Origin of the sequence: Microbacterium yannicii PS01 (genome assembly GCF_000304335.1) — a bacterium.
GTDB lineage: Bacteria > Actinomycetota > Actinomycetes > Actinomycetales > Microbacteriaceae > Microbacterium > Microbacterium yannicii_A.
Map to the genome: position 1 here is coordinate 57,672 of NZ_CAJF01000005.1, position 57,671 is coordinate 115,342.

48 protein-coding genes and 3 tRNA genes (2 of these 51 cut by a window edge) are annotated in these 57,671 nt (G+C 66.5%); 14 read left to right on the forward strand and 37 right to left on the reverse strand.

Annotated elements, in window-relative coordinates; all coding sequences use genetic code 11:
- Both WYM_RS04125 and WYM_RS04130 read left to right on the forward strand, forming a co-directional pair.
- A protein-coding gene (locus WYM_RS04125; RefSeq protein WP_019179569.1) for an NAD(P)/FAD-dependent oxidoreductase crosses the window boundary here: on the forward strand, window positions 1-753 show its 3' portion. Its footprint begins 621 nt before the window's first position; only the last 753 of its 1,374 coding nucleotides appear in the window; the start codon falls outside the window, past its left edge; the stop codon is at window positions 751-753.
- A gap of 133 nt (window positions 754-886) precedes the next feature.
- Entirely contained in the window at window positions 887-2,371 is a 1,485-nt protein-coding gene (locus WYM_RS04130) for a cytochrome b (protein ID WP_237739303.1), read from the forward strand.
- 148 nt (window positions 2,372-2,519) lie between these two features.
- Here the strand turns inward: WYM_RS04130 and WYM_RS19180 are convergent, their stop codons facing one another.
- The 6 genes from WYM_RS19180 to WYM_RS04160 all read right to left on the reverse strand — a co-directional run bounded on the left by WYM_RS19180 (window position 2,520) and on the right by WYM_RS04160 (window position 7,196).
- Complete coding sequence (locus WYM_RS19180) at window positions 2,520-3,344, reverse strand: NAD-dependent epimerase/dehydratase family protein (RefSeq protein WP_019179571.1); 825 nt, start codon at window positions 3,342-3,344, stop codon at window positions 2,520-2,522.
- Window positions 3,344-4,102 (reverse strand): SDR family oxidoreductase, encoded by a 759-nt coding sequence (locus tag WYM_RS04140; RefSeq protein WP_026059534.1) that lies wholly within the window; start codon window positions 4,100-4,102, stop codon window positions 3,344-3,346. The genes WYM_RS19180 and WYM_RS04140 overlap by 1 nt, the downstream gene beginning before the upstream one ends.
- Complete coding sequence (locus WYM_RS04145; RefSeq protein WP_019179573.1) at window positions 4,099-4,515, reverse strand: hypothetical protein; 417 nt, start codon at window positions 4,513-4,515, stop codon at window positions 4,099-4,101. Before WYM_RS04145 ends, WYM_RS04140 begins: the two co-directional genes overlap by 4 nt.
- A 129-nt stretch (window positions 4,516-4,644) precedes the next feature.
- A complete protein-coding gene (locus WYM_RS04150; protein WP_019179574.1) occupies window positions 4,645-5,769 on the reverse strand; it encodes a lipocalin-like domain-containing protein in 1,125 nt (374 codons plus the stop codon).
- Window positions 5,770-5,807: 38 nt separating this feature from the next.
- Window positions 5,808-6,740 carry a sigma factor gene (locus WYM_RS04155; RefSeq protein WP_019179575.1) on the reverse strand — a complete coding sequence of 311 codons (933 nt, stop codon included), beginning with the start codon at window positions 6,738-6,740 and terminating at the stop codon, window positions 5,808-5,810.
- A 60-nt stretch (window positions 6,741-6,800) separates the two neighbouring features.
- A complete protein-coding gene (locus WYM_RS04160) occupies window positions 6,801-7,196 on the reverse strand; it encodes a cupin domain-containing protein (RefSeq protein WP_019179576.1) in 396 nt (131 codons plus the stop codon).
- Window positions 7,197-7,779: 583 nt separating this feature from the next.
- On the opposite strand from WYM_RS04160, the gene WYM_RS04170 reads away from it, so the two are divergent.
- A complete protein-coding gene (locus WYM_RS04170) occupies window positions 7,780-8,352 on the forward strand; it encodes an NADPH-dependent F420 reductase (protein WP_019179577.1) in 573 nt (190 codons plus the stop codon).
- 506 nt (window positions 8,353-8,858) lie between these two features.
- Here WYM_RS04170 and WYM_RS04175 read toward each other — a convergent pair.
- From WYM_RS04175 to WYM_RS04190, 4 genes are all read right to left on the reverse strand, one after another.
- Entirely contained in the window at window positions 8,859-9,383 is a 525-nt protein-coding gene (locus WYM_RS04175) for a hemerythrin domain-containing protein (protein ID WP_083866137.1), read from the reverse strand.
- Window positions 9,384-9,524: 141 nt separating this feature from the next.
- Entirely contained in the window at window positions 9,525-9,905 is a 381-nt protein-coding gene (locus WYM_RS04180; protein WP_040569051.1) for a DUF5655 domain-containing protein, read from the reverse strand.
- Between the two features lie 108 nt (window positions 9,906-10,013).
- Window positions 10,014-10,259, reverse strand: a complete 246-nt coding sequence (locus WYM_RS04185; protein ID WP_157524861.1) for a hypothetical protein — start codon at window positions 10,257-10,259, stop codon at window positions 10,014-10,016.
- A 152-nt stretch (window positions 10,260-10,411) separates the two neighbouring features.
- Window positions 10,412-10,795 carry a hypothetical protein gene (locus tag WYM_RS04190; RefSeq protein WP_019179581.1) on the reverse strand — a complete coding sequence of 128 codons (384 nt, stop codon included), beginning with the start codon at window positions 10,793-10,795 and terminating at the stop codon, window positions 10,412-10,414.
- Window positions 10,796-11,523: 728 nt separating this feature from the next.
- On the opposite strand from WYM_RS04190, the gene WYM_RS04200 reads away from it, so the two are divergent.
- Entirely contained in the window at window positions 11,524-12,108 is a 585-nt protein-coding gene (locus WYM_RS04200) for a hypothetical protein (protein WP_019179583.1), read from the forward strand.
- A gap of 46 nt (window positions 12,109-12,154) precedes the next feature.
- Complete coding sequence (locus WYM_RS04205; protein ID WP_019179584.1) at window positions 12,155-13,285, forward strand: site-specific integrase; 1,131 nt, start codon at window positions 12,155-12,157, stop codon at window positions 13,283-13,285.
- A gap of 125 nt (window positions 13,286-13,410) precedes the next feature.
- On the opposite strand, the gene WYM_RS04210 is transcribed toward WYM_RS04205, so the two are convergent.
- From WYM_RS04210 to WYM_RS04225, 4 genes are all read right to left on the reverse strand, one after another.
- Window positions 13,411-13,484, reverse strand: a tRNA-Met gene (locus tag WYM_RS04210).
- Between the two features lie 32 nt (window positions 13,485-13,516).
- Window positions 13,517-13,588 (reverse strand) — tRNA-Thr (locus WYM_RS04215).
- A gap of 70 nt (window positions 13,589-13,658) precedes the next feature.
- Entirely contained in the window at window positions 13,659-15,071 is a 1,413-nt protein-coding gene (locus WYM_RS04220; protein WP_019179585.1) for a M23 family metallopeptidase, read from the reverse strand.
- A gap of 312 nt (window positions 15,072-15,383) precedes the next feature.
- Complete coding sequence (locus WYM_RS04225) at window positions 15,384-16,184, reverse strand: inositol monophosphatase family protein (protein WP_019179586.1); 801 nt, start codon at window positions 16,182-16,184, stop codon at window positions 15,384-15,386.
- Between the two features lie 62 nt (window positions 16,185-16,246).
- Between WYM_RS04225 and WYM_RS04230 the strand changes: the two genes are divergently transcribed.
- Window positions 16,247-17,848 (forward strand): phytoene desaturase family protein, encoded by a 1,602-nt coding sequence (locus WYM_RS04230; protein ID WP_019179587.1) that lies wholly within the window; start codon window positions 16,247-16,249, stop codon window positions 17,846-17,848.
- Between the two features lie 7 nt (window positions 17,849-17,855).
- Here the strand turns inward: WYM_RS04230 and WYM_RS04235 are convergent, their stop codons facing one another.
- The 5 genes from WYM_RS04235 to WYM_RS04255 all read right to left on the reverse strand — a co-directional run bounded on the left by WYM_RS04235 (window position 17,856) and on the right by WYM_RS04255 (window position 21,615).
- The gene (locus WYM_RS04235; RefSeq protein WP_026059539.1) at window positions 17,856-18,908 is read right to left on the reverse strand and encodes a hypothetical protein; all 1,053 of its coding nucleotides are present in this window, start codon (window positions 18,906-18,908) and stop codon (window positions 17,856-17,858) included.
- 185 nt (window positions 18,909-19,093) lie between these two features.
- Window positions 19,094-19,178: transfer RNA gene (locus WYM_RS04240), tRNA-Tyr, on the reverse strand.
- Between the two features lie 100 nt (window positions 19,179-19,278).
- Window positions 19,279-20,190, reverse strand: coding sequence for a PfkB family carbohydrate kinase (locus WYM_RS04245; RefSeq protein ID WP_019179588.1), 912 nt, complete (start codon window positions 20,188-20,190; stop codon window positions 19,279-19,281).
- Window positions 20,187-20,687, reverse strand: coding sequence for an FBP domain-containing protein (locus tag WYM_RS04250; protein WP_019179589.1), 501 nt, complete (start codon window positions 20,685-20,687; stop codon window positions 20,187-20,189). Before WYM_RS04250 ends, WYM_RS04245 begins: the two co-directional genes overlap by 4 nt.
- A 22-nt stretch (window positions 20,688-20,709) precedes the next feature.
- Complete coding sequence (locus tag WYM_RS04255) at window positions 20,710-21,615, reverse strand: bile acid:sodium symporter family protein (protein ID WP_019179590.1); 906 nt, start codon at window positions 21,613-21,615, stop codon at window positions 20,710-20,712.
- Window positions 21,616-21,690: 75 nt separating this feature from the next.
- Between WYM_RS04255 and WYM_RS04260 the strand changes: the two genes are divergently transcribed.
- Window positions 21,691-22,437: a class I SAM-dependent methyltransferase gene (locus WYM_RS04260; RefSeq protein ID WP_019179591.1), complete on the forward strand. Its 747-nt coding sequence runs from the start codon at window positions 21,691-21,693 to the stop codon at window positions 22,435-22,437.
- 29 nt (window positions 22,438-22,466) lie between these two features.
- Here the strand turns inward: WYM_RS04260 and WYM_RS04265 are convergent, their stop codons facing one another.
- From WYM_RS04265 to WYM_RS04275, 3 genes are all read right to left on the reverse strand, one after another.
- Entirely contained in the window at window positions 22,467-23,420 is a 954-nt protein-coding gene (locus tag WYM_RS04265) for a sugar ABC transporter permease (RefSeq protein WP_019179592.1), read from the reverse strand.
- Between the two features lies 1 nt (window position 23,421).
- The gene (locus tag WYM_RS04270) at window positions 23,422-25,044 is read right to left on the reverse strand and encodes an ABC transporter permease subunit (RefSeq protein ID WP_019179593.1); all 1,623 of its coding nucleotides are present in this window, start codon (window positions 25,042-25,044) and stop codon (window positions 23,422-23,424) included.
- A 78-nt stretch (window positions 25,045-25,122) separates the two neighbouring features.
- Entirely contained in the window at window positions 25,123-26,367 is a 1,245-nt protein-coding gene (locus WYM_RS04275; protein WP_019179594.1) for a sugar ABC transporter substrate-binding protein, read from the reverse strand.
- A gap of 273 nt (window positions 26,368-26,640) precedes the next feature.
- Between WYM_RS04275 and WYM_RS04280 the strand changes: the two genes are divergently transcribed.
- Window positions 26,641-27,129 (forward strand): YajQ family cyclic di-GMP-binding protein, encoded by a 489-nt coding sequence (locus WYM_RS04280; RefSeq protein WP_019179595.1) that lies wholly within the window; start codon window positions 26,641-26,643, stop codon window positions 27,127-27,129.
- Window positions 27,130-27,194: 65 nt separating this feature from the next.
- On the opposite strand, the gene WYM_RS21655 is transcribed toward WYM_RS04280, so the two are convergent.
- From WYM_RS21655 to WYM_RS22150, 4 genes are read right to left on the reverse strand one after another with little or no spacing between them, the layout of a single operon-like run.
- Complete coding sequence (locus WYM_RS21655) at window positions 27,195-27,530, reverse strand: ArsR family transcriptional regulator (protein WP_157524863.1); 336 nt, start codon at window positions 27,528-27,530, stop codon at window positions 27,195-27,197.
- Complete coding sequence (locus tag WYM_RS04290) at window positions 27,527-28,267, reverse strand: SDR family NAD(P)-dependent oxidoreductase (protein ID WP_019179597.1); 741 nt, start codon at window positions 28,265-28,267, stop codon at window positions 27,527-27,529. Before WYM_RS04290 ends, WYM_RS21655 begins: the two co-directional genes overlap by 4 nt.
- Window positions 28,264-31,101 carry an FAD-binding and (Fe-S)-binding domain-containing protein gene (locus WYM_RS04295; RefSeq protein WP_019179598.1) on the reverse strand — a complete coding sequence of 946 codons (2,838 nt, stop codon included), beginning with the start codon at window positions 31,099-31,101 and terminating at the stop codon, window positions 28,264-28,266. The genes WYM_RS04290 and WYM_RS04295 overlap by 4 nt, the downstream gene beginning before the upstream one ends.
- Window positions 31,088-32,806 (reverse strand): IlvD/Edd family dehydratase, encoded by a 1,719-nt coding sequence (locus tag WYM_RS22150; protein WP_019179599.1) that lies wholly within the window; start codon window positions 32,804-32,806, stop codon window positions 31,088-31,090. The genes WYM_RS04295 and WYM_RS22150 overlap by 14 nt, the downstream gene beginning before the upstream one ends.
- An 88-nt stretch (window positions 32,807-32,894) precedes the next feature.
- Between WYM_RS22150 and WYM_RS04305 the strand changes: the two genes are divergently transcribed.
- The 4 genes from WYM_RS04305 to WYM_RS04320 are packed head-to-tail and all read left to right on the forward strand — an operon-like array spanning window position 32,895 to window position 36,371.
- On the forward strand, window positions 32,895-33,806 hold the full coding sequence (locus WYM_RS04305; RefSeq protein ID WP_040569052.1) for an SMP-30/gluconolactonase/LRE family protein: 912 nt from the start codon (window positions 32,895-32,897) through the stop codon (window positions 33,804-33,806).
- Entirely contained in the window at window positions 33,803-34,663 is an 861-nt protein-coding gene (locus tag WYM_RS04310; RefSeq protein ID WP_019179601.1) for a fumarylacetoacetate hydrolase family protein, read from the forward strand. Before WYM_RS04305 ends, WYM_RS04310 begins: the two co-directional genes overlap by 4 nt.
- Window positions 34,660-35,700, forward strand: a complete 1,041-nt coding sequence (locus tag WYM_RS04315; protein ID WP_019179602.1) for a zinc-dependent alcohol dehydrogenase — start codon at window positions 34,660-34,662, stop codon at window positions 35,698-35,700. The genes WYM_RS04310 and WYM_RS04315 overlap by 4 nt, the downstream gene beginning before the upstream one ends.
- Window positions 35,697-36,371, forward strand: a complete 675-nt coding sequence (locus WYM_RS04320) for an SDR family NAD(P)-dependent oxidoreductase (RefSeq protein ID WP_019179603.1) — start codon at window positions 35,697-35,699, stop codon at window positions 36,369-36,371. Before WYM_RS04315 ends, WYM_RS04320 begins: the two co-directional genes overlap by 4 nt.
- Here WYM_RS04320 and WYM_RS04325 read toward each other — a convergent pair.
- The 4 genes from WYM_RS04325 to WYM_RS19190 all read right to left on the reverse strand — a co-directional run bounded on the left by WYM_RS04325 (window position 36,365) and on the right by WYM_RS19190 (window position 42,533).
- Complete coding sequence (locus WYM_RS04325) at window positions 36,365-37,153, reverse strand: IclR family transcriptional regulator (RefSeq protein WP_019179604.1); 789 nt, start codon at window positions 37,151-37,153, stop codon at window positions 36,365-36,367. The genes WYM_RS04320 and WYM_RS04325 overlap by 7 nt on opposite strands.
- Before the next feature lie 118 nt (window positions 37,154-37,271).
- Window positions 37,272-38,804, reverse strand: coding sequence for a DUF5597 domain-containing protein (locus tag WYM_RS19185; RefSeq protein ID WP_019179605.1), 1,533 nt, complete (start codon window positions 38,802-38,804; stop codon window positions 37,272-37,274).
- Window positions 38,801-41,215, reverse strand: a complete 2,415-nt coding sequence (locus WYM_RS04340) for a glycoside hydrolase family 3 N-terminal domain-containing protein (RefSeq protein ID WP_019179606.1) — start codon at window positions 41,213-41,215, stop codon at window positions 38,801-38,803. The genes WYM_RS19185 and WYM_RS04340 overlap by 4 nt, the downstream gene beginning before the upstream one ends.
- Window positions 41,205-42,533 (reverse strand): MFS transporter, encoded by a 1,329-nt coding sequence (locus WYM_RS19190; RefSeq protein ID WP_083866139.1) that lies wholly within the window; start codon window positions 42,531-42,533, stop codon window positions 41,205-41,207. The genes WYM_RS04340 and WYM_RS19190 overlap by 11 nt, the downstream gene beginning before the upstream one ends.
- A 277-nt stretch (window positions 42,534-42,810) precedes the next feature.
- On the opposite strand from WYM_RS19190, the gene WYM_RS04350 reads away from it, so the two are divergent.
- Window positions 42,811-45,249: a glycoside hydrolase family 2 TIM barrel-domain containing protein gene (locus tag WYM_RS04350; protein WP_051008064.1), complete on the forward strand. Its 2,439-nt coding sequence runs from the start codon at window positions 42,811-42,813 to the stop codon at window positions 45,247-45,249.
- A gap of 32 nt (window positions 45,250-45,281) precedes the next feature.
- Here WYM_RS04350 and WYM_RS04355 read toward each other — a convergent pair whose 3' ends face one another.
- From WYM_RS04355 to WYM_RS04385, 7 genes are read right to left on the reverse strand one after another with little or no spacing between them, the layout of a single operon-like run.
- Complete coding sequence (locus WYM_RS04355) at window positions 45,282-47,015, reverse strand: DUF5605 domain-containing protein (protein ID WP_019179609.1); 1,734 nt, start codon at window positions 47,013-47,015, stop codon at window positions 45,282-45,284.
- A 15-nt stretch (window positions 47,016-47,030) separates the two neighbouring features.
- A complete protein-coding gene (locus WYM_RS04360; protein WP_157524865.1) occupies window positions 47,031-48,542 on the reverse strand; it encodes a glycoside hydrolase family 43 protein in 1,512 nt (503 codons plus the stop codon).
- Entirely contained in the window at window positions 48,535-51,387 is a 2,853-nt protein-coding gene (locus WYM_RS04365; protein ID WP_019179611.1) for an alpha-L-rhamnosidase, read from the reverse strand. Before WYM_RS04365 ends, WYM_RS04360 begins: the two co-directional genes overlap by 8 nt.
- A gap of 36 nt (window positions 51,388-51,423) precedes the next feature.
- Window positions 51,424-52,278 (reverse strand): ABC transporter ATP-binding protein, encoded by an 855-nt coding sequence (locus WYM_RS04370; RefSeq protein ID WP_019179612.1) that lies wholly within the window; start codon window positions 52,276-52,278, stop codon window positions 51,424-51,426.
- Entirely contained in the window at window positions 52,271-54,067 is a 1,797-nt protein-coding gene (locus WYM_RS04375) for a dipeptide/oligopeptide/nickel ABC transporter permease/ATP-binding protein (protein ID WP_019179613.1), read from the reverse strand. The genes WYM_RS04370 and WYM_RS04375 overlap by 8 nt, the downstream gene beginning before the upstream one ends.
- Entirely contained in the window at window positions 54,064-55,005 is a 942-nt protein-coding gene (locus tag WYM_RS04380; RefSeq protein ID WP_019179614.1) for an ABC transporter permease, read from the reverse strand. The genes WYM_RS04375 and WYM_RS04380 overlap by 4 nt, the downstream gene beginning before the upstream one ends.
- 19 nt (window positions 55,006-55,024) lie before the next feature.
- A complete protein-coding gene (locus WYM_RS04385) occupies window positions 55,025-56,557 on the reverse strand; it encodes an ABC transporter substrate-binding protein (protein ID WP_019179615.1) in 1,533 nt (510 codons plus the stop codon).
- A 307-nt stretch (window positions 56,558-56,864) separates the two neighbouring features.
- Here WYM_RS04385 and WYM_RS19195 point away from each other — a divergent pair, with 307 nt between their 5' ends.
- On the forward strand, window positions 56,865-57,671 hold the 5' portion of the coding sequence (locus WYM_RS19195) for a LacI family DNA-binding transcriptional regulator (protein WP_019179616.1). The gene runs 234 nt beyond the window's last position; 807 of the gene's 1,041 nt are visible here — the first part of the coding sequence; the start codon lies at window positions 56,865-56,867; the stop codon falls past the right edge of the window.

Genomic DNA, 57,671 nt, shown 5'->3' on the forward strand with positions numbered 1-57,671 from the left:
GCGAACGGAAGGATCCTTCCCGAGGTCACTGATAAGCCTGGGCAGTGGGTGGTCGAACACTTGACGCAACGGGGCGGCATCGTGCATCTCAACTCCCGCATCACGTCTGCGGCGGGCAACGAAGTGCAACTCTCCACCGGTGAGCGGTACGCGTCGAACATCTTGGTTTGGGCCGCAGGCAACGCGACCAATCCGGTCGTCGCCTCGCATACCGATCTGCCCGTGGATGCGCGAGGGCTGCTGATCACCCGGCCAGATCTCCGAGTAGGGACCGATGATGAGATCGTCGAAGATGCGTGGGCCGCGGGAGACGACGCGGCGGTCCCTGACCTCGCATCGCCGGTCCCCGAATCGCGCACTGTGCCGAACGCGCAGCATGCTGTTCGGCAGGGGCGTCTGCTTGCGAAGAACATCACAGCGGTCGTCCGGGGTGAACTTCCGCGCGACTACCTGCATCACAGCCTCGGCACCGTCGCGACTCTCGGACTCGGACACGGGATCTTCCAATACAAGAGCCTTGTCATTAAGGGGCTGCTCGCCTGGCTGATGCATCGCGGATACCACGTCCTCGCGGTGCCGACCTGGGAGCGTAAGTTCCGAGTACTGCTGATGTGGATCGCCTCCTTCCTCTTCGGTCGTGACATCGTCTCTCTCGAGTCGGTGCAGCACCCGCGAGCGGCATTCCTTGAGGCAATTCCACCGCTCGCGACCCTGCCGGTACGCATGCCGGTGGAGGTGCCGCGTGCCGGTTGACCGCCGCCGGGTATCACTCACCGTGGCTGCATCGAACCGCATACGCGGAACGCGGTTCGGTGTCGCGACCGCTGCCATTCGCGCAGAGCTTCGTGGACGCGCGGTCCCGCTGCACTGGACCAACCTTTTCGGCGTGATCACAATCGCCTGCATCATGGTGCTCTTCCTGACCGGTGTCATTCTCATGTTGGTCTACGCGCCGGCGACTGAGGCGACCGTTTATCACGGCCCCTACGAGCCGCTTGTCGGAACGGAGGTCTCGCGAGCGTTCGCGTCCGTCATGCGACTATCGTTCGAGGTGCCGGGCGGACTCCTCATCCGGCAGATCCATCACTGGGCGGCGCTGCTGATCCCGGCATCGATCATGCTGCAACTCCTCGTGGCGTTCTTCACCGGGGCTTTCCGCCGGCCGCGGCGCGGTAGCTGGACGATGCTTTTCCTTCTACTCATCGTCGCGCTCGCCGGCGGATGGAGCGGATATGCGCTCCCCGACGACATGCTCTCAGGATCCGGACTTCGCATCGTCCACGGGATCACGCTGGGCGTTCCCGTAATCGGGAGCTGGCTATCGACAGTGATATTCGGCGGGGAATTCCCCGGCCGCATCATCGAGAACCTCAACCTGATTCATGTCATCGTCGTGCCGGTCGGACTCGTCATGCTGGTGGCAGGGCGCGCCCGAACGGCATACAAGAACAAGCCGCCGCAATTCGCTGCATGGGGACGCGGAGAGCACAACGTCGTCGGTGTTCCGTTCCTCCCGAATGCTGCCGTCCGAGCCGGTGGACTTTTCGCTATCGTCGTCGGCCTCCTCATTCTCATGGCGACACTGGTCACGATCAACCCCATCTGGAGCTACGGGCCGTCCGATCCCGGCAGCGCCTCAGCGGGAAGTCAGCCGGACTGGTACACCGGATTCCTCGATGGCGCTTTGCGTCTGGTTCCTCCCGGGTGGGAGTTCGAGTTTCTCGACCGCACCTGGACGCTCGCGATCTTGGCCCCGCTATCGGTCGTCGGCCTCTTCCTCATCATCGTCGCGGTCTACCCGTTCCTCGAGGGTTGGGTCACGCGGGACACCGTCGACCACCACGTCCTCGACCGCCCTCGCAACACCGCCACCCGCACGGCCATCGGCGTTGCGGGGATGACGTTCTACGGCGTCCTCTGGGGGGCCGCCAGCGCCGACATCATCGCGTTAGTGTTCCATGTTTCGTTTGAAGGCGTCATCGCCACCCTGCAGGTGACGCTGTTCGCAGGCCCGCTGGCCGCGTTCTTCATCGCGCAGCGCGTCTGCCTCGCCCTGCAGAAGAAAGACCGGGAGCTGCTGCTTCATGGATACGAGACCGGAAAGATTGTGAGAATGCCGGGCGGAGAGTACGTCGAGGTACGTCAGCCCCTCGATGAGTTCGAACGCTGGCGGCTCGCCGCGCACACGCACGTGCGAGAGGTGGAGGCTCGGCCGAACGAGAACGGGCGGCTGAGTCGGATCGAGCGGGGGCGGGGATGGTTGGCGGCGCGCCTCCTCGCTGATCGCATCGAGCTGCCACCAGCGCCACGGCACGAAAAGGTGGGGTCCGCTCGCACAGAGACCGCCACCATCGATACTCAGGGGCGCTGAATTCTGGGTCCACCGAGAATCTCAACTCGAGCTTGAGGTTGCCGCGAAGTCACCTGCACCGGAAAGCCTGTGATGGCTCGCCGGTGCAGGCGCCGTTCCCAGCAGTTCCCGGCCTCCAGTACCAGGGAATGGGGCGCTCCCGGTCAGGTCACAACTGCGTGAAACCCTCGCGCCATGTAGCATGGCGGGGCGTCCACCCAGCGGCTCGAGCCTTCGCATTGGAGATGATGCGACCAGCAGGCTTCTCAGGGTTCAGTGGTGCGACGGGGGGTTCGGGCGCATCAATAGCCCCTGCAAACACTGGCATCCAGACTGTGGCCGGGGCGGACTCGTCGTCCGTGATCAGGTAGGTGCCGTCTGGCCAGCTCAAAGATTGAACGATCGCGGTTAAGGCGTCGTCGATGTGAACGAAGCTCGTGATCGCGGGGCTTGCCGGAAGGGCACCCGCGCTGACGGCCCTGCCGAAATGCCCATCTCTGGAGTACCACGTTCCGGGCCCGTACAGGGTGCCGAAACGCAGGATCGTCACATGCGGAAGTTCCTTCGCAATCTGTTCCATGGCGTCGACGGGGGTCCCGGGAGCAATCGGGATATCCTCCGTCGCGACCCCTTCGCCGTCCGGGAACGCCCATGCGATCGACTGCAGGATGAGTCGGTCTACGCCCGCAGCGCTCGCGGCCGAGACAAGGTTTCTCGTGCCTTCGCGGCGGATCCTGGCGTTCGCATCAAAATCAAGCCCGCTGAGATCCGTGAACATGTGCAGAATGACGTCGGGCTTCGCGGCGGCGACGGTTCGGTTGACCGCCTCCGCCTCGAACACATCGAGGATCGCCGGCGTACCGCCCAGAGCTGCGATCGTTTCGGTGCGGTCGGATTCGCGTGTCGTCGCCGTGACGTCGTGACCGGCTTCGACCAGTCGGGGGATGAGGCCTCGACCAATGACTCCGGATCCGCCGGCGAGAAAAATGCGCATCAGAGACCTTTCCATTCCTGGAGTGAAGAGAGCCACTCAGCGAAGGTCTGAGTGGTCGTTCTGGTTGCGGGAGCGGCGAGCAGGCTGCCGTCTCGCATCGCGCGTCCCGCAACGCCAGGCATCGACACGGACAGGAGGGGATTTCTCTTGCCGACGGCGCGAGCATAACGGTGGACCATGTCCGGCATGTACTCCTCACGAGGCCCAGCAAGATCAGGCTCGAGCCCGCGCGGGGCGCCCTCTGCTATCAGAAGCAGCTCGACGGCGACGTCAGCAGCGGCAAGCGGTTGAGCGCGCATCTTCGGCGAGATGTGGAAACCAGCAATGGTGCCACGGTTGACTGTCTGCTGCGCGAACTCGTGAAACTGTGTCGTGCGGAGCATCGACCATGGAGTGCGGGACGTGGTGACGATCTCTTCCTGCGCCGCCTTCCCCGCGTAATACCCGGAAGGATACTCCGTCGCGCCGATGATGGAGAGTGCCACATGGTGGCCGACACCCGCCCGCTGCTCAGCGGTGGCGAGGTTCCGCGCACTGCTGGTGAAGAAGGCGACGATCTTCCTGGTCGACAGTGTTGTCGGCGAGGCGAGGTCGATCACCGCATCCGCCCCCGCAATGCGCTCTGTCAATCCGTCTGCTCGCATCAGATCAACTCCCATGCGGCGGCTGATCACGACCGTCTCGTGCCCGGCTCGCCGTGCAAGAGCGACGACATGGTGGCCGACTGCGCCGTCGCCCCCTGTGATCGCAAACTTCATCGTCTTTCTGCCACTGTCGAGTCCGTGGTGACCACATCAGGTGAGCGGGTTGGAAAAACGAGGAGAATGCCCAGAACTGCGCTGATGCCGAGGCTGACCACGGTTCCGATGATGTCGACGGGTCCGCCGACGATGTGACCGATGTGGTACGCGAAATGCAAGACGCCGAAAACCGCCCAAGCGAGCCCTGCGACGCGTCCAACGGTCGATCTCCGTGAGAAAAATCCGGCGATGCTGATGGCGGCGAGCGCGAGGTAGAGGCTTCCTACGTCCCGTATAAGGTGCTCGTTCTCCGCGCCGTCGAGACTGATCCAGGTGAGCCCGAACCCGGGGAATGATGTGTAGAAGGCATGCGGAAAGAATTGCGCCCACACACCTACGTAGAGTCCGATGAGCGCGGAAACCGCGAGCAACCATCGACGATATGTAGTGTTCATACCTATCAGGACAGTGCAGCACCACCGAATGTGAGGTCCGCGCCCTGAGTTGCTTTAGGACCGTCACCCACCGCACGAACCGGCGGGGTGAGCGGTCAGATCGCATTACCTCGCCGATAGCTGCTTCGGTCGCACGGGGTTGCGGTCGTCGGTGCGCGCGTGTCCGAAGTACATGAGTTCCCAGATTGCCTCATCGGTGTGCTTCTCCACCAAGGTGGTCCCCTGCCACCGTTCGATCGTCAGGTCCCCCACGAACCGGAGATATGCGCCGTCGAAACCGATGAGCCGCGCCGCGATCTTGCGGATGCCTTTCATCTGTTCGACGAACGTGTTGGCCACAAGGTCGCGGTGCTTGGTGAACGTGACGACGTAGCGGTCCGTACCGTCATCGTAGAAGTACTGCGTCACGCCGGCGACAGGCTTGCCGGTCTTGGTGTCGGTGTAGGCCTCTGTCGCGCGGAACCGTGTCTTCGCGGCGTCGTCGGCCACGATCTGACCGTCTTTCGCGAGCATGAAGATCGGGATCGGTTGGTAGCCGAACTTCTCGTGAGAGGTGATGTACGAGGCGATCACGGAGTACGGCCCCGCTTGGCCGCGTGCCCAATACCAGTCGTTGATAATGGCCGTCATTCCGACGTTGCCCCAGTTGTGGTCGTGGTAGCCGCCGCCGGTTGCGTCGCTGCGTACGCCGGCGACTTCGTACGAACCGCGCACGGTTCCCTGCGGCACGGCCGGCAGCCAGGAAAACTCCAAATCACGCTTCTCGCCGAAGACGAGATACCCCGTGTGGGGACGCCACGGGCGGATCTCGGCGTCAAGGGTCACGTCCACCTTTACGTCGTCGATCTCTGCATGGATCTCGTAATGCGAAAGGTTTCCGGTGAACCGGTTTCCCGCGATGCGGACATCGGCGTGATCATCAGCAGCCGAGAAGGAGTCCGCGGGGTAGTCGCGGATGAAGCTGAAGCTGCGTCCGTCCGGCAGATCGAGATTCAGGCGGATCATCGGACTGAGCGGCTTGTTGGGGGCGGACAGATCCTTCGTCATGAAGATTACGACGAGCTTCGCCCCGTCGTCGAGGTGGGCGTCGAAGTACCACCATTCGTAGGTTCCACGCCCACCGTCGGTCCGAGCACCGTCTTCCCAGGCGGCGACCGAGTCCTTAGAGATGCCGATGCGACGGTAATCTTCATCGCGCTCCGCGATGCTCCCGCTGTGCTTCGTGGTCATGATTCGTCCTCTATGTCTCGTGCCCGCTGCGGGCATCTTCACCATGTATGACCGGGTTGGTCCTGTGAATGTGAGGGCCTATTCCACAGCGAGAGCTTCCCTGGATTCACGACCATGCGCACATCCGAGACGAGGCCATGCATCACATCAAGGGTGACGACGCCGGTGATTCGGCCCTCGTCCCAAAGCGCGAAACCGAGGCCGTCGGGCGTGTCTTGCTCGAGAATCTCCGAACCCGGGCTCTTCGCGACGATGCCGAGCAGGAAGCGCGCCACCCGGTCGGCACCCACGATGGGGTTGCGCGCCGCAGTCACAACGCCGCCGCCATCGGCCTGCAGCACGACGTGCGAGTCCATGGCCAACATGAGTCCTGGAAGATTGTTCGCGCGAATTGCGTGGGCGAAAGACTTCACCACTCTGTCGTGCTCGGCGCGAGGGTCGCGCCGATTTCGGCTCGCCTCCACGCGGACACGTGCGAATGCCGCTAAGAGCTCGGCTTCGGCCGATGTGCAACGCAGGATCATCGCGACCTCATCCAGAGGCACCGCGAAGATCTCATGAAGAACGAAAGCGATCCGCTCTCCCGATGGCATCGCTTCCAATACCACAAGAAGAGCTGTGCTGATCGAGTCGTCCATTGTGATGCGATCGCTTGCGTCAGCGGGGATCATGTTTGGATGCCCGAAGGCGCTATTCGGGACAGGCTCCGGCAGCCATGGGCCGACGTAGCGCGCGTGCCGTGCCTTCGCCGTGCTGAGCCTTGCAAGACAGACTCTGCTGATCACGCGTGTCATCCACGTCTGCGGCGGCGCGATCTGATCCCGTTCGTGCTGAGGCAGCTTGTACCAGCGCAGGTATGTCTCCTGCACAGCTTCTTCGGCCTCGGGAATGGTGCCGAGCATCCGGTAAGCGAGCGACACGAGATGCCGGCGCTCGCTGAGCATCTCGTTACCGTTCTCGTCCTGCGGCACGGCGAAGCCTTTCTGCTTTTCGGAACACGTCAGCGATGAATAGCCGCAGCCGTCGCGGTGTCAGGCCGCTTCGCGATAGCGCAGGTGTGCGCGTTCAGCCAACTCTTCCGCCGAGGGGTACGTCATCATCTCCTGTCCGGGCGTGCACACCATCACGGCGACGAAACGCGTGTACCCGTCGTCGAGGTTGTTAGCCGCCTGGTAGTGGATCAGGTCTCCGCCTGGCTCCCAGAAAGCTTCCCCTGCGCGAATGACGCGCGCGGGTTCTCCTTCAAGCTCGAAGATGAGCTCACCCTCAATGAGGTACGCGAAGACAGGACCCGAGTGACGGTGAGGCGGCGATCCGGCCGAGCCTGGCTCCAGCTCGATCGTTACAGTCACAACATTCGGCTGACCGAGGTCGAAGTCGAGCTCAACGTGGTCGAGCAGCTGTATTGCGGCAGGCGATGCGTTCATGGTGTCTCCAATCGTTGGCGAGCCCTAGGGGCCCCTACCGGACATGACCGGACGCGAGAACAAAATGTGAGGCGTGTGGGCCTGGATCCCGGGGTACGTCCGGCGAACACGCGCGGCCTCGTACGTGTCAGTGACCGTGTCGCCGGCGATCTCAACGGGGTCGAAGGTACCCTCGATCGACACCCGGCCGTCGATCTGTCGGTCGCATCGAGATGGGACGGAAGATGTCAGCCGCGTCGCGCACACCGTCGGTGGTCGCGACGAAGATCGCCTCCTCAACCGACGCGCCCCCGCGTGCCAGCGCCGTGTTCTGCTCGTCGTAGGCGTGACCATCGCCGCCGATCGTCCCCTTGCTCCGGAACAACTGACGCCGTTCGGTCTCCGGGACACTGCGCACCGCCGCGACATCCTGCCCGGTAGTCGGCAGAAGTCGGTTAGGCGCCGGTTCCAGTCAACGGCCTCACATATCCGGCCGCAGTCGGGTCATAGAGATGAGCGAGATAGCTCGGAACCCGCCTGCAAGTCGAACTCCTGCGCATTCAGAGGGTGAGCGGCGCCAGAGGCGCCACGAAGGGAAACAGTCATGACCAAAGCAACTATCTTCGGTAGAGGCAACATGGGCGTCGCGATCGCCGACATCCTCGTTGCTGGCGGAGTCGAGGTGTCCCACATCACCACGGCGACGGAGTCCGCTATTGTGGACGGCGACATCGTCGTTCTCGCCGTTCCTTACGCTGCCCTTGACGGCATCGTCACTAAGTACGGTAGTCAACTTGGTGGGAGGGTTGTCGTCGACATTACCAATCCCTTGGACTTCCAGACACTCAAGCTCGTCGTCCCAACCGACAGCTCTGCCGCAGCAAAGCTCTCTCGGCAGCTTCCTGGGTCGAGAGTGTTGAAGGCTTTCAACACGACATTTGCGAGCGCCCTGATTAGCAAGACCGTCGGTCCCAACCCGACTACGGTGCTCATAGCCGGGGATGATGCGGACGCCAAGACGGCCCTCGCCTCCGCCGTCATCGACGGCGGGATCGAAGCTTTCGACTCGGGCGATCTGACTGCGGCACGTGAATTGGAAGCCGTCGGCTACCTTCAACTCCGTCTCGCCATGGAACACAAGATTTCCTTTACCGGCGGTTTCTCGCTGACGAAATAGCGGCTGACCGCTGGCCCTGCATGGCTTTGCCGTCGGCAATTGTGACCCAGCGCCCAGCAAGGACGCCCGTCCCGGCGGAGGGCTAGGTCGACCCGACCTGGCACTCGCGCGGCTAAACGCGTCCCGCGTGGCGCGAGTTTGAGCTATGCGCTGTGTGGCACTGGACAGTGGCCGATGGACAAGCCCATTGGCTGGTCGGGGGCTCCCTTCGCCGCATTCCAGGCCGGGCTTGCTGGCCGGGACAGGATAGATGACGGACCCAGATATCAAGTGCTACGAGGCGGCTCGACAGCCTTCGAGAGGTGGGGTCCGAAACGACGGTAAGCGCGTCGACGACCACGGCATTACGCACCATGCGAACTCCTACCCGGCCGGGATCAGATCGTGCTCGTCGCTCGCTATCTAACAGGCGCTTGATGGCGCTGCGCCGCGAAGCCAGAAGTAACCGCTGACCTCGGTATTCACTGACACTTGACCTAGAGCAGGATCGCCTCGCGAGCGAGTGGTCACAGCGGTCCGAACACGTCCTTGAGTTCAGCATGCAGCTCGAGCTGGTCCAGGAGCGGCTCAAGTTCGCGTTCCTCGAATCGGAAGTGCGATTCCATGATCGCCGCGAAGCCCTCTAGGTGCTGGGCGAGGATCGTTGGGGACTCGGCGGACTTCACCGCGATATCGAACCTGGTCAAAACCGTGGAGATCATGTCGTGATCCTGTCGAAGCATCCGCACCACGCGCGACGCCTCCGGGTACTGCGAGACGAGCGCAGGAAATAGCATCGCGTCCTCGCCTCGGTGATGTCCATCGAGGGCCACGCAGAACCCGTGGCAGTACAACAGCAGATCTCGAGAGGCGTCTGACACGTCAGCGCCGTCGCGTGCGGCGTCCTGTGCGGCTGCGAATGCGAGACGCAGCCTTGCATGCGCCTCAAGAAGCTGTCGTCGCCATGCGACCAGCCTCGGGATGTCGCTCACGCGACGATATCGGTACGAGCTTTCATGGGTGACCGCCTTAGTTGAGCGCCGAATGACCATGGGATCAGGAAGCGCGTCGACAGCCTAACGGGTGTCGGACCGGCTACTGTCGCGGAACTGGGAGTGCGTGCGGGTGTCCGCTGACGAAGCGCCTTCCTCCGCCCGCGCGCCGGAGGATCGTGATCCGCGCATTGATCATGTCTAGCCGCGCAGGTGGGCCCCGCCGCCGACGTCGTAGGCCTCGCGGAGCCAAGTAGCGAACTCTTGATCGAGATCCGTGGGCGAGTAAACGCGGAATTGATGGACGTAGAGGCGCTTCGTGTAGGGAGCGACGGAGACGATCCGGGGGTCTTGCACTTCCCTTTGCAGGTCGAGATAACCGCGAACGCCGTCCCGATAGGGGCGCGCGCCCGCGAACCCACGGCGTTCGCCCTTCAAGGTGATTGTCGTCTTGCTCACGGCGTAGGTGAACGGGCCGATGCTCTCGACCATTTGGATGAACTGCTGATAAAGGTCAACAGCGAACGGTGGCGCGTCCGCGAGATGCCGCTCGATTGTCCACTCCTCGTCGCTGGTCACCATGCACGTCAGCGTGGCGCATGGCGTACCGATCAAGCAATGCGCGAGGTTGGACTCCGCCATCGTCACCCGGCGATCCGGCCAGGTCCCTCGCGCCCGCATGGGGGTGGTTCACCGCGCGGCGGAGCGCTCCTTGACGAGGAGCGCGAACACGAAGACACCAACCGCTAAGAGCATCGTGACTGCTGCCACGGTCATCACGGCCGCGTCCACTGGGAGCATCGCGCATCCCGCCGACGTGTCCTCGTAGTCGCAACTGCGCCACGGCTGAAAGAAGTAGACCACGGTCACGGTCGCCCCAGTGAGTGCGAGGAGCGCGCTCCCGGTGACCAACCATCCGCGCACCTTCGGCTCCACGAACTGAGCCTACGACGCAATCTTGCCCGGTTTCCGCGACCGGTCCTGAGCGAGCGTCGGTTTACGTCGACTCTTCTTCATCCGAGCGTGGAGCCGTGGTCGCAGCAAGAGTGTCAGTGTTTCAGGTGATCTTCCTGTCCAGCAGGTCGCTCCTACACGAACACCGTGACCCACGCCACCAGCGCGAGTAGCGCCGGAATCAGGGCGACGAAGAGTTTGCGTGGGCTGCGCTCGCGGATCGCGAGGATCGTCATCAAGACGACGAGGATCGTTGCGACGCACGCCAGGATCGTTGTAATCCATCCGGTCTGATAGGTCGTAATCCCGCCGGACGAGCTCTCCCATTCGCAGTACCTGCCGGCGGGAAACGCGGTCTTCGAGCTCGCTAGGAGAGAAGTCTCTTGTGGTGCAGCAGCGTCCGCGGGGACGGTTCCTGTGATGCATGCGTACGCGGCGTTTCCCGCGACGCTGAAGTATTGGTAGATGGCCATCGCCAGAACGGGCAACGCACCAAGACAGGCGAAAACGAAGTACACGGGCGAGCTCCCGGGCGCTGCTTTCCGGAATCCCGTTCTGCTTGAAGGGTCGTCATGCGCATCGAGGCTACTAGTCGTAACTCAGGAGCCCATGGCGAGCCGTTCAGCACACCAGGCCGCTCCGCCTGTGCGTTGTCGAATTCTCGACGACGAGGCGAGTGATTACTTAGGCGATCGCACTTTCGGCGTCGCCGAAGACGCCACTCAGTTCGTCGCCGGAGGGTGTCTCTCCGAACACAAGCCAGACTTGGTCCATAGGCAACACGCTTAGGCGTTCGCGGCCCACCTGGTTCCCTGGCCCGATGATCGATCCCTCTTTGCGCCAGAGGCTGCATGCGGAGCAGATCGCTATGCGGTACGAAAACGGAGTGAAGTACACCACCGTTCCGGTCCCGTACCGAGCAACCGACTATGCAGTCGAACTTCGCATGAAGTAGGTGCGTTGCCGGATCCGCCTGCGGCCAGAATGCGTTAGTTGCGGCCTTCATCCCGTTAGCTGAAGACATGGTCGATCAACGGACACGCGAGTACGAGGGTCGACGGCAACAGCGGCTCGCGTTGCTCGGAATTTGCTCACTCACCCGGCCTGACAAGCTTCGGGCTGCCGGCGACCTGGCGGCGCCGGCAGCCGGTTGCGTAACAATCTGATCATTTGACATATAACCGTCAAGCTGCAAGAGTTTGTCCAAGGTCTGCGAAACAGCCCGCTCGACAGGCAAACTGTGGAGGTGAAGATCGCAGTGTCGACGCTCGATGGCAAGAAGATGACCGCCAAGGCAGCTACGGAGGCGATCGGCGACGATCTGCGCATCGCCCCAGCTTTCGCTGCTACCGCCATGGACGACGACAGCGGCGTGGCGACTGAGATCGAAGCGCGGTATCGGCGCGACCTTGGCCACTACATCGTTACAAAGATCGTGAAAGCGGCGATCCGCGCAGACTTCGATCATGACGCTCTCCGCAACACCGCGGTGTCGCACATCATGAAGGTCGCGGTCCCCCACTGCGTGGCCATCAACGTTCTCGACGAGAGCAAATGGACGACCGTCTGGGACACCACGGGTGCGGAGGGTCGGCTTATCCCTGACTGGCTGGCCGCCGAGGTCGTCAAGCGTGGGCAGCAGGAGGCCCGGATGGCGGCGATCAGGATCATCTATGGCGCCTCGGCGCTGGCCGGGCTGCCGCCGGTGAGGGCCGTCCAAGACGAGCTGAACGTCCCGCACCGAACCGCGTCGGACTGGATCATGAAAGCTCGTAAGGCCGGTTGGCTCGAGGGACTGAACTACGCCATCGGCAGGCAGGCGCACGTGTAAGAACCAGCGCGGCCGGCCCGCGAGGGCGGCGGACTGAAGGAGGGCGATGGGAAGCGTCGAGTCATACGACACCGCGAGAGGCCGCCGCTACCGCGTCCGGTATCGCACCCCCAATCATCGCCAAACCGACAAGCGGGGATTTCGGACCAAGCGCGAGGCCGAGGAGTTCCTCGCCGGCGTGGAGACCCTCAAGGCGACCGGGGAGTTCGTCGCCTCGGCTCACTCCCGCATCCTCGTTCGCGACTGGGCGCAGACCTGGCTGAGTTCGCTCGTGAACCTGAAGCCGACGACACGATCGGGGTACGAGTACACCCTGGGCAAGCACATCCTGCCGCGGTGGGGCGATCAGCGCCTGGGAGACATCTCACACGCGCAGGTGCAGCGGTGGGTCAGCGATCTGAGCCAGACCCTCGCCGCCTCGACGGTGCGCCAGGTCTACCACGTGCTCGCGAGCATGTTGAAGTTCGCGGTCCGCGACCGTAAGCTCGCGCGCAATCCCGCCGAAGACGTCAAGCTGCCCCGCATCACGAAGCGACGTCGAGGCTACCTGACGCATGAGCAGGTGGCAGTTCTGGTCGAGGCTGCAGCCGATTGGGGCGATCTCCTCGCGATGCTCGCCTACACGGGACTGCGGTGGGGAGAACTCGCCGCGCTCCGCGTCAGAAACGTCGACCTCGCGCACCGCAGGCTCGCGATTGTGGAAAGCGTCAGCGAGATCGGCGGCACACTGGCGTGGGGAACCCCGAAGAGCGATGAGTCCCGGGTGGTCGTCGTTCCCGCATTCCTCGTCCCGCCCCTCGAACGGCGCGTCGCGGGCAAGCGCGGAGACGACCTCGTCTTCACCACGCTGTTGGGGATGCCGATGCGGAACAACAATTTCCGGCATCGCGTCTTCAACCCGGCACTGGCACGAGTGCGTGACGAGCATCCGTCGTTTCCGGTGGTGACTCCTCATGACCTTCGGCATACAGCCGCCAGTCTTGCGGTGTCGGCGGGCGCGAATGTGAAGGCGGTGCAGCGCATGCTGGGTCACGCCTCGGCCGCGATGACGCTCGACGTGTACGCAGACCTCTTCGATGAGGACCTCAACGCCGTCTCGGACGCACTCGACCGTGATGCCGCCGCGCACTTCGCCGGCAAGGTCTGGCCGACCGCTGACCTCGGACCGCTCCTCTGACGAACGCATCCCCTGGGCGCCCAGTGGGCAAGTGTGGGCAAAATGTGGGCAAATCGTCGAAGTGGACCAAGACGCAGCCATCGCCGAAACGACAAAACCCCCGGCTTACCGGGGGTTTTTCGATGTAGCAGGAGCGGGGCTTGAACCCGCGACCTCACGATTATGAGTCGTGCGCTCTCACCAACTGAGCTACCCTGCCGCGTTGCATCCGATCGAAGATCGAGTGCTGCGAGCCCCGAGTCAGGATTGAACTGACGACCCCTTCCTTACCATGGAAGTGCTCTGCCACTGAGCTATCGGGGCGTGCTGCCTGCGTGCAGGCAACTAGAAGAGAATACCAGAGCTCCGGCATCCTGCCGAACCGTGAAGCGGCTCAGCCGACCGTGTGCGTGCCGTCGGTGTGGGCACGCAGCCACGGCATCGGGTCGATCGCCGTGGTGCCGTTCTGAAGAATCTCGAAGTGTGTGTGCGCACCGTACGAACGGCCGGTGTTGCCGGTGCGACCGAGCACGGTGCCGACCGTCACGCTCTGACCGGGCTCGACCTGCAGCGAGCCGTACTGCATGTGCGCGTAGTGGCTCGAGACGAGCTCTCCGTCGACCATGTGGTCGATGATCACGTGCACGCCGAACGCGCCGCCGGCCTCCGACGCGACACGAACGGTGCCGTCGGCGATCGCCTGGATCGGCGATCCGGCGCCGGGCGTGAAGTCGATGCCCTCGTGCAGACGGCCCGAGCGCATGCCGTACCCGTACGACATCGTCACGCCGACCGCGAAGGGCCACTGGATGTTCGAGTTCGGGTCGTTGTGGAAGAGGTTCGAGAAGTTCTGGATACCCGCCTCGGACGCGAGCTCGGCCATGGTGATCGTGCCGTAGCTCTCGGAGCGTTCGAGGGTGTCGTTGAGGACGGTCGAGGGTGCGACGTACGCCTGGATCTCGTCTTCGTCGATGTCGGTCGCCATGCGATCGGCCGGCGCGAGGACCGTCATCGACGTGTCGGCTCCGCTGACCGCAGCGACGGCTTCGGCAGGCGTGGTCATGCCGACGGTCATCAGTCCGACGACTCCGACGACGCCGAGCGAGAAGGAGGCAGTGGCGACCTTTCGGAACGACGCCCCGCGCTCGACCTTGGTACGCCGGCCCGGGACGTGGTCGCTGGAACGCGCGTCGGGGGCGGGCTCGGCAGGCGCCTCGTCGGCAGCCGGCGCCTGCACGGGGGTCTCGCCGGTGAACGAGAACAGGCGGGCGGCGGCTTCGAATTCGTCGATTCCGGATGCCGAGGGCTCTGTCTCCGGTTCGGTCGCCGGCTCGAGGGGCTCCTGCTCGGAGGATTCGATCGGCTCGACGGGCTCCGCCGCAACCGGCTCGATCAGCTCGAACGGTTCGGCGGGGGCCAGGACGCTCTGCAGCATCGGCGCGGGCGCCTCCGGCGTGGGGAGGTCGGCCTCGAATTCGGGCGCGCGTCGCTCCCCGGGCGTCGGAGCGTCGACGGCGATCGGCGGAATCGCGACGGGCCGCGCGGCGGCGGCGCTCCGGCGCGCCCGTCGACTCATCGGCAGGGAGTCGGCGATGATGACGGGCTCGGAAAGCTCGATGATCGCCGGCGCCGGTGCGACCGCGGTCTCGCTCGGAGCCGGAACGGACGAGGGAGCCTCCGCGACGGCGTCCGCGTGCTTCTTGTCGCCCGGGATCTTCTCGACCGCGACCTTCTCGACTGCGACCTTCTCAACCGTGACACCGTCACCCGCGCGGCCCCACACGACGGCGGGGCGCTCGGTGCTCACACCGGCGGTCTGGCGACGCGTCGCCGCACGCGAAGGAGCGGCGACTTCCGTGGTCGCCTGTACAGGCGTGGCGGAAGTACGGCTGGAACGGCGCGTGGGCGCAGAGTCAGCCATCGGGGCATCAAAAGGCAAAGCGGCGGGAGGCTCTCGGGTCGTGCTGCGGGGGGCGCAGGGCTTCGGTCGTTGCGGATTCTGACGACTTCCGGCGTTCGGGCGACGAAAGTAACGATCGGGTAAACACTACCTCGGGCGTCCTGAGAATGCCATGTGCGCGAATAGATCTCGCCCGGCGTTTCGCGTCCGAGATCCTGATCAGGTCAGCCCGGCAGTGGAGGCGAGCGCGTCGTAGATGGCGGGCGTGGCAGCCACGACGAGGGGCGCGCGTCGCGAGCCGTCCGGCATCGCTCGGCCGAATCGCCCGCCGGCCTCCGTGACGAGCAGCGAGCCCGCCGCGAGATCCCACGGCGCCAGTCCGCGTTCGAAGTACCCGTCGAGGCGCCCGGCCGCGACGTATGAGAGGTCGAGCGACGCCGCGCCTGCGCGGCGAAGATCGCGTGCGAGCGGAAGAACCGTGCCGCTCAGCTCCAGGTCTCCCGGTCGTGTGGCGGGGTCGTAGCCGAATCCGGTGGCCAGCAGCGCGCCGGCCGGTCCGACCTCGGGGTTCACCGACAGCCTGCGGTCGCCGAGCCAGGCGCCGTCCCCGAGCGCGGTATGGAAGAGCTCGTCGCCGACGGGGGCGTAGACGACGCCGGCGAGGGCTTCCCATGCCTCCGGCGTCGGCTCACCCTGGACAGCTGCGATGCTCACGGCGTAGGCGGGAATGCCGTACGCGTAGTTGACCGTCCCGTCGATGGGGTCGACGACCCAGGTGACACCGCTGGAACCCGTGTCGGCCCCCGTCTCCTCCCCCAGGAACCCGTCCTCCGGGCGCTCGGCTGCGAGCCGGGCGCGGATCAGAGCCTCGACCTCGCGGTCGGCCTCGGTCACGATGTCGGCCAGGGCCGACTTGGTGGCGGCGATCGCGACCCCCGCTTCTCGGCGCACCCGTGCGAGCTCTCCTGCTTCGCGGGCGATGTCGATGGCCAGTGCTTCGAGGTCCTGTACGAGGCTCATGCCTCCACGCTATCTGCGCCGGTGAACACCGGCGTCGCGGTCCGTGCGGCTACCGTGAGGGCATGGCCGATGCAGACCGTTCCCGCACGTACGACGTCGTCATCGTGGGCGGGGGTCACAACGCTCTGGTCGCGGCCGCGTACGTCGCGCGGGCGGGGCGCTCGGTGGTCGTTCTCGAGCGGCTCGACCATGTCGGCGGAGCAGCCGTCTCGGAACGCCCGTGGGCGGGCGTCGACGCACACGTGTCGCGGTACTCGTACCTCGTGAGCCTGCTGCCCCGGGCGATCATCGACGACCTCGGCCTCGGCATCCGTCTCGTGCGGCGCCGCTATTCGTCTTACACGCCTGATCCGGGTGACCCCTCGAGCGGCATCCTCGTGGACACGGCGGATGCTGCGGCCACCGGGGCATCGTTCGCGCGGGTCACCGGCAGCACCTCCGAGGCCGACAGGTTCGCGGCGTTCTCTGCCCGCACCGCCCCCGTGGCGCGCATGCTGTTCCCAACGACGACGGAGCCGCTGCGGCGCGGGTCAGAGCTGCGTGCGCGATTGGCAGACGACCGGCTCTGGGCCGACCTCTTCGAGAACCCGCTGGGCTCGATGCTGCGCACGGCGCTGGACTCCGACATCGCTCGGGGAATCGCGCTGACCGACGGCCTCATCGGCACGTTCTCGTACGCGGACGATCCCAGCCTGCGCCAGAACCGCTGCTTCCTGTACCACGTGATCGGTGGCGGAACCGGCGACTGGGATGTGCCCGTCGGTGGAATGGGACAGGTGACGAGCGAGCTCGCCCGCGCCGCCGAAGCTGCCGGGGCCGAGCTGCGCACCGGCGCCGACGTCGTGTCGGTGTCGCCTGACGGCGTCGTCGAGCTCGGCGGAGAACATCCCGGTACGGTCCACGGCCGCCTCGTACTGGCCGGGGTCGGACCGGCGGTCCTGGCTCGCCTGCTCGAAGCGGGCGGCGCGGGCGCCGCGGAGGACGTCGCGGGCGCCCGGCCGGAGGGCGCCCAGGTGAAGGTCAACATCCTGCTGCGCCGGCTCCCCCGCCTGCGCGACCCGCACGTCACTCCCGAGGCTGCGTTCGCCGGCACGTTCCACATCAACGAGACGATGACCCAGCTGGACGCCTCTCATGCCGCCGCGAGCCGAGGCGACATCCCCGATCCCCTCCCGGCCGAGGTCTACTGCCACTCCCTCACCGACCCGACGATCCTCGGCGCCGAGCTGCGGGCTTCGGGCGCACAGACCATGACGCTGTTCGGACTGCAGGTGCCGCATCGCCTCGTCGACGGGAAGGATCAGGATGTCGCGCGCGCGGCGCTTCTCGAGGCGGCCCAGCGCTCGCTCGACTCCGTGCTCGCCGAGCCGCTCGCCGACTGCGTGTACGAGGCGCCGGACGGCTCCGCGTGCATCGAGGCGCGGACCACCGCCGACCTCGACGCATCGCTGGGCATGGTGGCCGGAGACATCTTCCACGGACCTCTGGCATGGCCGTGGGCAGCCGACGACGAGCCTCTCGACACCCCCGCTCAGCGATGGGGGGTAGCCACGGCGCATCCGAACGTGCTGGTCTGCGGGTCGGGTGCGCGCCGAGGCGGCGCGGTGAGCGGACTCGGGGGCCACAACGCGGCCATGGCGGCGCTCGAGTTGCTGGGCGGCTGAGCCGGCGTTACTCGCGGGGCGGAAGCGGCGGCGGCGGCGGGTAGCCGTCGTATCCGTGTCCGGCGGACGGTTCGGGCGCAGATGCGCTCTGCGCCGGATCGCCAGGGGCCGGGGCTTGCGGGGCCGCCGGCGGGCTCTGAGTGGACGAGGCACCGAACACGTGCGCACCCGGAGACGGGTAGCCGGTGTAGTAGGCGTTCCAATCGGGCGAGCCGTCAGGCAGCATCGGCAGAGGAGTCGCGCCGTCGACGTAGTTCGGCCATGGCAGGAGCTCCTGCGTCGCCTGCGCGGGAGCTTCTGGGGCCGGCTGAGGGGCGGCCGGCTGAGCGGCGGCGGGCTGAGCGGCTGCGGCCATGCCGTATCCGTGGGGCGCCTGAGGAACGGCGGGGGGCTGACCGTAGCCCGGCACCGCCGCCCGCGGCTTCTTCGGCGCGAACAGCACGTTCACCAGCGGGATGAGTGCCGTGCCGACGGCGGCCAGGATGGCCACGGCGACGACGATGCGCCAGTAGAGGTCGGGCAGATCCAGGTACTCGCCGAAGGCGAGCGGGATCACCAGCAGCGCCGCGAGCGCGACGACGAGCGTGATCGTCGCGATGGCGACGACGCTGGTGAAGGAGGTCTCGTGCCGCTGGAAGGCCTTCATGTAGAGGCGCAGGTGAAGGAGCGCGAGCTGAAGGACGAGCACGATGAGGAGGAACTGGATGAAGCGCGAGAAGCCGCCCCAGTAGTAGCGCTCCGGCATCCAGATCATGACGGCGCCGATGAGCAGGAGCGCGACCCACGTGCCCATGCTCGCCAGCGCGAACCACGCCGGGCGGCGCGGTGCCAGATGCGCGTCGAGGATCGCGACTCCGGCGAACCCGACGAGCAGCAGGATCGTGAGGAACGCACGGCCGACGATCCCGTTCTGCTCTCCGATCAGCACCCACACGACGCAGACGATGGCCGCGGCGATGAGCGCGCCGATCGCGACCCAGATCGCCGCCCGCAGCAGGGACGAAGTGGGAGTGTCGTCACGGCGCGGCTCTACGGCAGCACCGGGTTCGGGCACGGTCATGGCGCGTTCCTCTCGTGTCGCGGGGAGTCCGCACGCCCATCCTGGCATGTGCGGGCTCGAGGACGGGAGGTCCACGCCAGCGTGCGGGGCAGGACGACGCCGAGATCGGCGTCTCATGCGCCGGCGAGCGTGGATGCCGGGAAATGCAAGAGCCCGGAGCGACGGCTCCGGGCTTCTTGGCGTGTTGGTGGCGAGTGAGGGATTCGAACCCCCGAATGCTGAGCAGTCTGATTTACAGTCAGATCCCTTTGGCCGCTTGGGTAACTCGCCAGGTGCGCACCCGCCCAGCTTTTCCAGTCGACCGGAGGCGCGATGCACAATCTTACGCTGTCCGCGGCGGTGATAGAAATCCGCCCCGCGGTCGACCGTCTCAGGTGCCGAGTCGGTCGAGATCCATGTGGACCAGCGCACTCGGAGTTCGCAGCAGTGCACCCTCGAAGCGGCAGGTCGCGGCCGCAGCATCCATCGCCTCCTGCAACACCGATGCCCACTCCTCACCCGTGACAGGCGTGCGGTCGACGAGGGCCGCGACCGTCGCTGCGAAAGCCGCGTCGCCCGCACCCATGGTGTCGACGATGCGACCGGGAAGGGCCGAGATGGGGCTCGTCACCACGACGTCCCCGGCCTCGATGGAGGCACCGGCGGCGCCTTCGGTGGCCAGCACGGCCCGTGCACCGAGATCGATCAGCTTCGCCCGGAGCGCGTCGAGGCGATCGTCGTACAGCAGCGCCGCGTCATCCTCACCGACCTTCACGAGTGCGGCACCGGCCGCGAGCTGCTCGAAACCGCGCACGAACTCCGCCTTGTCGCGGAGCATCCCGGCCCGCGGGTTGGGATCGATGGCGAGGGGCGCGCCGGCCACGGCCAGAGCGTCGGCCAGCTCGGCCGTCTGCTCGGCGTCGTCGAACGCGAAGCAGCTGACGACGACGAGGTCGGCATCCGCCATCGCCCGCTGCTCCTGCTCACCGAACCGGATGCGACGCCGCTGCGATGCCTCGTTGAACTCGTAGCTGGGCTCGCCGCCTCCTGTACGAGTGCTGACCGCACGCGCGGTGCCGAGCAGCGATGGCGTCGCGAGCAGCTCGACCCCGTAGTCGGCGAGGTAGTGGCGGATGCGCGAGGCCGGCTCGTCGTCGCCGAGCATGGCCACAAGCGACGCCGCCAGGCCCAGGCGGGTGAGTCCGACGGCGACGTTCAGCGCGGCACCACCGACGAACTCCCGCACTCCGGAGTCGTCGCGCAGTTCGTCGATGAGCGCGTCGCCCACCACGACGACGGTCATCGCCGTGCCCCCGCGGTCTCGAGCACGCGACCGACGAATGCCTCGGTTCGCCGGCGGGTGCCGTCGATCTTCAGATCGACGCTCGCGCGTACCTCGTTCGGCGCCAGCGGGGCGGCCAGCCGCACGTTCTCGTGACACGACAGGTCGGCGCAGATGTAGGTGCCGACGCTGTCGCCGTGCACGCCGGCCTCACCCGCCTTGCGTGCGGTGTACATCACGACCTGGTCCGCCGGCTGCATGGTGTGGCACAGGTTGCACATGGCGGCTCGTGCGCGCGAGCTGCCGTCCGCGGCCCTCAGCACGATGCCGACCGGTTCCCCGTCTAACTCGGTGATCATGTAGCCGCGACTGCGCGTACGCGGATCTCGCCACGCCAGGAAATCCAGGTGGTCCCAGTCGGTGAGCATGAAGTCGGCCGGCAGGGCGACCAGCCGGAGCTCTTCGGGCGACGCGTTCACGAATGACGAACGCACCTCTGGTTCGGTCAGTGGGCGCATGGCACCTCCTCGCCGCCCCAGTCTACGAACGACGGATGCCTTCGCCACCCGTCCGCTGCTGTTCGGGGTCGGTGACCGCTGACGAGCGGTCGCGGATGAGGAACCCGAAACCGAACGCGATGAAGAACATCAGCACCCCGTAGACCGCCGCCGGCAGGCTCAGCTCGACCGACCCGAGCACCGTCTGAGCGATGACGATCGCGAGCGTGGCGTTGTGGATGCCGATCTCGAACGATGAGGCGATGGCCTGACGCTTGCCCACCTTGATCAGGCGAGGCGCGAGGTAGCCGACGGTGAGGCTGATGAGGCAGAACACGATGGTGATCAGTGACAGCCGGCCGAAGTTCTCGACGAGCAGCGCCCAGTTCTGGGCGACCGCACCCGCGATCACGATGACGAGGATGATCACGGACGCAATGCGCACCGGCTTGTCCATCGCCTTGGCGAACCGCGGCCAGAACCGCCGGACGATCATGCCGAGCGCGACGGGCAGCAGCACGATCGCGAAGACCTCGAGGGTCTTCGACCACTGCAGTCCGAGCTGATCGTCGAACGGGTTGAAGTACAGGATGGCGAGGTTCGTGATGACCGGGAGGGTGAACACGGCCAGCACCGAGTTGACCGCAGTGAGCGAGATGTTCAGCGCGACGTCGCCGCGGAAGAGGTGGCTGTAGAGGTTGGCGGTGGTGCCGCCCGGTGACGCGGCGAGCATCATCATGCCGACGGCGAGGATCGGCGGCAGCTGGAACGCGAGCACCAGCCCGAAGCAGACTGCCGGCAGCAGGATCAGCTGACACAGCAGGGCGACGATCACCGCCTTGGGCTGCTTCAGCACGCGCGCGAAGTCGCCGACGGTGAGGCTGAGACCGAGTCCGAACATGATGATGCCGAGGGCGACGGGAAGCCCGATGGTGGTCAACGCTGACATGGCACTCAGTGTGGCCTACCCTGCGACCCCGTGTCACCCATTCGGTGGACAAACGTGACTCGGTAGGGTGACGGAATGGTCGACGGCGCGGATATCTCGGGGTGGTCGGACGTCGCGGCCGGGTGGGCCGAGCTGTGGGGCTCGTTCGCCGCACCCGCGCAAGACGAGCTCATCGCCCGATGCGCCATCGGGCCGGGCACCCGGGTGCTCGACGTCGGGTGCGGGAGCGGAGAGTTCCTCGCCCGGCTGCGAGAGGCCGGCGCCGAGCCGACCGGAGCGGAGCCGGCGCCGGCGATGGCGGCCGCGGCATCCGCTCACGCCCCGGTGGTGCAGGCGGATGCCGAGAACCTGCCCTTCGAGAAGGGGCGCTTCGACGTCGTCACCGCCGTCAACGCGCTGCAGTTCGCCGACGACACGACGGCCGCGCTGCGGGAGTTCGCGCGTGTGCTCGGTCCCGGTGGGCGCATCGGCGTGGCGAACTGGGCCGAAGCGGCGCGCAACGACGTCGACGTCCTCGAGCGCGCGGTGGCTCGCGCGCTCGACGAGGAGCAGGCTCCCGACGGGCCGCTCCGGCCGGCGGGCGGTATCGAGGCCGCGATGGCCGATGCCGGGCTCGAGGTGGTCTCGGCGGGCATGGCGCCTGCGCCGTGGCGGGCCGCCGACGAGACCTCCCTCGTCCGGGGCATTCTGCTCGGCGAGGATGACGCGACCATGGCCGAGCTTCACGACGTCGTGGTGACGGCAGCCGTCCCGTTCCGCACCGCGGACGGCGGCTACGAGCTGCGCAACGCGTTCCGTTGGGCGGTTGCGATCACGCGCTGACCCGGCGTGGCGCGGAACGGGGCATCCGTCTACTTCACGCTGCCTGCAGTCAGTCCCCCGACGATGTACCGCTGCAGCGCGAGGAACAGCGCCATCGGAAGAATGGCCGCGACGACGGCGCCGGCCGCAAAGACGCTCCAGTTCTTGGACTGCGCATTCGAGACGAACTGATAGAGCCCGACGGCGAGGGTCTGATTCGCCGGGTCGACGAGCACAACGGAGGCGATCACGAACTCGGCGAAGGTGGAGAGGAAGACGAGAAGCACGACGACAGCGAGGATGGGTGCGACCAGGCGCAGGACGATCGTGAAGAAGATGCGTGCGTGGCCGGCGCCGTCGATCCGCGCGGCCTCGTCGATCGACGTCGGGACGGTGTTGAAGAACCCGTAGAGGAGGAAGGTGTTCACGCCGAGCGCGCCGCCGAGGTAGATCATGATGAGCCCGATGAGCGAGTTGAGCCCGAGAGCGGGGAACACGTCGCTGATCGCGGACATCAGCAGGAAGATCGCGACGAAGGCGAGCAACTGAGGGAACATCTGGACGAGAAGGATGGACAGAAGCCCGAACCTGCGGCCACGGAACCGCATGCGGGAGAACGCGTACGCGGCGAGGGCCGAGAGGAAGACCGCGCCGATGGCCGTCGCAAGGCCGACGATGATGGTGTTCCGAAGCCACAGCCCATACGGGTAGTTGGGATCCTGGAACAGCGCCACGTAACTGTCGAAGCTGATGTTCCGGAACAGCCCGTTCGCCGTCAGCAATGTGCCACCGGGATTCAGCGAGGCCGACAGCACGTACACGAGCGGGAATACCGAGAAGGCCACGGTGACGATGCCGACGAGATGCCGCCACCCGGTCTCACGGAAGTACTTGCCGAACGGGCGCCGCGGGAGCCTGGCCGGGGTGCGTTCCTTCTCGGCCGCTGACTCGAAGCCGAGAGCGAGCCTCTCCGCGCCGCCGATCGCGCTCTGATCCGTCGTCATGTCAGTTCAGCTCCTCGAGTGCCTTGGTTCGCCGGAAGGTGACATACGAGATGACGCCGACGATGAGGAAGATCAGGATCGAGAACGCGGCAGCCAATCCCATGTCGCGCTGGCCGCCGACGAACGCGACTTTGTACACCATGGAGATGAGGATGTCGGTCTGGCCCACGGGGATGGGGGCATCGGGGAACCGCGGCCCGCCGTTGGTGAGCATGTAGATCAGCACGAAGTTGTTGAAGTTGAATGCGAACGACGAGATGAGCAGCGGTGCCACCGAGACGAGAAGCAACGGGAACTTGATGTGGCGGAAGACCCCCCACGCGCTGGCGCCGTCGACCCTGCCGGCTTCCTGGATGTCGTCGGGGATCGACTGGATCGCTCCGGTGCACACCAGGAACATGTAGGGGAAGCCCATCCAGAGGTTGACGAGGAGGATCGCGATCTTCGCCAGAAGCGGGTCGGAGAGCCACGGGATCTGCGCCCCGCCGAAGAACCACTCGTTGATGATGCCGAAGTCCTGGTTGAACATGCCGGCCCAGACGAGGGCGGAGAGGAAGCCGGGGAACGCGTACGGGAGGATCATCGCGATCCGGTAGTACTTGCGGCTCTTCATGCGGGGATCGTTGAACGTGATCGCGAGGAAGAGTCCGAGCGCGAACGTCGTCGCCACCGACAGGACCGCGAACACCAGAGTCCAGATGAGCACGTAGACGAAAGGATCGCGGATCGACTCCTGGGTGAAGGCCCGCACATAGTTGTCGAATCCGACGACGACCTGCCAGCCGGGAAGCATCTCCGTGCCGTCTTCGGCGGTGAACGCGCCCGTGCCGATATCGCTGTAGACGACACCGGTGGTGGTGTCCGTCATGGTGTCGGCCGCGGGATCCCACGCGAGCGTCGACGTGAAGAGGTACGCGGTCGATCCGTCCGTCGTCCGCAAGTAGCCGTCGTTCAGGTCGTCCGAGATCGGCACGGCGAGCGCGGCGATCGCCTTCTGGTTGGCCAGGATGTCGCCGAGAGCGAGCGTGTTGTAGCCGGGAACTCCCGTCGCGGTCGCCCCGTCCACCGGCTCGAGCGGCTGCTCCGCGCCGCCGACCACGAGTTCGCTGCTGTCCGCGTCCGTCGTGAGGAAGAAGAATTCGTTCCCCTGCTCCAGAATCGTCACCGGGTACGCCGGGGAGTCTTCGACGCGCTGCTGCGACTGCAGAAGCAGCGCGTTGACCGCATCCTCCTTCGTCGAGTTGTGACCGGAGCCGTAGTTGGTGAACGAGATGAAGACGGTGTAGATGATCAGGAAGACCTGGAAGATCGCCAGGAAGAGGAACCCCGGCGTGAGGTACTTGGCCGGCAGGAGTCCGGGAACGAGGTAGACGACGTTCACGAGGACCGTGATTGCCGCGATGATCAGCGGTACGAGCCACTCGCCGCGGAACGCCAGAAGGAGTATTCCGTAGACGGCGAATGCGTCGACCAGGCCGAGCAGGACGATCTTGGTCAGCCAGACCTTCCAGCCCGCGCTCGCGGCCTCGGCGATGCTCGCCGCTCGCCGCTGTCGCCGGAGGCGCGCTCGGTCGTCGGGGGTTCTCGCGGCGGATGAGGTCTCTTCGAGCACGGGACCAGTCATCGTCGGCTCCTGTCTTGCCTGGTTGCTGCGGGCGTGCTGCGGTGGGGCGACGCTCAGCGCCGCCCCACCGCCGTGATGTCAGCCGTCGATGTTGGCCTGGATGTCCTCGGACATCTTCGTCCACGTGGAAGCCGGGTCGGCTCCGCCGATGATGGCCGCTTCTGCGACTCCCCAGAACTCCCACACCGAGCCCATCTCCGGGATGCTCGGCATCGGGAAGCCGGTCGCTCCCACATCGCCGAAGCCCTTGATGATCGGGTCTTCCGCAGCCTTGTCGTAGGCAGCCGTCAGCGCCGGCGGGCGGTTACCCGCTTCGTACAGCGCGTACTGCACCTCTTCCGTGCCGATGTAATTGACGAGGAACTGGTTCGCCAGAAGCGCGTTCTCCGACTTCGCATTGACGTAGAAGCCCTGGACGCCCACGAACGGTGACGCCGTCTCGCCACCGGCGGTCGGTATCGGGTCGATCGCGATGTTGATGCCCTTGGCCTCAGCGTCCGTCGTGTTCCACGGGCCGGTCAGGATGAAGGGCGACTCGCCGGCGTTGAACGCCTCTTTCGCGAGGTCCTGCGTCAGGTTCAGGTTGATCGTGCCCGCCGCGCCCTGCTGGCCCAGCCAAGCGGCGAACGCCTGTCCCGCCTCGTCACCGACGGTGAGTTGCGAGCCGTCGTAGCTGCCGTCGGCGTTCTGAGCGAAGACCGAGTTGCCGAACGAGGTCTGGAAGGGATACAGGTGGTACGGGTCGGCGTTCGCCGGATCGAGGCCCACGACGAACGGGTACTGCGTGCCCGCAGCGGTGCCGGCAGCGATCATGTCGTCGAACGTCGCCGGCGCCTCGGGCACCAGGTCGGCGTTGCGCATCAGCGCGAGATTCTCGGTCGCGTACGGGAGCCCGTACACCTTGCCGTCGTAGGTGAAGGCCGAGATCGCGACCTCCTGGAAGTCGGCCGCGGTGTCTCCGAGCTCGATCGGCGCGACGAGCCCATCCTGAACGAACGAGCCGAGCCAGTCGTGCGCTCCGATGGTCACGTCGGGGCCCTTGCCGGTGGGAACCTGTGCGGTGAAGTCGTCGCGGATCTTCTCGTTCTGCTTCACGACGAGATCCACCGTGACGTCGTTGTCCTCCTCGAACTGCGAGATCGAGTCTTCGAGCGCGTCTGCGCGGTTCTGGTCGACCCAGACCGTGAGTGTGGCTCCCCCTTCGGACTCGTTCCCGCTGTCGCCGCCGTTGTCTCCGCCGCCGCTTGCGCAGCCGGAGAGCACGAGCGCGCCGCCCGCGATGAACGCGCTGATTGCGAGCACGCTCTTCTTGTTCACCTTCATCGGTGTGTGCCTCTCTCAAGTGCTGATGGGAATCCGACCGACCTTGGCCGGCGCAGGGCACCGTTGAAGGCCGTTCTTCGACTCGCAGAAACTGCAAGCGCTTACATTCTTACCTCGCGGTTGACCACAGGGCAACTTGACCCCGGATTCGATATGTGGCCGTGATCAAATGCGGCGCTCATGGAATCGCTTGCACGCCGCGCGCTCCCGGCGCGGCGGTCGCGGCATCCGTTCTCCTCACCGTCGCGGGCGCGCGCCGATAGACTGCCGCGCATGGCAGATTCCTCCTTCGACATCGTCAGCAAGGTCGACCACCAGGAGGCCGACAACGCTCTCAACCAGGCCCGCAAGGAGGTCGAGCAGCGCTACGACTTCAAGGGCACCGACTCTTCGATCGAGTGGAGCGGCGAGGCGATCCTGATCAAGGCCAACTCCGAGGAGCGCGCGAAGGCCGTGCTCGACGTCTTCCAGACCAAGCTCATCAAGCGCGGCATCTCACTCAAGAGCCTCGAGTCAGGCGACCCCGTGGCCAGCGGCAAGGAGTACCGCATCACCTCGACGCTCAAAGACGGCATCTCGTCGGAGAACGCGAAGAAGATCAGCAAGATCATCCGCGACGAGGGGCCCAAGTCGGTGAAGTCGCAGATCCAGGGCGACGAGCTGCGCGTGCAGTCGAAGTCGCGCGACGACCTGCAGGAGGTGCAGCGCCTGCTGAAGGCCGCCGACCTCGACGTCGACCTGCAGTTCATCAACTACCGCTGACGAAGCCCGGTGCTCTGGCGTCCTTCTCAAGCGAGTACTGAGCGGGCCTTCGCGTTCCTACTGGGTCAGCGGCGCCGTGAAATCGATGACCCAGTCTTCGATCGCCTCGAAGCTATCGATGCGCAGCCGGTGGAGGCGACGGCTGCCTCGATCGCGCAACCGACGAGTTGAGCGTTCGCGAGGAGAGCGAGATGGCGGGAGGCGGAGAATCGACTCAATTCGGTCCTGCAAGCGATGTCGGTGATTGTCAGGGCAACCAACCCGTTCATTCGAGATTCGAGAAGCACCTCCAGAATTCGCAGACGATCGGGATGCGCGGCGGCCTTCAGGAGCGACGCGACATCCCTCGACTCGACCCCTTGCGTGATCGCTGCGCCGCGCTCCATCGAGTCGGCGCTCACGCTCGAACGCGCGCCATGCCGCCGTCGACGGAGAGAAGCGTGCCGGTGGTGGCGCCCGCGCGCGGCGAGGCGAGACTCGCTACGGCGTAGGCGACTTCCGCCGCGCTGACGAGTCGCCCCATCGGCTGGCGGGCTCGGAGGGCTTCCGCTGCTGCAGCCGGATCCGCGGCATTCTGCAGCAGACGCTCGACCCACGGGGTGTCCGCCGTTCCCGGAGAGACGGCGTTCACGCGGATGCCTTCGCGTACGTGATCGGCCGCCATCGCGAGAGTCATGGCGGCGACGGCGCCCTTTGAGGCACCGTAAAGAACGCGGTCCACGACTCCGACATGCGCGACGACGGACGCGATGTTCACGACGGCAGGATGGGGCGAGCGCCGTAGCCAGGGCAGCGCGGCTCGAGTGACGCGTGCGATGCCGACGACGTTCACGTCCAGCACGCGATGCCACTCATCATCGCCGTTCGCTGTGACGTCCCCCGTGGCGCTGATCCCTGCGCAGTTGACGACGATGTCGATGCCGCCGATCTGTTCCGCCGCTTCGGCGACCCCGGCTCGCACCGATGGGTCGTCGGAGACGTCCACCCGCACTGACACGACCCCCCGCGAAGGCTCGGCCGGCTCTCGGTCGAGGACAGCGACTCGGCACCCGCGATCCGTGAGTTCGGTCACGATGGCGGCGCCGATGCCGCTGGCACCGCCGGTGACGACGGCTGCCAGTCCGCTGAACTCCGTCATGATGCCTCTTTCTCGTTGAGTGTGTCGGCCAGCACTTCGAGGAGGTGCTGGTATGGCTGACCCGTGGCCCGGGTCATGCCGAGCTCGCAGGTTCGGTTGAGTGATGCGTGCGTCACGGCGGGTGCGGCCGCGACTGCCATCGCTTCCGGGCCCGTCGCCGACGCAGTCAGCTCGGGATGTAGCATTCCGCGATCGCCCGCGAAGGCGCAGCATCCCCACTCCTCAGGGAGAAGCACCTCCTCAGCGGCAGCCGAAGCCACACGCGTAAGTGCGTCGTTGATGCCCATGCGGGTCGAGGAGCACGTCGGATGGAGCGTGAGTGAAGCGACCCGCCCTCGTGCCGGCAGCCGGTCGAGCACGACCTCGTCGACGAACTGAACGGCGTCGATGACGCGGATCCCGATGTCGCCTGCGGCTTCGAGGAGCACGTGCAACCCCTCGGTGCACGACGAGGCATCGCAGACGACCGGAAGCTCACCCTCGCGAGTCGCCCGACGAAGGGATGCCGCAACCCGCTCCTTCATGACGCCATAGCCGTCGGTGAGGCCCTTGGACTTCCACGGCGTCCCGCAGCACAGCGACGGCAGATCGTCAGGCGTGACCAGCGCCACGTCCGCTCGGCGGCACAGATCCAAGAAGGACTCCGCCACCCCGCGTCCGCCGGGCACGGCAGGACCGAACATCGTCGTCGTACAGCTGGAGAAGTACACCGCTACCGCGTCCGGCTCTGAGAACACCCGTCGAGGCTCCCCTCCTGCCGGAAGATCGCCGGTGTACCTCGGTATGACGTCGTCTCCGACCACGGCTCGGACGATGACGGTGGTGGCTTCGGGAAGAGCCGGGGGGACGGCATCCGCTACCGTCAGTGCCATGCCGCCGACGCGACTGACGGCCTTCCAGTTCTTCGCGGCGAGTTTCCATCCGGCTTGCGCGACGGCGTTCTGGTTCTCGGTTCTCAGCCGCCGGACGAGGTCGCCGGTGTTGATGAGGACCGGGCACGCCGTTTGGCACATACCGTCGACGGCGCACGTCTGCACGCCGTCGTAGTCGTATTCCGATCGCAGCTGCTGTGCCAGCGCGGTGTCTCCGGCGGCGTCTGCTCGCGCCATCTCGCGTCGCAGCACGATGCGTTCGCGCGGGGTGAGGGTGATGTCCTTGCTGGGGCACACCGGTTCGCAGTATCCGCACTCGACGCACCGGTCGACCTCTTCTTCGACGGTGTGAACGATCTTCAGGTCGCGGATGTGGGCGGTCGGGTCGTCGGTGAGCAGCACGCCCGGGTTGAGCAGTCTTTCGGGGTCTATGAGGGTCTTGATCTCGCGCATGACGTCGTAGAGTTCGTCGCCATACTGGCGCTGGACGAAGGGCGCCATGATGCGTCCGGTGCCGTGCTCGGCCTTCAGCGTGCCGCCCTGGGAGAGCACGAGGTCGACCATCTCGTCGGTGAACGCCTCATATCGGAGCAGCGATCGCGGGTCGTCGAAGCGTTCGTTGAGCAGGAAGTGGATGTTGCCGTCCTTGGCGTGCCCGAAGATGACGCTGTCCTCGTAGCCGTGCTGCTCGAACAGTTCGATGAGGCGCGTGCAGGTGGCCAGCAACCGGTCCACCGGGACGGCGATGTCCTCCAGCAGTGCCGTCGTTCCCGAGGGGCGCGCGCCGGCGACAGCGGTGAAGAGGCCCTTGCGGATGTGCCACAGCTGCGCACGAGTCACCGGGTCTGCGGTGAGAGCGGCGGGCCCCGTCAACGGCAGGGTGTTCAGGAGTGCGGAGGATCCGGCGACGAGGCGTTCCAACTCATCAACGCTTTCGCCCTGGTGCTCGACCAGAAGCGCCGCGTGGCCGTCCACATCGAGCGCGAGGAGCTCGGCGGTGGCATCCGGGTCTCGCTGGGCGACCCGCAGGCTGGTCGCATCGAGCAGCTCGATGGCGGCAAATCCGCAGTCGACGAGTGCGGGCAGTGCTGCGGTCGCGGCATCGAGCGTCGGAAAGATCAGCAGACCCGTCGCGACATGCGTCTTGAGCGCAACCGTGCGGAAGGTGGCTTCGGCGACGAACGCGAGTGTGCCCTCGCTTCCGACAAGCAGGCGCTCGAGTATATCTACGGGACGGTCGTAGTCGAGGAAGGAGTTGAGGCCGTAGCCCATCGTGTTCTTGATCGCGTAGACCCGCTGGATGGCGGCGACCGAGTCGCGGTTCCCGCGAACCCGGTCACGCAGGCGTCCGAGTCCCTCATAGATGAGAGGTTCGGCCGCTCGGAGGCGGTCGTCGGCATCGCCCCCGGAGGTGTCGATGACGGTGCCGGATGGCAGTACGAAGATCGAGGATGACAGGGTGCGGTAGGTGTTCGAGTGGGTGCCGCAGCACATGCCGCTGGAGTTGTTCGCGACAACACCGCCGATGGTGCAGGCGATCTCGCTGGCCGGGTCGGGGCCCAGCTTGCGGCCGTGCCGAACGAGTCGCGTGTTGACGGCTCGGACGGTTGCGCCGGGACCGGTGCGGACGAGGTCGCCGCCCTCCCGCACGTGCACCGAGCGGAAATTCTTGCGCGTGTCGATGAGAACTCCGCCGGTTCCCGCCTGACCCGAAAGGCTGGTTCCGCCGGAGCGGAAGGTCACCGGAACACCGGCGCTGCGAGCTGCGCGCATCGTCGCCGCGACATCGTCGGCGTCGCGGGCGGTGACGACCGCCTGCGGGGTCAGAAGGTAGTGCGAGCCGTCGTGAGCGGCGGCGAGCCGGTCCGTGGCGCGCACCCCCACGACGACGCCGGTCCCTTCGAGCTCGCGAAGCAGCAGAGGGTCGGGGGCGGCGAGTGTCGCGGTGTCAGTGGGACTCACGTGAGACCTTCGCTCCGGTGGATCCCACGAGGAAGTCGAGGTCTGCTCCGGTGTCGGCCTGCATGACGTGATCAACGTACAGGCGCTCCCAGCCGCGTCTCGGGTTCGCGAAGCCTTCCACGGTCGCATCGCTGATGCCGCGCGCGGCGAACTCGTCCGACGGGACCTCGACGTCCAGGCGACGGTTGCGAACGTCGAGGCTGATCATGTCGCCCGTCTGTACTCGCCCAAGAGGCCCGCCCGCGGCGGCCTCGGGCGTCACGTGCAGGATCACGGTGCCGTACGCCGTGCCCGACATCCGTCCGTCGCAGATCCGCACCATGTCCCGCACGCCCTTCTCGAGCAGCTTCTTCGGCAGCGGCATGTTCGACACCTCCGGCATTCCGGGATACCCCATCGGTCCGCAGCCGCGGAGGATCATCACGGAGTTCTCGTCGATGTCCAGGTCGGGGTCGTCAATGCGGGCATGGAAGTCCTCGATGGAGTCGAACACCACGGCGGGGCCGCGGTGTTTCAGCAGGTGGGGCGAAGCGGCGGCGGGCTTGATGATCGCGCCGCCGGGGGCGAGCGAGCCGCGCAGCACACTGATGCCCGCTGCGGGGATGAGCGGTGCGGAACGCGGCGTGATGACGTCGGCGTCCCAGATCTGCGCGTCGTCGAGGTAGTCGACGAGCGGGCGGCCGGTGATGGTGAGCGCGCTGGGATCGAGCAGATCTCTCACTTCGCGGAGGACCGCGAGGAAGCCGCCGGCCCGGTAGAGGTCGTCCATCAGGTAGCGGCCCGCCGGCTGCAGATTGACAAGCAGCGGCACCTCCGCCCCGATGCGGTCGAAGTCGTCGATGGTCAGTTCGATGCCGAGCCGGCCGGCGATGGCGAGCAGGTGCACGACCGCGTTGGTGGAGCCGCCGATCGCGGCCAGCGCGACGATGGCGTTGTGGAAGTTCGCCTTCGTGAGGAACGTGGACGGGCGCCGGTCGGCTGCGACGAGTTCCACCGCGAGGCGACCGGTCTGGTGCGACGCTTCCAGCAGCCTGCTGTCGGGTGCGGGTGTTCCCGCCAGGCCGGGGACGATCGTTCCCAGAGCCTCGGCGACGAGCGCCATCGTGGAGGCAGTCCCCATCGTGTTGCAATGCCCCTTGGACCGGATCATCGACGACTCGGACTTCTCGAACAGCGCTTCACTGAGCGTTCCCGCGCGTACTTCTTCGCTCAGCCGCCAGACGTCGGTTCCGCAGCCGAGCGCTTCGCCGCGGAAGTGACCGGTGAGCATCGGGCCGCCCGGGATCACGACGGCGGGAAGATCGACGGATGCCGCGGCCATCAGCAGCGCCGGAATCGTCTTGTCACATCCGCCGAGAAGGACAACGCCGTCGATGGGGTTGGCGCGAAGCATCTCCTCCGTGGCCATCGCCATCATGTTGCGCCACAGCATCGCGGTAGGCCGGACCTGGGTCTCACCGAGCGAGACGACCGGCAGGTTCAGTGGAATCCCGCCCGCCTCGTAGATGCCGTTCTTGACCGACTGCGCGACCTCGTCGAGGTGGGCATTGCAGGGGGTGAGGTCCGACGCGGTATTGGCGATGGCGATCTGCGGGCGACCGCGAAAAGCGCTGTCGGGGAGTCCACGCCGCATCCACGCACGGTGGATATAGGCGTTCCGGCCATCTCCCGAGTACCACTCCGAGCTCCTGAGGTCGGACGCCATCGTTTACCAACTTTCGGAAATTGCGTCTGATTGACGGAATATGACTATAGTAGCGGCGTCAGCACGCCGTCCGTCGAAGGGGATGAAGATGACCATCACGGATGCCGTCATCCTTGCCAACCCCATCACGTGCGAGTTGGGCGAGGGCCCGGTGTGGGACCCCATCCGGGAAGCGGTGCTGTGGGTCGACATCCGGCGCGGCCTCGTGTTCTCCGGACGTCTCGACGCACACGGACGGATCAGCGACGTCGAGCACGTGCCGTTCCCCGGGACGGTCGGCGCCGTCGCGGTCGCCGAGGACGGATCTTGGATCGTCGCCGCCGCGAAGACCTTGCTCGTCCACCCCGCCACGGGGTCGACCCGGGGGCTAGCCCGGGTCATTCCCGGGGGCGAGCCCCGACGGACCAATGACGGGAAGCCGGATCCGGCCGGACGCTTCCTCATCGGAACGCTCTCCCTCGGCGACGACTCGCAGAACGAAGTCTTGGTCCGCCTCGAGCGAGACGGTTCACTGACGACCATCGACGACGACCTCACCCTCTCCAACGGGCTGGCGTGGAGTCCGGACGGTTCCGTCCTGTACTCGGTGGACACGCTACGGCGCGTCGTCTTCGCCAGGTCCTACGACATGGTGACAGGAGCGACGGGCGAGCGGCGGGCGCTGATCGAGTTCGCCGAGGGCTTCCCAGACGGCATGTGCAGCGACGAGGACGGCCACCTTTGGATCGCGATGTGGGGGCTGGGCGAGGTGCGCCGCTACACGCCCGACGGCGAGCATCAGCGCACGATCCGAGTCCCCGCTCCGCACGTATCGAGCGTCGCCTTCGCGGGCCCGGACCCCGAGACCCTCGTCATCACCACCGCGACGCAAGACCTGACCGACGAGCAGCTTGCGGCGTACCCGCTGTCGGGAAAGCTGTTCAGCACGCAGCCCGGCGTTCGCGGACTGCCCGTGCCGCTGTGGAGCGGCGTGCCCGAGAAGCAGAAGGAGACCCCATGAAGCTCGCTCGCATCGGAGCCCTCGGCGAAGAGAAGCCCGCCGCGTTCCTCACCGACGACACTTACGTCGATCTCTCTGACGTCGTCCCGGACTTCGACGAGGCGTTCTTCGCCGGCGGCGGAATCGAACGGATTCGACCCCTCGTGTCCGAGCGGGCCGAGGTGGGTGCGACCCAGCTGCTCCTCGGTCAGCGAATCGGTGCGCCGATCGCCCGCCCGCACCAGATCATCTGCGTCGGCCTCAACTACAGCGACCACGCGGCCGAGACCGGGCAAGCGGTCCCCGACGAGCCGATCCTGTTCACCAAGTCGCCGAACACGCTCATCGGACCCAACGACGATGTCCGCATCCCGCGCGGGTCGACCAAGCCCGACTGGGAGGTCGAGCTCGGCATCGTCATCGGGCAGCGTGCGAGCTACCTGGAAACGCCCGAACACGCACGTGAGCACATCGCGGGGTGGGTCGTCGTCAACGACGTCAGCGAACGCGCGTTTCAGCTCGAGCGCGGCGGACAGTGGCTCAAGGGCAAGTCCGCCGAGACCTTCAACCCGGTCGGTCCCTGGCTGGTCACTCCGGACGAGGTGCCCGACGTCCTCGACCTCGGAATGCGACTGGACGTCAACGGCGTCCGCCGTCAGGACGGCTCCACGTCGACGATGATCTTCGACCCGTTCTTCATCGTGCACTACATCAGTCAGTTCCTGGTGCTCGAGCCCGGCGACCTCATCAACACCGGAACTCCCCCTGGCGTGGGCATGGGCTTCCGACCGCCGGTCTGGCTGCAGCCCGGCGATGTCATGGAGCTCGAGATCGACGCACTCGGGTCCCAGCGCCAGACGGTCCTCGCACCGCGATGAGGGCCTTCGTCATCACCGGCCCGGGTGAGGCCGCTGTTCAGGAGGTCGAACCACCCACCGCATCCGCCGGGGAGGTGATCGTCGATGTCGCTCGTGCCGGCATCTGCGGCACCGACATCGAGTTCTACACCGGCGAGATGCAGTACCTCCACGACGGCTTTGCCGAGTATCCGGTGCGGATCGGACACGAATGGATGGGGACGGTCTCGGCCGTCGGCGCCGGCGTCGATCCCGCCTGGATGGGCCGCCGCGTCACCGGCGACACGATGCTCGGGTGTCAGAAGTGCGAGCGATGCCGCGCGGGATTCCACCACGTGTGTCAGTTCCGCGATGAGCTCGGGGTCCGTAACGGTCGCCCCGGCGCCCTCGCCGAGCAGGTCGCCGTTCCCGCGTGGTCGCTGCATCCGCTTCCCGACACCGTCGACGACGCGGCCGGCGCAATGGTCGAGCCCGGCGGCAATGCCTGGCGATCGGTGGATGCCGCAGGCCTGAAGCCCGGCGACCGTGCCCTCATTCTGGGGCCCGGCACCATCGGACTGCTCTGCGCGCTCTTCGCCCGCGCTATCGGCGCCGAGGTTCATCTCCTCGGCCGAGCTGGCCGATCGCTGGAGTTCGCCAAGACGTTCGCGTTCGACGGCGTGTGGACCGAGGACGACCTCCCCGACCTCGCGTGGCACGCGGTCATCGACGCCTCCAACGCCCCGCACCTGCCGGCGAAGGCCCTCGAACTCGTCGAGCCGGGCCGTCGGATCGTGCACGTCGGGCTCGCCGGAAGCCCCAGCCTCATCGACACCCGGATGCTCGCGCTCGGCGACGTTACCGCGGTGGGCATCCTCGGCGCCTCTGCCGGGCTCGACCCGACGATCGCCGCGTACGCCGACGGCACCGTCGACCCCAACCCCCTCATCGCGGCCACAGTCGGGCTCGAGGACCTCGCCGGCGTCCTCGCCGGCTCGCGCCCTGTTGGTGCGGGGGCCGGACCCAAGATCCACGTCGAGATCACACGACACACATCGTCCGAACAGGAGCCATCATGAAACGCGCACTCGTCACCGGAGGCGCCCGCGGCCTCGGCGCCGCCACCGCCGCCCGACTCCGCGCCGACGGCATCAAGGTCATCAGGGTCGACCGCGCCGGCGACATCGACGAACTGGTCGACATCACCGACGAGGTCGCGGTCGCCGACCTCGCGTCCCGGGTGGGACCGGTCGACATCCTTATCAATTCGGCCGGCATCGTCGGGCCGAACATGCCGCTCGTCGAGACGACATCGGCGGACTGGCGCGCCACGTTCGACGTGAACGTGCTCGGAACGGTAGCGCTTATGCGCGCCTTCATCCCAGGAATGGTCGAGCGGGGGTGGGGCCGCATCGTCAACTTCGCCAGCATGGCCGGCAAGGACGGCAACCCCAATCTCGCGGTCTACTCCGCATCCAAGGCCGCGGTCATCGCGCTCACCAAGTCGGCCGGCAAGGAGCTGGCCACAACTGGCGTTCTGGTGAACGCGATCGCTCCGGCCGTGATCGCCACGCCCATGAACGACGCGACCGCGCCGGAGGTGCTGGCACACATCACCAGCCTCATCCCGATGAAGCGCGTGGGGGAAGCCGCCGAGGTCGCGGAGCTGGTGGCGTGGCTCGCGTCAGAGAAGGTGAGCTTCTCAACCGGGGCGGTCTACGACATCAGCGGCGGCCGGGCGACCTACTGAACCTGGGTTGCTCTCTCACCCCGAACGATTGCCTGGATCGTGGGGACCTGCTCGATGAGCTCCAGCAGCGGGATCCGGAAAGCGAGAGCACTGACGCTGACTGCCCCCGTCGAAGGCGTGCGGTCGTCCGATTGTGCGGGCACGGCGACGCAGTTCACGCCGACCTCGTTCTCCTGATCGTCGACCGCGTACCCGCGTTCCTTCGACAGCTGCACCTCGTCCCACAGCCTGGCCAGATCGGTGATGGTGTGCGGTGTGCGCTGCTCGAGCGGCTCTTCACCGAGCAGGTCGCGAAGTTCCCCGCGGTCGGCCACGCCATAGCCGAGCAGTAGCTTGCCCACGGCGGTCCGGTACGCCGGATTGCGTCCACCGATCACCGATGTCAACCGCACCGCTCCGCCCGGCGGGTCCGTCTTCGCGCGGTAGACGACCTCCGAACCGTCGAGCACCGCATAGTGCGCCGTCTCTCCGAATCGGGCGGACAGTTGCTCCAGGATCGGCATCATCCGAGCCGCTTCCGGCCGCTCGCCGAAGTTGTAGAAGGCGAGGCGGAAGAACTCGTCGCCGAGCATGTACATCCCGCGCCCGATCTGCGACGCCAGTCCAGCCTTCCGCAGGGAGACGAGAGCCCGGTGCACCGTTGACTTCGGGCTCCGCATCGCCGCGGCGAGCTCGTCCAGACTCACCCCACGCGGATGATCCGCCAGCTCGATCAGAACAGCGAGGACCCGGTCTGCTCCCACCACACGCGCGTCGTCGGTTCCGGCATCCGTTGCCACCACAGGGGGTCCTCCCGATCCGAATACCGGCATTCTAATCCGACAGACAGAAAAGAGCGTTCAGCCGGGAATACCGCGCCGCGGAAGCGGAGCCACCACGCGCTCAGACCCACCGGGACGCTCACTCGAAGCGGAAGAATTCCAGATCCGCGATCCCCGTGAAGCGGGTGTCGAAGGGAACGACACCCTGTCCGCGACCGGAGTACAACCGATGAAAGCGAACGCCGCTGCCGCCGCCGACCTCGTCGCCGTTGAGCACCCGGTGGACCCCGAGCTGTCTGGTTCGCTCGATGACGGATGCCAGCCCGACGTAGCCGGTCGTCTCGGCCGGCTGCAGCAAGAAGCCCCGACCTGCCACTCGCAGCGAACCCTCGAGATCGACAGCGATGCCGTAACCGATTTCGCCTTCGTCCAGCATGCCGTGAGGATCATCGAGCGAAGCCACGAGATCAACTCCTCCGATCGTCACGAGCGTGACGGGGTTGGCGCGATCAACGAAGAACCCGCGAATGCCTTCGGGGCGAGCGGTGGCGATCGTCTCCCGCATCGCCGACAGGAGCCCGTAGGCGTCCACGATCTCGTCGTAGTCCGGTGCCCCTGCGTGCAGGGAGTCCAGGCCGAAGGGTGCTACCAGCTCGGCACCGTGTTCACCAATCGCTCGGAACATGTGAGCGATGCCCAGCTGATCGCGCCTCATCTCAGGTACGACGAGACGGTCGGAGGCCGCGGCGTACGCGCGGCACGTCGCGTCGAAGTCGCCGAAGTAGATATCCGGTGAGAAGAAGTCGATGGATGGTGTGAGCGCCCGCCAAAGTGAAAGCAGGTGCGGGACCGGCCCGCCGCTCGGGTAGCCGCCGGGCTCCATGCCGCCGGCGACAAGCTGGTCGCCCGGTGTCATCGGATTCACCGCGTCGAGCCACGCGTTGACGTAGAGAGGAACGTTGAGTTCCGCGCGTCCGCCGGCTGCAACTCTCTCGATGTGCGTTGCGTACCCCCACGTCATCAGAGCCTCATCTGCCTCAGATCCGAAAACCTCGCTCCAGGAACCCTCGGTTCGCGAGCCTTCCGCCACCCACGCCGAGCGCAGGCGTCCGTCACCGTCGCGCGCAGCGGCGATGACGGCATCAGGCACGTCCCGGTTCCAGTGCGCCTCAGCTACATCGCTCTCGTCGCGACGAGCCCCCAACAGCCCCGGTTCATTTTCAACCTGCACGAATGGGATGACGTGCGCCCTTCCGGATTCACGCACATGTGCGAGGACCCGTGCGAAGGCGGTGGCATCGGCCACCGTGATCTCCTCACCGAATGGCGACACGTGGTGCATCGGCGTACCCGCCGATCGGGCACGCGGAAAACGCGCACCGTCTCGCTTGACCCAGCCGGGAACGTACGTCGACGCTCCGTTCTTCCAGGCGCCGAACCACAGCGGGATCCATCGGAGTCCCTCCGACTCAGCCGCCTCCAAAGCGGCGTCGACCAGCGAGAGGTCGAAGTCGCCTTCGCGCGGCTCGACCGTCTCCCACGAGATCGGCGCGAGCACCGAGTCCGCGCCGATATCGCGGACACGGCGGAAGGCCTCGCGGATAGAAGCGGGGCTGCTCGCGCTCGAGTTGTGGAGCTCTCCACCGAGGAGAAGCTGCCGCGATGCAGTCATTGAGAGGCTCCGTCGTTCAGGACTGCCGACTCCGACAGGAAGGTCCGTTCGGAGCTCTTCAGCAGACGGCGGGGTCCCGTGACGTGGATCACCGTCTCGAGTGGTCGCGACTCGGCGTCGAAGCTCACCCACGCGTCGACCGACGAGGGTTCGATCACGAATTCGCCTGAGATGTCGGTGTACCCGAGTTGCGCGGCATCCAGCGTGAAGATCACCCGCCGGGCCTCGCCTGCATCGAGCGACACCCGTGCGAATCCCGCGAGCTGCTGGGCGGGGCGCGTGGCGCCGGCGGTGTTCACGCGGACATAGAGCTGCACCACGGTATCTCCACTGCGCTCCCCCGCGTTTCGCACCGTCGTCGCGACCTGCACCGACCCCTTGGTGGTCATCTCGACGTCCGCAACCAGTTCCGACAGCACGAACTCGGTATAGCTCAGGCCGTGGCCGAACGTGTACAGCGGTGTCGCCGGCATGTCGAGGTAGTGCCGATCGACATCAGGCGGCAGCGGGTTGCGGTAACCGGTGCCGGCCCGCTGGTGGTGGTAGACCGGAATCTGACCCGTATGACGCGGGATGCTGTACGGCAGCTTTCCGCTCGGGTTCACGTCTCCGAACAGCACGTCGGCCACAGCGGCCGGCCCGAACGGGCCACCGTACGACGCCACGACGATCGCGGCGGCATCCTGGATCACCTGAGGCAGCGTGTACGCGCGACCTTGCACGAGGACGACGACGATGGGCTTCCCTGTCGCGGCGACGGCCTCCGCGAGGCGCACCTGCGCCGCGGGCAGCGCGATGTCAGCGGAGTCGCTCGCTTCTCCCTCGGTGCGCTCGCCGTTGAACCAGAGGCTTGCACCGCCGACCGCGAGCACGACGACATCGGATGCGGTCGCGGCAGCCACGGCATCCGCAATCGCGTCCTCGCCGAGGTCGGTCGTGAGAGTGCTGCCCGTCGCGAACTGCGTGGCGAGCGCGCGTCGTCTGACCTCGTCGATGAGGGAAGTCGCATCGAGCCGGTCACGAACGAAGTCTTCGATCGGCATCGACGGGAAGATGCTGTTGTTCCATGCGGCCATACCCGGGTCGATCCCGACCATGTTGCCCATCCCGCCACCCGACATGAAGGTGGTCATGTCGCGGAAGGCGGGGTAGCTGTAAGTAGGGAACTGCAGTTTCACCGCATCGGCGTGGGGGCCGACCACCGCCACGTTCGTGGCTTCGGCGGCAAGAGGGAGCACCCCGTCGTTCTTGACCAGAACGACCGACCGGCGGGCGAGCTCACGCGAGAGCTCGCGACCTTCGGCTGCCACCCCGGCGATCTCGATGCGCTCCGCGGGGTAAGGGTTCTCGAACAGCCCGAGGCGGAACTTGGCCGTGAGAATGCGTCGCACCGAGCGGTCCACGTGCGCCACGTCCACGCGACCGGCCTCTACCTCTCCGACAAGCGCGTCGCCGTAGCCATAGGGGATGGGGAACTCGGTGTCGAGTCCGGCGGCGATCGTCAGTCGGCCGGCGTCAGCAGGCGACGCTGCGGCGCGCTGGCGGGTGTGGATGTGCTCCAGCGTCATGTAGTCGCTCGAGACGAACCCGTCGAACCCGAGCGTGTCTCGCAACAACGTGGTCAGCACGTCCGGGTTCGCTGCGGCCGGGACCCCGTCCACATCTGAGTACGAGTTCATGACCGACCCGAGGCCGGCCAACTGGATGGCGGCCTCGAACGGGTACGCGAAGAGGTCACGCGTGCGCCGGGGCCCGCCCTCGTACGAGGAGAGGTTCATCCCGCCTGTCGGCAGGCCATAGCCGACGAAGTGCTTCGCGGTGGCGATGGCACCGGTGCGCAGATCCTCACCCTGAAGACCGCGGGTGTACGCGACGCTGAGCGCTGCGACGAGGTACGGATCCTCCCCGTAGGTCTCGTGCACCCGGCCCCAACGCGGATCCAACGCGATGTCCATGTTGGGCGAAAGCGCCTGCCGCACGCCGACCCGGAGCAGCTGCTGCCGGATGGTGTCCGCCATCTCCTGCACGAGCTCCGGACTCCATGTCGCCGCGAGTCCGATCGCCGTCGGGAAGACCATGTGCCCGCCGGCCAGCACTCCGTTCAACGCCTCGATGTGCACGAGCAGTGGGATGCCGAGACGGGTGCCCTTGATAGCGACATGCTGCAGATCGCCGACGATCCGCGCCATCGTCGCAGGGTCGTCCACGCCGAAGTTGCAGATGTGACCGGGCGCCTTCTCAAGCCACTGGTCGCGCACAGCCGGAGCGGAGCCGTCGGCGAGCACCAGATACCAGGGCGGCACGGAGACGAGCTGATGCGCCTTCTCCCGCAACGTCATCTGGGCGAGGAGGCGGTCGGCACGCTCCGGAGCGCTGAGCGCGGTGTCGAGATGGGCTGATTCAGGAGACACTGTGAACCTCCGTGTCGCTCGTGGGTGGGTGCGGGTCGATTTCTGCGTGCGCTGCGGTGGCTCGGGACGTGAGAAGAAGGAGGATCAGTCCCACGGTGGGCAAGAGCGCCGCTACCCACGGCAGTGCTTCGAGTCCCCACACGCCGACCACGAGGGCGCCGATGGCGGCCCCTCCACCGATCGCGACGTTGAACGCTGTGGTCTGCAGCGCAGCGGCCGTCGCACGCTGGTGCGGTGGTGCGATGCGCATCATTCGAGCCTGCAGGAGGATGGGAACGACAGCGAACGCCATCGCCTGCAGGAGTGAGTTGACGACCAGCGGACCGATCCCCCACTCGACCGCGAGCGGGAACAGTGCGCTGAGAACCGCCACGAGCCCAACCGCCACCGGCACGGCGCCGTTCGGGAATCGGTCGGCGATCCGCCCGACGGCAGAGACCGCGGCGAGCGACGCGAGACCTCCGGCGAAGAGGAATGCGGGAATGGCGGCCGACGGGATCAAGGCGATTTCACCGAGCCATACGACCGAATAGGTGCCGTACGTGGTCTGCCCGATCACGACGAGCAGAATGATCGCACACACGAGGAGGATTCGCCCGAGTGCCGAGCGCGTCGAGGCGTCGCGGGTCGAGGCGTCGCGCGCCGACGCCCTGCGCACTGCGGGCGCACGCGGTGACACAGCGGGAAGCAACAGCGCGACCATGAGCACGACGAGCACTGCAACAGCCGCAAGGGCTCCAAAGGCGACTCGCCACCCGAACGCCTGACCCAGCGCATTGCCGAGCGGGACTCCCAGCACGCCGGCGACCGAACCCCCGGCAGCCGTGATCGCGGTCGCGCGTCCCAGCTGGGACGAGGGCACGAGATCGGCCGCATATGCCGCAGCCACCGACCAGAACAGCCCGTGCGCCACTCCGCCTGCCGCACGAGCGATGAGGAGCATCTCGAACGTGGGAGCCAGGGCGGTGAGGCCCGTCGCCGCCGCGATCCCGACAAGGGCGATGACCGCGAGCGGCTTGCGCGGCATCCGTCGAGTGAGGATGGCGAGCGGCGTCGTGGTGAGGATCACGGCACCGGCGAATACGGTGATGAGCTGCCCGACGTCGGTGACCGGGCGGTCGAACGTCGCGGCGATGTTCGGCACGAGGCCGCCGGGAAGAAACTCCGTCGACATAGAGACGAAAATCGCGGCGGCGAGAATCAGGAGCCCGAGCCGCGGGAACGGCGGGTCAGGAACTCTATGCGTCGGACGGGGTTCGGGGTGGCGCCGAAATCGGCGGCTTGACGCGCGTTTCGTGGCACGGCTGTCGTGCGACATGGCTGATGCCTTCTCAGACCCTTGCGCGCTGCCGGATGTCCCAGGCGCACCAACGCCGCGAACGGTGGGGATTCCGAGACTACGAGCTGACGAGTCTTCGAGCCTTACTGGCGGCGACTATTGCGCAACCCCGCGGGGCGGATGTTGCTGGTCGAGCGGGTAGGCAGTAGGCAGGACGTGGAGATCGATCGAGGCGCACGGCCGCGTCCCCTTCGAGCTCGACGATTTCAGCGTGCGGCGCCGGTCGCTCCCGCACGTGATGCGCGAACGGAGCAGCATGAATAAGTACCTGTTCAACGACGACTGGTCGGTGCGCCGCAAGGTGAGCGGCTTCGTAGACCTCATGGGCGGTGCCGTGTCCGAGTCGGTCACGCTCCCGCACGACGCCATGATCGGATTCACCCGATCTTCCGATGTTTCCGGCGGCCCGTCGTCCGCGTTCATCCCCGGCGGCGAGGTCGAGTACACGAAGACGTTCGACGTTCCGACGGAGTGGCGCGAGCGACGGGTGAGCATCGAATTCGAGGGCGTGTACCGCGACGCCATGGTGTACGTGAACGATGAGTTCGCGGGCCAGTGGAAGTACGGGTACAGCGTCTTCCGCATCTCCCTGGACGCTCATCTCCGGTACGGCCACGAGAACGTGGTCCGTGTGGAGGCCCGGGCGCACCAGGATTCCCGCTGGTACACCGGTCTGGGCATCTACCGAGACGTCCATCTCGTCGTCACGCCGCTGGCGCATATCGTCGACGACGAACTCCGCATCACCACGCCGGACGTCGACGGCGAGCGCGCCGTGGTCGCGTCGGCCGTCGTCGTCCGCAACGAGAGCCCTGTCACGCGCCGCTTGTCGCTCGAAGTCGAGGTGCGCGACGCCGCCGGCGCGATCGTGGCGCATGATCGCGGACCCGTCACGATCCGACCGAACGCGACGACGACGCTACGCAATCGGCTCTATGTCGACGCTCCCCGGCGGTGGGGCGTCGACCACCCGCACCTCTACAACTTCCGTGCACGGCTGGTTGATGAGGAGGGAGGTGCCACGCACGAGGTGGACACGTCGTTCGGCATCCGCACGATCCGCATCGACCCGCGCCATGGCCTGCGGATCAACGACGTGCCGATCAAGCTCCGTGGCGCGTGCATCCATCACGACAACGGTCCGCTGGGTGCCGCCACCATCCGCCGGGCCGAGGAGCGCCGGATCGAGCTGCTGAAGGCCGCGGGGTTCAACGCCATCCGCAGCTCGCACTGCCCGGCCAGTCCCGCGATGCTCGACGCCTGCGACAGGCTCGGCGTCCTCGTGTTCGACGAGACGTTCGACGCGTGGACGGAGATGAACAAGCCCTACGACTACACCCTCGACTTCCCGGAGTGGTGGGAACGCGACGTCGACGCCATGGTCAAGAAGGACTTCAACCACCCCAGCGTGATCCTGTACTGCATCGGCAACGAGATTCACGAGTACGGGTCGGGGTTCGGGGGCTCGCTGGCGCGAGACATCGCCGAGCGGATCCGCCTCAAGGACGAGACCCGTTTCATCACGACGGCGGTGAGCAGCTTCTGGGCGGTCGCCGGCGAGGTCATCGGCGACTTGAAGAACCGCCTCGCGGACGCGACCGCCCGAGGCGTCAACGACGTCATGAACGAGATGACGGAGTTCTTCGACGAGGTCACCGTGTCCGATGTCGTCACCGTCCGCACTGCGGAGGCACACGGCGCGGCGGACATCGCCGGCCTGAACTATGCGGAGGCCCGCTACGCGCCGGACGCCGTCGTCTTTCCGAACCGAGTGGTACTCGGCACCGAGACCAACCCGCGCGTCACTGCGCAGTCGTGGGCGGCGACCCTCGCACACGATCACGTCATCGGCGGATTCACCTGGACGGGGTGGGACTATCTCGGCGAGGTGGGGCTCGGGCGCACCGACTACACCGACGACCCCGAGGTTCGGGGCGGCGGCGACCCGGAGTTCCCCTGGCTCACCGCCTGGGCTGGGGATCTCGACATCACGGGTTTCCGGCGACCTCAGTCCTACTACCGCGAGATCGTCTACGGACTGCGTCGCGAGCCGTACATCGCGGTACTCAGGCCGCAGCACTACGGCCGCCGACGGCTCGAGATGCAGTGGGCGTGGAGCGATGCCGTCGCGAGCTGGACCTGGGAGCTCCCGGACGGAGCGCGTGCTGAAGTCGAGGTCTACAGCGACGCCGATGAGGTCGAGCTCGTATTGAATGACCGCTCCTTCGGACGATCGGCTGCGGGGCCGGCGGTCGACTTCCGCGCCCGCTTCGACATCGAGTACGAGCCGGGCGAACTGGTTGCGATCGCCTACCGCGACGGAATCTCGAGCGAGCGCGTGTCGCTGGTGACGGCATCCGACCGACGGCTCGTCGCGTCCGCAGACCGTTCCCGCATCCAAGCCGACTCCGGCGACCTCGCGTACATCAGCATCGAGTTCCGCGACGGGTGCGACGTTCTGAACAGCTCCGAAGACGCCGTCGTCCACGTGTCGGTGGACGGCCCGGGCGAGCTCGTCGCCCTCGGCTCGGCGCGGCCCGCCACGGAGGAGCGGTTCGATTCGACCAGCTGCACGACCTTCGATGGGCGCGCGCTGGCCATCGTCCGGCCGACCGGGGAGGGACAGATCACGGTCACGGTGCGCTCCCCGGGCCTGGCCGATGCGCACGCCGCGGTCACCGCGGGAGGGGAGTAGCGGTGGCGGATCCCTCGTGGATCCGCCACCACTCAGTCGGCTGCGCGCACCCGCACCGCGATATACGGACGTGCCGGCAGCTCGGCACGCACGTCGCCTTCGTGAACACCGGGCAGCTCTTCGATGGTCATCGCCCAGGTGTCGATGACGTCGATCTTCGCGCGCATCTTCTCTGGCACCCTGACGGTTCGAAACCGCGGCCGGGCGTCACTGAAGTATGTCAGCGCATAGCCGTCTCCCCCGCCCGTCGCGAAGTCCCAGTCGCTCGGCAGCGGCGTGATCCGCCCAGCTGGTGCGGCCTCGATGAGCTCGCGCAAGAACGCGAGTCGGGGCAGACTCTCGCCGCGCAGGGTGCCGCCTTTCGCCCAGAAGATGACTTCATCGTCAGACCAGAATGTCTCGCCGTGCGTGAGGAACGCCCCCTGCAGAGTCGCCTCCCAGAATCTGCGGACGACCTCCTCGGCGGTGAGGTTCCCCCAGCCCTGATCGATGTCACCCTCGTAGCCGAACTCGTCGACGACGATCGGCTTGTCCCATCTGTTGCGCCACTTCGCGACCGACTGTGCCATCTCTCGTCCGCCGCCTTGGATGCTCGCGTGCGTCGCCCACTCGGCGCTGTAGTCGAAGATCTCCACCCAGTTGTGGATCGACAGCGGATGTCCCACGGGGTCGTTCGCGATCACGAGCGCCGCGAGGCGGTCCCAATCCTCGCGTCGCATGGCGGTGAGGAGGTCGTACTCGTTCGCCATCGACCACCAGACGTTCGGGAATGCCGACAGGCGGCGCACGACGTACGACACGTAGCGGTCGTCGGCGGCAGGGCCGAGCGTGGCGAATCCCCACCGGTCATAGGGGTGGAAGAGAATGACATCCGCGTCGATGCCCAGCCTCGCGAGGTCGTCGATGCGCCGCTCGAGGTGGGAGAAGTACTCCAGGTCGAAGCGAGTGGTGTCGAAGCCACCGTCCTCGGCACGCTCGAAGACGAAGCGATCGGGTTCGTTCGAGTTGAACAGGAACGACTTGGGAAACAGCCCCATCCGCAGCTTGTTGAATGGCGCGGCCTCCAGCGAGCGCAGCGTCTCCTCCTGCAATTCCTCCGGCTGATGCGTCCACGCGTATGACGTGGTCCCGACGGGGACGAAGGGCGTGCCATCGGCGTGCCTGAACCCGCGTCCACTGACGCGCACCGGTCCCCGCGCATCGGACTCGCTGACGTCGACGACTCCCTGAATGCCATCGAGCGAGCGTGCTGTCGATTCGGTCGTGAACGTCCAGCGGCCAGCAGCCGGCGGAAGGAAGCGCAGTCGATAGACGCCGTCGCCGTCGTAGAAGCCTCCGATGTCGAGCGTCGCCCCATCGAGAGCGAAGACCGCCGTGAGCTCGACGTCGACGAACGGGTTCCCGTGAGAAGGGCCCCGCAGGACGATGTCGACTCGCTCGTGGAGAGCGGCGGCACCCGGTACCTCGACAGTGGCGGATCCCGGGGCGACATCGTCGGCCTCATAGTCACGTGAAGCGACGATCGCCGGATCCTGCGGCGGGAGTGGGCTGAGGTCTTCGAACGCGGCGACGGCCTCGAGGACCGCGGCCTTCCGCGGGTCACCCTCGCCGAGGATCAAGCTCACCAGCGACCCGAACGGGAAATCTGCGAGCTGGGTGAGCATCGGCGACGCGAGCAGCTCGGGAGCGATCGCGCCGATGGCTTCCTTCGCGTCGGGCTGCTGGAGAACTGCGGAAGCGGGGGTCTGTTGGTCGATGTAGCGCATGGTTCCTCGAAGGATTCAGTCAAGAAGAGGTCGATAGGTGACGGCCACGATGCGACCGTCGCGCGATGGAGCGCCGAGTGCGAGCATCCGGCCGGTGAAGCCGGCGGCGACCTCCGTGGAGAAGTACCGGCCGTCCAGGCGCGCGATCTCGATCGCTTCGCCGTCGCGAACGACGGAGAGCACGACGTCGTCGGGGCCGGCGTACCCGAACGGCACCGGCGCCACCTGAGGAGGCATCGTTGAGACGCGCAGGGTCGCCGCGTCGCCGGTGATCTCGACGGCGCCGATCCGCTGACGGATGTCCCCGATCTGCACAATCGCCTGAGCGTGGCCATTCTCGAAGATGACCCCGCACCAGTGGCGGTCGTCCAGCCGCAGCCCAACGACGCCGGATCGCTCGACGACCGCGTCGGCCTGCCACGAGAAATCCGTCACTCGCGTGCACAGGACATCGCCCGCTGATCCCCAGGAACGGAACCTGAGTCCGCCCTCCGGTGCTCGCTCGACAACCGCGTCGGGCTCGCTACCCGCGGCCACCCATCGCGGGTCGAGATCGGCACCCGCGAATTCCTCCGAGAAGTCAGAGCCGCCCTGCGGCAGTTCGAAGCGAGCCTCATCGAATACGGGCCAGCCGTCGACCCAGTCCACGCCGGCGAGGAACGTCTCGCGGCCGAGAACATGGAAGCCCGGTGTGGAACCGCGCGGTCTGGCACCGAGATAGACGGCTGCCCATCCACCGTCCGGCGTCTGAACGAGGTCGGCGTGGCCGACGTTCTGCACCGGATGTGAGGTGCTTCGGTGAGTGAAGACCGGGTTCCAATCGCACGACTCGAAGGGTCCGCGGGGGCTCTGCCCCCGCGCGACGGTCACGCAATGTCCGCGCTCGGTGCCCCCCTCGGCGAGCATGACGTACCAGTAGTCGCCGATGCGGTAGAGGTGCGGCCCTTCCGCCATCGGCATCCCACTCCCCTGCCACACCGGATAGTGCGGCTCGAGGAGGCGCCCCGTCTCGAGGTCGATCGGCGCCTGGCGGATGCCCTGGCCGCCGACAGTGAAGTCAAGGACATGCCAGGTGAGGTAGCAGGTGCCGTCGTCGTCCCAGCACAGGTCGGGGTCGATTCCGATGGCTTCGGGGACGAAGACGGGATCACTCCACGGCCCCGCGGGGTCGGTCGCGTGGACGATCAGCTGTCCTGACTCGAAGTCGCTGACGTTCGTCGTGATGAACCAGAAGCGGCCGTCACGGTGACGAAGCGTCGATCCGTAGATCCCGGTCGAGGGTCCTGAGGTGCCGGCGCGGAACTGCGACCGCCGCGTGAGGATGTTGCCGATCTGAGTCCACGTCACCAGATCTCGGCTGTGGAAGATCGGGGCACCGGGAAAGTACTCGAAGCTCGAATGCGCGAGGTAGTAGTCATCACCGACGCGGCAGATCGTGGGGTCGGGGTGGAATCCGGGGATGATCGGGTGCAGTTCCGCGCTCAGGGTCTTCGCCAGCGATGTCGGGGCTGCCACGGGTTCAGACATGGCTGGCCAGTTCTCCCTGGGCCGCGAGCCGCCGGGTCGGCATGGTCGGCGTGGTCAAGCGGTTCGCGACGAGCCGGCCGAGCGCCAGCGTCGTCGTCTCAGACGGCCAGATACGCGTCCAGACCGCAGCCCCGATTTCCGCAGCGGGTCGGTCGCGGAACGGCGTCAGCAGCTGCGCGAGGTGCGTGTCCGACGCAGCGAGCCCGTTGTCGACCGCGAAGCGTGTCAGCTCCGCCCACGCGTCCTCGTCGTCTACGAAGTCACGCACGGTCGCGATGGGTTCAACCTCGGACGGCTGGTCCATCAACTCCCAGCGATGACGGCCGTGGCCCACCGACCGGGTCTTGGCCTCATCCGGAAGTTCAATCTCCGCACGGGCCCCGACTGGTACTTCCACTTCGAGCGTGACGACACCGGCGGCGCGAGACCAGCTCACTGATGCGTCACCGTACGGCGTGCAGTGACGCGCCGCGCAGTGGTCCAGCGCCGACGGGAAGATGGGGCGGATCAAGATGGTGCGGTACCCGGGGGCAGCGGGGGCAAGACCGGCGACGCGACGGTGGACCCAGTCGATCACGCTCCCCAGCGCGTAGTGGTTGAACGAAGTCATCCCGTTCGAATTGATCGTGCCATCGGGAAGCAGGCTGTCCCATCGCTCCCAGATGGTCGTCGCTCCGACCGTGATCGGATACAGCCACGAGGGAGACTGTGTCTGCAGCAGGAGACGCACTGCCAGATCCGGGAATCCGGCGTTTGTCAGCGCGTCGCAGATGAGCGGCGTTCCGACGAACCCGGTGGCGATCCGGAAGCTGCTCTTTCGCACGAGGTCAGCCAGGCGTTCGCCCGCGGCGGCACGCTGTCGCGGGTCGGGCAGCAGGTCCCATTCCAGCGCCATCGCGTAGACCGTTTGTGCGTCCGAGACGATACGGCCCGACGGCGCGACGAACTCCGCGTTGAACGCTTGGCGTACGCGCTCAGCCAGGTGGCGGTAGAACTGCGCCGCTTCCTCGTCACCCACCAGCTCGGCAGTTCGGGCGACGATCTCGGCCGAGCGGGCGAAGTGTGCGGTTGCGACCACATCCGGATCGGACTTCGCGTTGAAGGGGTCGTCGGCAGGCGCGGTCGGATCGAGCCAATCGCCGTACTGCACGCCTCCTCGCCAGATCAGGTCGTCGCCTGCGACGGACGTGATGTGGTCGACCCACGCGCGCATGCTCCCGAACTGCCGCTCCAGGATGCCGCGGTCACCGGTTCGCTCCCACAGGACCCAGGGCACGACGGTCGCGGCATCGCCCCACGCCGCGGCGGGGATGGTCGTGAGCTCGGAGCGCAGGACGTCGGGGACGACGTGCGGCACTCGTCCGGAAGGATCCTGCTCGGCCGCGAGGTCCGCAAGCCAGGAGGTCAGGAACCCGCCGGAGTCGAAGAGGTACGTGGCGGTGGGAGAGAAGACCTGGATGTCGCCCGTCCATCCGAGGCGCTCGTCTCGCTGCGGGCAATCGGTGGGAACGTCCAGGAAGTTCCCTCTCATGCTCCAGACCACGTTGCGGTGGAGCTGGTTCAGCATCTCGTCGCTCGACTCGAACCAGCCGGTGCGAGTGAGGTCGCTGCCGACGACGATCGCCTCCACGTCCTCACGCCGTACAGCCTCGAGCCCGTCGATCTCGACGTAGCGGAATCCATGGAAGGTGAACGTCGGTTCGAGGATCTCATCGCCGGTCCCCGCGAGATAGTAGGTGTCGGTCGCTCTCGCGCTGCGCAGCGGGCCGACGCCGAGTTCGTCGGCGTCGAGCACCTCGGCATGCCGGACGACGACCTCGTCGCCAGGTCTCGACGCAGGCACGCGCAGTCGTACCCATCCGACGAGGTTCTGGCCGAAGTCGATCAGGAGCTTGCCGCCAGGCGACCGCCAGATCCGCTGCGGTGGGACAGTCTCCGTGATCCGCATCGGTGGTCCGTCTTCGCCGACGAGCACGGTCAAGTCCGCATCGACGATCTCCACCGCGCTGTCGAACGGCGCCACGGAGTCCTGCCGCAGGTCGGTCGTCTGCCCGTCGTAGATCTCGTCCATGAGAATGCCGGTCGGGCGGGCGCGCCAGGATTCGTCGGTCGCGAGCACGTGCACCGTCCCGTCATCCGTGGTCACCTCCAACTGGCCGAGGAAGGCGAGCCGATCACCGTAGTGGGCTCGCTGACCGAGGAAACCCATCCGGCCCCGCCACCAGCCGTTGCCAAGGGTCACTTCGAGGGTGTTCTCGCCCCGCGTGATCAGGGGGGTCACGTCATACGCGCGAACTCGAAGCCGGTGTTCGTAGGCCGTCCATCCGGGGGCGAGCACCGTGTCGTCGACGGGAAGTCCGTTCAAGCGGGCGGAGAGCAGCCCGTGCGCAGTGGCGAACAGTCTCGCCTTCACCACGCGCCCGGGGACCCGTATCCGTCCCTGCAGCTCCGGAGCGGGCTGCCGAAGCCCGCCGAGCCGGATCGGGCTGACGAATCGAGCCTGCCAGTCGGTCGGCGCGAGGAGCCCCGCCTCCGCCTGCGCCGGCTCACTCCAAGCGCTCCAGGCCTTGCCCCGGACTCGGATCCGGACCGTCACCGATTCGCGGGCGTCCAGTGGAGCGGACGGCCAAGGCACCAGTACCTGCTCGGGTGATTCCACCACCCAGCGTTCGGTGTCGTCTTCGCGCCGGTGGATCTCGATCTCGTAGGCGGTCTGCTGGTAATCCTCGGGCGCCTGCGGCACCGTCCAGCTCAGTCGTGGCCGGACGGTCGTGAGGCCGAGAGCCGGCCCCACGTCGGTGCGGTGCTCGAATCGGGGCGCGGTCGGCGCCGAAAGGGAGGTCATATGTGTCCTGGGGTGTGAGGGAGCCGTGCGCCGTGATCAGGCGGAAGCGGGCGGGCTGTCGGCGACCTCGCGCGACAGCGCCGGACCGAACAGCCGGAGACGCTCGGCGCGGCGCGCTCGTTGCCGCGGCGGGTCGGCGATGGGCGCTGACATCTGCAGCCGACGCGTGTACGGGTGCTGCGGTCTGGTCGCGACCTGGTGCGCGTCACCGATCTCCACGATGCGACCGCCTTGCAGCACCGCGATGCGGTCGCTGATGGCATGGACAACACCCAGGTCATGGCTGATGAACAGGTACGCGACACCCGTCTCCTTCTGCAGCTCATCGAGCAGCGCCAGCACCCGAGCCTGCGTCGTCACGTCCAGCGCGCTGGTGGGCTCATCGCACACGATCACGGAAGGATCGAGCGCAAGCGCGCGCGCAATCGCAATTCGCTGACGTTGACCCCCGGAGAACTCGCGCGGATACCGAGACCCGGCGTCTGCCGGAAGGCCCACAGCGTCCAACAGTTCACGAACCCGACTGCGACCGTCAGCAACCCCGGCAGCGCGAAGCGGCTCCACAAGGATGCTCTCCACCGTCATCGAGGGGTTCAGCGACGAATAGGGATCCTGGAAGATCACCTGGATGTCACGCGCGACCTGGCGTCGCCGTGCCCGGGAGATGTTGCTGATCTCTTGGCCGCGGAAAGAGATCGTGCCCTCAGTGACCGGAGCCAGGCCGAGGATCGCCCGGCCGATCGTCGTCTTCCCGGATCCCGATTCACCGACCAGACTCACCGTCTCTCCGGCTTTCAGGGCGAGCGAGACGTCCTCGATCACCGTCTTCCCCCCGCGTCGGCCGCCGTAGCGGACGACCAGGTTGTTGATCTCGAGCAGCGCCTCACTCATCACCCGTCACCTCCATCAGCTCGACCTTGCGCGACGATTCGAGGAGGTCGCGCGTGTAGGGGTGTGCCGGGCTGGCGAAGAGTGCATCCACGTCATTGCTCTCGACGATCCGCCCGTCCTTCATGACACTGACCCGGTCGCAGATGTCCGCCACGACACCGAGATTGTGCGTGACGATGACCATGGCAAGTCCACGCTCCAGACTCAGCTCACGCAGAAGCTCGAGGACCTCGGCCTGCACGGTGACATCGAGCGCCGTCGTCGGTTCGTCCGCCACGATCAGCTCGGGGGACGAGGCGACCGCCCCGCAGATCAGCACGCGCTGCGCCATTCCGCCCGAGATCTCATGCGGGTAGAGCCGCATCACACGGTCGGGGTCGTCGATTCCGACTCGTGCAAGCAAGTTGACCAGCTCCGTGCGTGCGCGGGATCTCGACATGCCGGTGGCCGCGCGCAGCCCGTAGATCAGTTGGGCGCCGATCGTGAATGACGGGTCGAGATTCGACATCGGCTCTTGCGGCACATACGCGATCTGTCGTCCTCGAGCCTGCCGAATGCGGGCCTTGTCGGCCAGCAGGTCCTTGCCCTTGAAGAAGACGCTGCCACCAAGGACGACGGCTTCGCGTGGCAGGATCCCGACCACCGAGAACGCGATCTGAGATTTGCCTGAGCCCGACTCGCCGACGAGTCCGTGGATCTCGCCGCGCCTGACATCCAAGTCGACTCCATGGACGACCTCACCCACGTCGTCCGCCGAGACGGGGTATCCGACGCGGAGCCCGCGCACCGCGAGGACGACATCCTGGGGCGGCGTGAGGTCGTTCACCCCCGCCACACGCTCGTCCTGAGCGACGCGCGCCAGTGAACGACGCCGCGAGGGCTTGAGTGAGGCGCTGCGGTTGGACGCTTGCAGCGTGTCACGCAGCGCGTTGCCGAGGAGAACGAACGCAAGGATCGTCACGCTGATGACGACGGCGGGGAAGAAGATGTTCTCCGGCACCAGGTAGATGTTCTCGAAAGTCTCCTGCAGGACCCGTCCCCAGGACGGCTCGTTCGGGCTGCCGAGGCCGATGAAGTCCACACCGGCGAGCAGGGCGACGGCAGTGGCGAGAACGAACGAACTCTGCACGATGACCGGCGCACGCACGGCAGAGAGCACGTGGCGTCCGACGATACGGAAATCCGAGAGGCCGACGACCTTCGCGGCATCGACGTAGAGCTCCGACCGCACGCTGATCACCACCGACCGGACCAGGCGGTAGAAGCTCGGGGTGACGATGACGCCGAACGCCGTCATGGCCGCAGGTATGTTCGGACCGGTGAGCGAGTACAGCGAGATGATCACCGCGATCCCGGGCAGCGACATGATCAAGTCCGAGATGAAGTTGGCAACGGCTTCCGTCTTCCCCCGGTAGAAGCCCGCGATCAGTCCCGACGTAAGGCCGAGGACGAGCGAGACGCCCAACACGAGCACGCAGGCGAGAAGCGTCGCCTGGGTTCCCCACATCAGCCGCGACAGGATGTCCCGGCCGGACTGGTCCGTACCGAAGAGGTGTCCATCGGTGAACGGCGGTACGTTCGCCGCAGCGAGATCGGTGGCATTCGGCGCGTACGGTGCGAGCCACGGTGCGGTCACTGCCACGAAGACGAGGATCGCCAACACAGCGAAGCCGAACACCGCGAACAGGTTCTTCAGCAGCGAGCGGAACGTGTTGCGCCGCACGCCCTTGCGCGCGAGTGCGGCCGTGCCGTCGGCTGCCGGATCGATTTCATGCTGGTCGACAGTCATCGGATCCTCGCCTTCGGGTTGAGAACGCCGATGAGCAAGTCGGCCAGGAAGTTGATGATGAGGACGAGGATCATCGTGAAGACCACCGTGCCCATCACCATCGGCACGTCGCCGGCTTGTGCTGACAGGACGATGAGCTGACCGATGCCGGGCAGTGCGAAGACCTGCTCGATGAACAGTGCAGCTCCGAGGAGCCCGAGGGTGGTGAGGCTGAGGACCACGAGTCCGGGACCGGCCGCATTGCGAAGGACGTGGCGGAACAGGAGGGGTCCCTCCTTGATGCCTCGTGATCGCAGTGTGCGAACGTAGTCCTGAGACAGGGCGTCGAGGACGGAGCCGCGAAATTGCTGTGCCGAGGAGGCGATCGTGCCGATCAAGAGCGCGATCACGGGGAGCGTCAGCGACCACAGCCACCCTTGGACACCGTCGGTGATCGGTATGTATCCGGTCGCGGGGTAGAGCGGGACGGCCACGGCAAAGGCGAACACGAGCCCGATGGCGAGGATGAATCCAGGGACCGCAGCACCGAGGACGGAGAGGAACTGCACGACACGGTCGACCCAGCCCCCGTACAGGGCCGCAGTGACGCCGAGCACCACACTGAGAATGGCGGTCAGCGTCATCGTGATGATGATGAGCGACAGGGTGACCGGAATTCGGGTGGAGAGCGCCTCGGTCACCGATTGGCCGGTGAGGAAGGAGGCCCCCAGATCGCCCTGCACCACTCCCGAGAGGTAGTCGAAGTACTGGACGATCAGGGGACGGGTGAGCCCCAGCTCTTCCGCCTTCGCCGCAACCTGCTCATCGGACGCGCTGAGCCCGAGAACCGAGCGAGCGATCCCGATGCCGTCGGTGAACGTGACCGTGAAGGTGATGAAACCGACGATCACGAACAACCCTGCGGCACGGACGAGGTTGATGGCGATGTAGCGAAGCATTGCTGGGGCTCACCTTCTCCTAGTTCTTCTGGAAGTCCCGCAGCAACGGGTGCAGAGCGGAGAAGTCCGACATCGTCGGGACACTGATGTCCGGGCTGTAGAGATAGAACCCGTCCGGGTACGCCATCGGCACGAACCACGCCTGGTCGATCACGTACTGGTTGATCTGCTGCTGCGCCGCGATGCGCTCTTCCTCTGAACCCGTCAAGATCGTCTGCCACAGCCCGTCGATAGTGGCATCCGGCTGGTGTGAGACGTTCCAGATGCCGTCCGGCAGAACGTAGTCCTTGATGTCCTGCAGCGACTCGCCGTAGTTGCCGAGCTGCCACAGCGGCACGGGGTAGGTCCCGCTCAGCAGCTCGGTGATCGCGTCGGGACCGGTCAGGTTGACCTGCTCCACCGTGATGTTGAGCTGCGCGAGCTGCTCCGTCACGTAGGGGAACAGGAGGTCGTGATTCTGCCCTTCGAAGAAGGGGATCTGAAGCGTGAATCCGTCGGCGAACCCTGCCTCCGCCATGAGCGCCTGAGCGGCCTCGACATCGTACGGGTAGGGGTCTTCGGTGAGGTCCTCAAGGTAGGCGCTGCTCCCGGGCCGGAAGATCTGGTAGGCCGGGTCGGCATATCCGCGATACAGATCGGTCGCAATGGAGTCGCGATCGAAGACCATGTTCATGGCCTGGCGGACGCGGACGTCGCCGAGTGCCGGGATGGTCTCACCGTTGTGGTCGGTGATGAGGAGCCGCGTCGTGGTTCCACGAAGTGTCACTGCCTCGAGCCCGGACTTCTCTGCTTCCTCGATCGTCGCGGCGCTGCCGAGGATGCCGTCGATCTGGCCCGTCTTCAGCGCGTTCAGGCCTGCCGTCGGGTCCGTGAAGACCTTCAACTCGAGCGTCTCGTACGGGTACGTGTCGCTGTCGAAGTAGTCGGGGTTCTTGGTGAGAGTGTATGTGGATCCCTGGGTGCTCTTGCTGGGCTCGTAGACGTAGGGACCGCTGCCCACCACGGTGGTGTCCTGCTCGTCGCCGGCGTAGTACTCGGCCGAGGAGATCTGCGCTTCGCACAGGATCAGGTCGAGGGTCGGCGTCGGCTGCGGCCAGGTGATCGTCATGTTGTAGTCGTCGACGATGTCGAAGGTGAGGTCGGCAAAACGGGCGTTGTTCTCGCCCGCGAACTCATACGCTGCCTGAACGTCCTCAGTCGTGAGGTCGCTGCCGTCCGAGAAGGTGATGTCTTCACGGAGCTTGACGGTCGCTGCGCTCTTGTCGTCGTTGTACTCCCACTCCTCGGCGACTTGAGCGGAGGGCTTGCCGAACTCGTCGCAGATGAGCAGCGTGTCCCACGCGGCATCCGCGAACCATCCCTGGTAGCTCGGCTGGATACCGACGCTGAGTCCGGGAAGGTCGGCGGTCATTCCGAGCGTGAGCGTGTCCCCCGCGTCACCACCCGTGGCAGATCCGCCGCCGCCTCCCGGGGCGCAGGCCGTGAGCGCGAGTGCCGCAACGAACGCGGGGACCGCGACTGCTGCGGCTGCGCGTCGACGTGTGAATCGCATTGCAACTCCTTTGTTGTTTCTCCTGGCTCGGGCGGTGCTGCCCGGCGGACCTGAACGTGACATTCGGGTCGTCCGCGAGCGACGTTAGGCCCGGCTCAGGGTGCTCAGCAATCGAGACACCGATTATTGCGCAACGGCTTCAACGTCCTCCTTTCAGCCTGCCGCGGGTGGTCGGGCGCGCCTGCGGTCACAGCTTGGGTCGGCGATCCCGCTCAATGAGCGGCAACCGCGCTCCCCGTCTTGCATCGACCGGGGTCAGATGGGTTACGATCGGCCGCGACATTCGCTTGCGCAAAATAAGGGAATCGTGAACGAGAAGCCGAAGCAAGCGGTCACCCTCCGGGACGTGGCGGAGGCGGCCGGCGTGTCTGTGGCAACCGCCTCCCGGGCTCTGACCGGACGCGGCGACCTCTCGCGGCGCACGCGCGAGCTCGTAGCGGTCGCCGCCCGCGACCTCGGGTATGACAGGGGCGACGTGACGCGCGGGCGCCCGACGACTCTGGATCCCCGTCTCATCGAGTTCGTGCTCGGAAGCTTCGACGACGCGTGGACAGATGCCATGACGACCGGCGCTCGCGAGGCCGCATTCCGGCTCGGGTTCGATCTCGTGCTCACCCTGGAACGCGCCGAACCGACCGACGACTGGCCCACGCGCGTTGCGACTCGCCGACCGTCCGGGGTGATCATCGGGATCATCCGGCCTACCAATCGCCAGCTGGCGGAACTGCGAGGTCTGCGGATTCCCATCGTTCTTCTCGAGCCTCGCTCTGATCCCGAGGGTGCCCTGGCCAGCGTGGGAACGACGGACTGGCAGGGCGGATATGACGCGGGGACCCACCTGGCTGCCGGTCATTACAGCCGCTACATCATCGTCACCGGCGAGCCGCGGTACCGGTTCGGCCGGGCTCGCGAGGAGGGTTTTCGCCAAGCGATAGCGGACGCCACGGGCAAGAAAGTGACCCGCGTCAACTCCGAGTGGACGGATGCACCCCTCACCGAGGAGATGCTGCGAGCACTCGCCGAGGATCGCTCGCCGGTCGGAGTGTTCGCCTGCAACGACGAGATGGCCTTCGCCGTGTATCGAGCGGCCGCCCAACTCGGCCGAATCATCCCC

Excerpts from the sequence above, each read along its gene's own strand:
- WYM_RS04355 (WP_019179609.1), bottom strand. The coding sequence starts at position 47,015 with ATGCGCTACATCGACCAACAGACCCCCGCTTCCGCAGTTCTCCAGCAG.
- WYM_RS04350 (WP_051008064.1), top strand. The coding sequence starts at position 42,811 with ATGAATAAGTACCTGTTCAACGACGACTGGTCGGTGCGCCGCAAGGTG.
- WYM_RS04245 (WP_019179588.1), bottom strand. The coding sequence starts at position 20,190 with ATGACCGTCGTCGTGGTGGGCGACGCGCTCATCGACGAACTGCGCGAC.
- WYM_RS04160 (WP_019179576.1), bottom strand. The coding sequence starts at position 7,196 with ATGAACGCATCGCCTGCCGCAATACAGCTGCTCGACCACGTTGAGCTC.
- WYM_RS19190 (WP_083866139.1), bottom strand. The coding sequence starts at position 42,533 with ATGTCGCACGACAGCCGTGCCACGAAACGCGCGTCAAGCCGCCGATTT.
- WYM_RS04320 (WP_019179603.1), top strand. The coding sequence starts at position 35,697 with ATGAAACGCGCACTCGTCACCGGAGGCGCCCGCGGCCTCGGCGCCGCC.
- WYM_RS04290 (WP_019179597.1), bottom strand. The coding sequence starts at position 28,267 with ATGACGGAGTTCAGCGGACTGGCAGCCGTCGTCACCGGCGGTGCCAGC.
- WYM_RS04275 (WP_019179594.1), bottom strand. The coding sequence starts at position 26,367 with ATGAAGGTGAACAAGAAGAGCGTGCTCGCAATCAGCGCGTTCATCGCG.
- WYM_RS04225 (WP_019179586.1), bottom strand. The coding sequence starts at position 16,184 with ATGAGCCTCGTACAGGACCTCGAAGCACTGGCCATCGACATCGCCCGC.
- WYM_RS04175 (WP_083866137.1), bottom strand. The coding sequence starts at position 9,383 with ATGGTCATTCGGCGCTCAACTAAGGCGGTCACCCATGAAAGCTCGTAC.
- WYM_RS04360 (WP_157524865.1), bottom strand. The coding sequence starts at position 48,542 with ATGTCTGAACCCGTGGCAGCCCCGACATCGCTGGCGAAGACCCTGAGC.
- WYM_RS04385 (WP_019179615.1), bottom strand. The coding sequence starts at position 56,557 with ATGCGATTCACACGTCGACGCGCAGCCGCAGCAGTCGCGGTCCCCGCG.
- WYM_RS19180 (WP_019179571.1), bottom strand. The coding sequence starts at position 3,344 with ATGCGCATTTTTCTCGCCGGCGGATCCGGAGTCATTGGTCGAGGCCTC.
- WYM_RS04205 (WP_019179584.1), top strand. The coding sequence starts at position 12,155 with ATGGGAAGCGTCGAGTCATACGACACCGCGAGAGGCCGCCGCTACCGC.
- WYM_RS04235 (WP_026059539.1), bottom strand. The coding sequence starts at position 18,908 with ATGACCGTGCCCGAACCCGGTGCTGCCGTAGAGCCGCGCCGTGACGAC.
- WYM_RS04140 (WP_026059534.1), bottom strand. The coding sequence starts at position 4,102 with ATGAAGTTTGCGATCACAGGGGGCGACGGCGCAGTCGGCCACCATGTC.
- WYM_RS04265 (WP_019179592.1), bottom strand. The coding sequence starts at position 23,420 with ATGACGACGGATCAGAGCGCGATCGGCGGCGCGGAGAGGCTCGCTCTC.
- WYM_RS04260 (WP_019179591.1), top strand. The coding sequence starts at position 21,691 with ATGGTCGACGGCGCGGATATCTCGGGGTGGTCGGACGTCGCGGCCGGG.
- WYM_RS04255 (WP_019179590.1), bottom strand. The coding sequence starts at position 21,615 with ATGTCAGCGTTGACCACCATCGGGCTTCCCGTCGCCCTCGGCATCATC.
- WYM_RS04315 (WP_019179602.1), top strand. The coding sequence starts at position 34,660 with ATGAGGGCCTTCGTCATCACCGGCCCGGGTGAGGCCGCTGTTCAGGAG.
- WYM_RS04305 (WP_040569052.1), top strand. The coding sequence starts at position 32,895 with ATGACCATCACGGATGCCGTCATCCTTGCCAACCCCATCACGTGCGAG.
- WYM_RS04150 (WP_019179574.1), bottom strand. The coding sequence starts at position 5,769 with ATGACCACGAAGCACAGCGGGAGCATCGCGGAGCGCGATGAAGATTAC.
- WYM_RS04250 (WP_019179589.1), bottom strand. The coding sequence starts at position 20,687 with ATGCGCCCACTGACCGAACCAGAGGTGCGTTCGTCATTCGTGAACGCG.
- WYM_RS04365 (WP_019179611.1), bottom strand. The coding sequence starts at position 51,387 with ATGACCTCCCTTTCGGCGCCGACCGCGCCCCGATTCGAGCACCGCACC.
- WYM_RS04280 (WP_019179595.1), top strand. The coding sequence starts at position 26,641 with ATGGCAGATTCCTCCTTCGACATCGTCAGCAAGGTCGACCACCAGGAG.
- WYM_RS04380 (WP_019179614.1), bottom strand. The coding sequence starts at position 55,005 with ATGCTTCGCTACATCGCCATCAACCTCGTCCGTGCCGCAGGGTTGTTC.
- WYM_RS04230 (WP_019179587.1), top strand. The coding sequence starts at position 16,247 with ATGGCCGATGCAGACCGTTCCCGCACGTACGACGTCGTCATCGTGGGC.
- WYM_RS04170 (WP_019179577.1), top strand. The coding sequence starts at position 7,780 with ATGACCAAAGCAACTATCTTCGGTAGAGGCAACATGGGCGTCGCGATC.
- WYM_RS04370 (WP_019179612.1), bottom strand. The coding sequence starts at position 52,278 with ATGAGTGAGGCGCTGCTCGAGATCAACAACCTGGTCGTCCGCTACGGC.
- WYM_RS19185 (WP_019179605.1), bottom strand. The coding sequence starts at position 38,804 with ATGACTGCATCGCGGCAGCTTCTCCTCGGTGGAGAGCTCCACAACTCG.
- WYM_RS04310 (WP_019179601.1), top strand. The coding sequence starts at position 33,803 with ATGAAGCTCGCTCGCATCGGAGCCCTCGGCGAAGAGAAGCCCGCCGCG.
- WYM_RS04180 (WP_040569051.1), bottom strand. The coding sequence starts at position 9,905 with ATGGTGACCAGCGACGAGGAGTGGACAATCGAGCGGCATCTCGCGGAC.
- WYM_RS22150 (WP_019179599.1), bottom strand. The coding sequence starts at position 32,806 with ATGGCGTCCGACCTCAGGAGCTCGGAGTGGTACTCGGGAGATGGCCGG.
- WYM_RS04270 (WP_019179593.1), bottom strand. The coding sequence starts at position 25,044 with ATGACTGGTCCCGTGCTCGAAGAGACCTCATCCGCCGCGAGAACCCCC.
- WYM_RS04375 (WP_019179613.1), bottom strand. The coding sequence starts at position 54,067 with ATGACTGTCGACCAGCATGAAATCGATCCGGCAGCCGACGGCACGGCC.